43 protein-coding genes and 4 pseudogenes (1 of these 47 running past the window's edge) are annotated in these 57,671 nt (G+C 44.8%); 17 read left to right on the plus strand and 30 right to left on the minus strand.

Annotated features, from left to right (window positions below):
• Positions 1-4: 4 nt before the first annotated feature.
• The 9 genes and pseudogenes from tnpA to ACJJIT_RS10300 form a co-directional block, all read right to left on the minus strand.
• A pseudogene (tnpA, locus tag ACJJIT_RS10260) lies at positions 5-439 on the minus strand (IS200/IS605 family transposase).
• A gap of 673 nt (positions 440-1,112) precedes the next feature.
• Positions 1,113-1,580 carry a type III secretion system chaperone gene (locus ACJJIT_RS10265; protein WP_444897028.1) on the minus strand — a complete coding sequence of 156 codons (468 nt, stop codon included), beginning with the start codon at positions 1,578-1,580 and terminating at the stop codon, positions 1,113-1,115.
• 31 nt (positions 1,581-1,611) lie between these two features.
• Positions 1,612-1,845, minus strand: coding sequence for an EscU/YscU/HrcU family type III secretion system export apparatus switch protein (locus tag ACJJIT_RS10270; RefSeq protein ID WP_444898298.1), 234 nt, complete (start codon positions 1,843-1,845; stop codon positions 1,612-1,614).
• Positions 1,839-2,201 carry a hypothetical protein gene (locus ACJJIT_RS10275; RefSeq protein WP_444898299.1) on the minus strand — a complete coding sequence of 121 codons (363 nt, stop codon included), beginning with the start codon at positions 2,199-2,201 and terminating at the stop codon, positions 1,839-1,841. Before ACJJIT_RS10275 ends, ACJJIT_RS10270 begins: the two co-directional genes overlap by 7 nt.
• Positions 2,201-2,413 (minus strand): hypothetical protein, encoded by a 213-nt coding sequence (locus tag ACJJIT_RS10280; RefSeq protein WP_444898300.1) that lies wholly within the window; start codon positions 2,411-2,413, stop codon positions 2,201-2,203. Before ACJJIT_RS10280 ends, ACJJIT_RS10275 begins: the two co-directional genes overlap by 1 nt.
• Positions 2,414-2,460: 47 nt before the next feature.
• Positions 2,461-2,910, minus strand: coding sequence for a hypothetical protein (locus ACJJIT_RS10285; RefSeq protein ID WP_444898301.1), 450 nt, complete (start codon positions 2,908-2,910; stop codon positions 2,461-2,463).
• Positions 2,911-3,211: 301 nt separating this feature from the next.
• The gene (locus tag ACJJIT_RS10290) at positions 3,212-4,114 is read right to left on the minus strand and encodes a helix-turn-helix transcriptional regulator (RefSeq protein WP_444897025.1); all 903 of its coding nucleotides are present in this window, start codon (positions 4,112-4,114) and stop codon (positions 3,212-3,214) included.
• Positions 4,115-4,169: 55 nt separating this feature from the next.
• Complete coding sequence (locus ACJJIT_RS10295; RefSeq protein WP_444898302.1) at positions 4,170-4,673, minus strand: hypothetical protein; 504 nt, start codon at positions 4,671-4,673, stop codon at positions 4,170-4,172.
• Positions 4,654-5,016 carry a hypothetical protein gene (locus tag ACJJIT_RS10300; protein ID WP_444898303.1) on the minus strand — a complete coding sequence of 121 codons (363 nt, stop codon included), beginning with the start codon at positions 5,014-5,016 and terminating at the stop codon, positions 4,654-4,656. Before ACJJIT_RS10300 ends, ACJJIT_RS10295 begins: the two co-directional genes overlap by 20 nt.
• Positions 5,017-7,158: 2,142 nt before the next feature.
• Between ACJJIT_RS10300 and ACJJIT_RS10305 the strand changes: the two genes are divergently transcribed.
• Both ACJJIT_RS10305 and ACJJIT_RS10310 read left to right on the plus strand, forming a co-directional pair.
• On the plus strand, positions 7,159-7,407 hold the full coding sequence (locus ACJJIT_RS10305) for a hypothetical protein (protein ID WP_444898304.1): 249 nt from the start codon (positions 7,159-7,161) through the stop codon (positions 7,405-7,407).
• Positions 7,408-7,717: 310 nt separating this feature from the next.
• Positions 7,718-8,227 (plus strand): OTU domain-containing protein, encoded by a 510-nt coding sequence (locus ACJJIT_RS10310; protein ID WP_444898305.1) that lies wholly within the window; start codon positions 7,718-7,720, stop codon positions 8,225-8,227.
• A 127-nt stretch (positions 8,228-8,354) separates the two neighbouring features.
• Here ACJJIT_RS10310 and ACJJIT_RS10315 read toward each other — a convergent pair whose 3' ends face one another.
• Positions 8,355-9,668: an alpha/beta fold hydrolase gene (locus tag ACJJIT_RS10315; protein ID WP_444897021.1), complete on the minus strand. Its 1,314-nt coding sequence runs from the start codon at positions 9,666-9,668 to the stop codon at positions 8,355-8,357.
• Between the two features lie 1,375 nt (positions 9,669-11,043).
• Here ACJJIT_RS10315 and ACJJIT_RS10320 point away from each other — a divergent pair.
• Together ACJJIT_RS10320 and ACJJIT_RS10325 are read left to right on the plus strand one after the other, a co-directional pair.
• Positions 11,044-11,175 (plus strand): annotated as a pseudogene (locus ACJJIT_RS10320) (IS481 family transposase); the annotation flags it as partial.
• A 264-nt stretch (positions 11,176-11,439) separates the two neighbouring features.
• Positions 11,440-11,644 (plus strand): annotated as a pseudogene (locus tag ACJJIT_RS10325) (integrase core domain-containing protein); the annotation flags it as partial.
• Positions 11,645-11,969: 325 nt separating this feature from the next.
• Here ACJJIT_RS10325 and ACJJIT_RS10330 read toward each other — a convergent pair.
• The gene (locus ACJJIT_RS10330; RefSeq protein ID WP_444897020.1) at positions 11,970-12,173 is read right to left on the minus strand and encodes a transposase; all 204 of its coding nucleotides are present in this window, start codon (positions 12,171-12,173) and stop codon (positions 11,970-11,972) included.
• A gap of 1,529 nt (positions 12,174-13,702) precedes the next feature.
• On the opposite strand from ACJJIT_RS10330, the gene ACJJIT_RS10335 reads away from it, so the two are divergent.
• On the plus strand, positions 13,703-17,164 hold the full coding sequence (locus ACJJIT_RS10335; protein ID WP_444897019.1) for a hypothetical protein: 3,462 nt from the start codon (positions 13,703-13,705) through the stop codon (positions 17,162-17,164).
• 1,305 nt (positions 17,165-18,469) lie between these two features.
• Here the strand turns inward: ACJJIT_RS10335 and ACJJIT_RS10340 are convergent.
• The 7 genes from ACJJIT_RS10340 to msrA form a co-directional block, all read right to left on the minus strand.
• The gene (locus tag ACJJIT_RS10340) at positions 18,470-18,733 is read right to left on the minus strand and encodes a hypothetical protein (protein WP_444898306.1); all 264 of its coding nucleotides are present in this window, start codon (positions 18,731-18,733) and stop codon (positions 18,470-18,472) included.
• 50 nt (positions 18,734-18,783) lie between these two features.
• Positions 18,784-20,670: a VCBS domain-containing protein gene (locus tag ACJJIT_RS10345; protein ID WP_444898307.1), complete on the minus strand. Its 1,887-nt coding sequence runs from the start codon at positions 20,668-20,670 to the stop codon at positions 18,784-18,786.
• 751 nt (positions 20,671-21,421) lie between these two features.
• Positions 21,422-21,652, minus strand: coding sequence for a hypothetical protein (locus ACJJIT_RS10350; protein ID WP_444897016.1), 231 nt, complete (start codon positions 21,650-21,652; stop codon positions 21,422-21,424).
• Positions 21,653-22,786: 1,134 nt separating this feature from the next.
• Positions 22,787-24,544, minus strand: a complete 1,758-nt coding sequence (locus ACJJIT_RS10355; RefSeq protein ID WP_444898308.1) for a histidine kinase — start codon at positions 24,542-24,544, stop codon at positions 22,787-22,789.
• A gap of 783 nt (positions 24,545-25,327) precedes the next feature.
• Complete coding sequence (locus tag ACJJIT_RS10360; protein ID WP_444898309.1) at positions 25,328-25,984, minus strand: hypothetical protein; 657 nt, start codon at positions 25,982-25,984, stop codon at positions 25,328-25,330.
• A 1,842-nt stretch (positions 25,985-27,826) separates the two neighbouring features.
• Positions 27,827-28,306 (minus strand): YopT-type cysteine protease domain-containing protein, encoded by a 480-nt coding sequence (locus tag ACJJIT_RS10365; protein ID WP_444898310.1) that lies wholly within the window; start codon positions 28,304-28,306, stop codon positions 27,827-27,829.
• A gap of 623 nt (positions 28,307-28,929) precedes the next feature.
• Complete coding sequence (gene msrA, locus ACJJIT_RS10370; RefSeq protein ID WP_444898311.1) at positions 28,930-29,553, minus strand: peptide-methionine (S)-S-oxide reductase MsrA; 624 nt, start codon at positions 29,551-29,553, stop codon at positions 28,930-28,932.
• Between the two features lie 174 nt (positions 29,554-29,727).
• On the opposite strand from msrA, the gene ACJJIT_RS10375 reads away from it, so the two are divergent.
• Positions 29,728-30,255 carry a molecular chaperone DnaJ gene (locus tag ACJJIT_RS10375; protein ID WP_444885110.1) on the plus strand — a complete coding sequence of 176 codons (528 nt, stop codon included), beginning with the start codon at positions 29,728-29,730 and terminating at the stop codon, positions 30,253-30,255.
• Positions 30,256-30,279: 24 nt separating this feature from the next.
• Here ACJJIT_RS10375 and ACJJIT_RS10380 read toward each other — a convergent pair whose 3' ends face one another.
• Genes ACJJIT_RS10380 through ACJJIT_RS10390 form a run of 3 tightly spaced genes read right to left on the minus strand, consistent with a single transcriptional unit; the run spans position 30,280 to position 32,121 of the window.
• Positions 30,280-31,077, minus strand: coding sequence for a methyltransferase (locus ACJJIT_RS10380; RefSeq protein ID WP_444898312.1), 798 nt, complete (start codon positions 31,075-31,077; stop codon positions 30,280-30,282).
• Positions 31,074-31,403 (minus strand): MazG-like family protein, encoded by a 330-nt coding sequence (locus ACJJIT_RS10385; protein ID WP_444898313.1) that lies wholly within the window; start codon positions 31,401-31,403, stop codon positions 31,074-31,076. The genes ACJJIT_RS10380 and ACJJIT_RS10385 overlap by 4 nt, the downstream gene beginning before the upstream one ends.
• Positions 31,393-32,121 carry a DUF599 domain-containing protein gene (locus ACJJIT_RS10390; protein WP_252085735.1) on the minus strand — a complete coding sequence of 243 codons (729 nt, stop codon included), beginning with the start codon at positions 32,119-32,121 and terminating at the stop codon, positions 31,393-31,395. The genes ACJJIT_RS10385 and ACJJIT_RS10390 overlap by 11 nt, the downstream gene beginning before the upstream one ends.
• Positions 32,122-32,296: 175 nt before the next feature.
• On the opposite strand from ACJJIT_RS10390, the gene ACJJIT_RS10395 reads away from it, so the two are divergent.
• The 4 genes from ACJJIT_RS10395 to ACJJIT_RS10410 all read left to right on the plus strand — a co-directional run bounded on the left by ACJJIT_RS10395 (position 32,297) and on the right by ACJJIT_RS10410 (position 38,629).
• Positions 32,297-35,206 carry an insulinase family protein gene (locus tag ACJJIT_RS10395; protein ID WP_444898314.1) on the plus strand — a complete coding sequence of 970 codons (2,910 nt, stop codon included), beginning with the start codon at positions 32,297-32,299 and terminating at the stop codon, positions 35,204-35,206.
• 122 nt (positions 35,207-35,328) lie between these two features.
• Positions 35,329-36,072 (plus strand): carboxy-S-adenosyl-L-methionine synthase CmoA, encoded by a 744-nt coding sequence (gene cmoA / locus ACJJIT_RS10400; RefSeq protein WP_252085733.1) that lies wholly within the window; start codon positions 35,329-35,331, stop codon positions 36,070-36,072.
• A 6-nt stretch (positions 36,073-36,078) separates the two neighbouring features.
• Entirely contained in the window at positions 36,079-37,056 is a 978-nt protein-coding gene (gene cmoB / locus ACJJIT_RS10405; RefSeq protein WP_444898315.1) for a tRNA 5-methoxyuridine(34)/uridine 5-oxyacetic acid(34) synthase CmoB, read from the plus strand.
• 187 nt (positions 37,057-37,243) lie between these two features.
• On the plus strand, positions 37,244-38,629 hold the full coding sequence (locus ACJJIT_RS10410; protein ID WP_444886050.1) for an L-serine ammonia-lyase: 1,386 nt from the start codon (positions 37,244-37,246) through the stop codon (positions 38,627-38,629).
• A 265-nt stretch (positions 38,630-38,894) separates the two neighbouring features.
• Here ACJJIT_RS10410 and ACJJIT_RS10415 read toward each other — a convergent pair whose 3' ends face one another.
• Positions 38,895-39,362: a hypothetical protein gene (locus tag ACJJIT_RS10415; RefSeq protein ID WP_444885117.1), complete on the minus strand. Its 468-nt coding sequence runs from the start codon at positions 39,360-39,362 to the stop codon at positions 38,895-38,897.
• A gap of 128 nt (positions 39,363-39,490) precedes the next feature.
• Between ACJJIT_RS10415 and ACJJIT_RS10420 the strand changes: the two genes are divergently transcribed.
• Positions 39,491-40,675, plus strand: a complete 1,185-nt coding sequence (locus ACJJIT_RS10420) for a serine hydrolase domain-containing protein (RefSeq protein WP_444898316.1) — start codon at positions 39,491-39,493, stop codon at positions 40,673-40,675.
• Between the two features lie 125 nt (positions 40,676-40,800).
• On the opposite strand, the gene ACJJIT_RS10425 is transcribed toward ACJJIT_RS10420, so the two are convergent.
• The 3 genes from ACJJIT_RS10425 to ACJJIT_RS10435 form a co-directional block, all read right to left on the minus strand.
• Positions 40,801-42,771 carry a hypothetical protein gene (locus tag ACJJIT_RS10425; RefSeq protein ID WP_444898317.1) on the minus strand — a complete coding sequence of 657 codons (1,971 nt, stop codon included), beginning with the start codon at positions 42,769-42,771 and terminating at the stop codon, positions 40,801-40,803.
• Between the two features lie 403 nt (positions 42,772-43,174).
• The gene (locus ACJJIT_RS10430; protein WP_444898318.1) at positions 43,175-46,294 is read right to left on the minus strand and encodes an efflux RND transporter permease subunit; all 3,120 of its coding nucleotides are present in this window, start codon (positions 46,292-46,294) and stop codon (positions 43,175-43,177) included.
• A 9-nt stretch (positions 46,295-46,303) separates the two neighbouring features.
• The gene (locus tag ACJJIT_RS10435; RefSeq protein WP_444898319.1) at positions 46,304-47,416 is read right to left on the minus strand and encodes an efflux RND transporter periplasmic adaptor subunit; all 1,113 of its coding nucleotides are present in this window, start codon (positions 47,414-47,416) and stop codon (positions 46,304-46,306) included.
• A gap of 104 nt (positions 47,417-47,520) precedes the next feature.
• Here ACJJIT_RS10435 and ACJJIT_RS10440 point away from each other — a divergent pair, with 104 nt between their 5' ends.
• A complete protein-coding gene (locus ACJJIT_RS10440; protein WP_444898320.1) occupies positions 47,521-48,087 on the plus strand; it encodes a TetR/AcrR family transcriptional regulator in 567 nt (188 codons plus the stop codon).
• Positions 48,088-48,106: 19 nt separating this feature from the next.
• The gene (locus ACJJIT_RS10445; protein ID WP_444898321.1) at positions 48,107-49,006 is read left to right on the plus strand and encodes an ABC transporter six-transmembrane domain-containing protein; all 900 of its coding nucleotides are present in this window, start codon (positions 48,107-48,109) and stop codon (positions 49,004-49,006) included.
• A gap of 750 nt (positions 49,007-49,756) precedes the next feature.
• Here ACJJIT_RS10445 and ACJJIT_RS10450 read toward each other — a convergent pair.
• Positions 49,757-50,242 carry a hypothetical protein gene (locus ACJJIT_RS10450; protein WP_444886043.1) on the minus strand — a complete coding sequence of 162 codons (486 nt, stop codon included), beginning with the start codon at positions 50,240-50,242 and terminating at the stop codon, positions 49,757-49,759.
• Positions 50,243-50,700: 458 nt separating this feature from the next.
• On the opposite strand from ACJJIT_RS10450, the pseudogene ACJJIT_RS10455 reads away from it, so the two are divergent.
• The 3 genes and pseudogenes from ACJJIT_RS10455 to ACJJIT_RS10465 all read left to right on the plus strand — a co-directional run bounded on the left by ACJJIT_RS10455 (position 50,701) and on the right by ACJJIT_RS10465 (position 53,785).
• A pseudogene (locus ACJJIT_RS10455) lies at positions 50,701-52,941 on the plus strand (ribonucleoside triphosphate reductase).
• Between the two features lie 2 nt (positions 52,942-52,943).
• Positions 52,944-53,570: an anaerobic ribonucleoside-triphosphate reductase activating protein gene (locus tag ACJJIT_RS10460; RefSeq protein ID WP_252085718.1), complete on the plus strand. Its 627-nt coding sequence runs from the start codon at positions 52,944-52,946 to the stop codon at positions 53,568-53,570.
• A 59-nt stretch (positions 53,571-53,629) separates the two neighbouring features.
• Positions 53,630-53,785: an LPD1 domain-containing protein gene (locus ACJJIT_RS10465; RefSeq protein ID WP_353505487.1), complete on the plus strand. Its 156-nt coding sequence runs from the start codon at positions 53,630-53,632 to the stop codon at positions 53,783-53,785.
• Here ACJJIT_RS10465 and ACJJIT_RS10470 read toward each other — a convergent pair.
• On the minus strand, positions 53,712-54,485 hold the full coding sequence (locus tag ACJJIT_RS10470) for an FMN-dependent NADH-azoreductase (protein WP_252085717.1): 774 nt from the start codon (positions 54,483-54,485) through the stop codon (positions 53,712-53,714). The two genes, ACJJIT_RS10465 and ACJJIT_RS10470, sit on opposite strands and share 74 nt — an antisense overlap.
• 121 nt (positions 54,486-54,606) lie before the next feature.
• On the opposite strand from ACJJIT_RS10470, the gene ACJJIT_RS10475 reads away from it, so the two are divergent.
• Positions 54,607-55,482 carry a LysR family transcriptional regulator gene (locus tag ACJJIT_RS10475; RefSeq protein ID WP_252085716.1) on the plus strand — a complete coding sequence of 292 codons (876 nt, stop codon included), beginning with the start codon at positions 54,607-54,609 and terminating at the stop codon, positions 55,480-55,482.
• Positions 55,483-55,575: 93 nt separating this feature from the next.
• Here the strand turns inward: ACJJIT_RS10475 and ACJJIT_RS10480 are convergent, their stop codons facing one another.
• From ACJJIT_RS10480 to ACJJIT_RS10490, 3 genes are all read right to left on the minus strand, one after another.
• Positions 55,576-55,785: a cold-shock protein gene (locus tag ACJJIT_RS10480; RefSeq protein ID WP_020412807.1), complete on the minus strand. Its 210-nt coding sequence runs from the start codon at positions 55,783-55,785 to the stop codon at positions 55,576-55,578.
• Positions 55,786-56,100: 315 nt separating this feature from the next.
• Positions 56,101-56,928 carry an SDR family NAD(P)-dependent oxidoreductase gene (locus ACJJIT_RS10485; protein ID WP_252085715.1) on the minus strand — a complete coding sequence of 276 codons (828 nt, stop codon included), beginning with the start codon at positions 56,926-56,928 and terminating at the stop codon, positions 56,101-56,103.
• 1 nt (position 56,929) lies between these two features.
• Positions 56,930-57,671, minus strand: the 3' portion of a protein-coding gene (locus ACJJIT_RS10490) for an SDR family oxidoreductase (RefSeq protein ID WP_252085714.1). The gene runs 227 nt beyond the window's last position; 742 of the gene's 969 nt are visible here — the last part of the coding sequence; the start codon falls outside the window, past its right edge; its stop codon occupies positions 56,930-56,932.

Raw genomic sequence — 57,671 nt, forward strand, 5'->3', positions numbered from 1 at the left:
CTATTTACAACCCCGCCAGTTGCATCTGCACTTGCCGGCGTTCTTCAACCTCTTGATGCTTGATGTACTCTCGAATCATCTGCTCATCAAGACCTACTGTGCTCACTCAGTAACCCTGAGCCCAAAAGTGTCTTCCTGTGAAATTTCTCTGCACATGCCTGTACTTCCGAAATATCTGGATCGCAGATTTCCCTTTCAGAAAACCAACCGTATTGGAAACACTTAACCTTGGAGGAATCATTAACAACATATGAATGTGATTCCTCATTGCGTACCCCTCGACCAACTCAATACCTTTTTGACGACATAAGTCTCGGAATATTGCTCCAATCTCATGTCTCAATGCTCCAAATAACGCATTCTTTCTATACTTGGGCACAAATGCCACATGGTACCTGCAATAATGTTTCACGTGAGCATGGCACTGCCAATCTCGCATATGGCCTCCTTAAAGAACTTGCCGGTTCATGGAGGCCATATTTTACTCTGCACGCCGGAACGGCGGAGCCTTGTCTAGTCTCACCGACTGAGGCGGTGGTTTACCTATTTGTTAATTAATCTTTGGCAAAACACTTTCACACAATGAACAATGATAATTTGTAAATTTATTAAATTCTTCATAGGAGACGCTATTTTTGATAATGGTCTGAGAACCGAAATATTTTACAACGTCAGCTATTATAGATTTTGCAAACCCAGGCCATGCATAGCCCTTTCGCATAGCATTCGTTAGGAGCACCCCTCTATGGATAGTTCCAGATTAACACTAACTAGCAAATATTCATTTCGTAACTCATAAAATAAAACGCTAAATTTTGAATCAAAATTTAAACAGTAAGATTTATCAGGGCCATCTATGATCTCAAATATGAGAAAATCGAGGCATAATTTTGTTAGTTTGTCATTCAGCGGCATAATGATCCGAAGCACCGCCATAGTCATTTATTCGAACTTCAACAGCGAAAACATAAAAATTCTTTTAATTTTAACTTTTTTATGCAAAGGACAATTGTATAGCGATCTGAAGATATTTATTGATCATGCAATATACAGCTTGATTAACATCCAATCAGTAGTATTTTGCGCACCTCATAAACAAGGTGCACAAAAAGTTATACTTTTATACCGAGCTTATTATCAACACTGAGATTACCTGATAATGCTCCTGAACTTATTGAGTTATTTTTTGATGTAATCAATTCATACCAATACATAGCCGCCTGATACAGTTCATTAACCCTTTTTACTAATGAACCCACCTCAATATTTTCAAAATATTCTTTATCACAAAGTACTACCTTTTGTGACTCTGGATTGATTGATAGCGTTGCATACTCTGTTCCTATCCACAGGTAGTTTGCTTGAAGCATCAAGTTACAGAAATGCAACTCCTGACCTTGGGGTATGCCACATATATCTAGAGTTAAAACTACAAACTCTCGGCTGTTCTCTTCATGGTGATAGATATGCATATCAATATCATCCCAAGAAATACGACATGAATCTTCTACCGGCTCCATTAATGGTTGCTGTAAGTTAATTGATAAATCCTGGATCAGTCTTTGAAAATCTAAATTCACAGTGAGTACTCTTTATAAGATCTCTAAATAGTTAAACTTGTTTTTCATGAGCCCTCAGCCAACGAATAACATCAGCTACAGGTTCAACAAATTCATCGATTATACTTTGATCAACGCCTATCTTAGAATATAGCGCCCTTGCTAAGGGTACATTTTCAATAATTGGGACATCATTCTTGCTTGCTAAAATTTTTATCTTCCAGGATAATATAAATTCACCTTTCATAGTTACATACGGAGGCCCCGTGCTTGTATAGATCAGCATACATTCTTATGATCTATGCCGGCTTCGTCAATTAAAGACCTGGCACCATACTCTAAAATACCTCCTTTGAATTCAAATGATGATAATACTGGCTCCTGCTCTCTATCAACTTTCTTCAATATTTTCGAATTACTAATCGAAGCACTTGCTGACTCCGAAAGTTGTGACCTCAATGAAAGAAGGGCTATTCCCTTCTTTGTTATATCTAAAGAAAAGTGTATCGAAAACCTCTTGAACTCTTCTAGAGTTCCAGCTTCAGTAAACTCATCCTTGTTAATTGCGCTCGCCAGCTCAGAAACCCTACTCACCTCCTTCACATTTAAAGAAGCTTTTGTCATTTTTTTATGTTCTAGCATCAATATCCTTTCGGGATAACTTTAGCTCTATTTTGGTTTAGATTCTTATATTTATGCAAAAATGATGAAAATTCTTTAAGGCTATTATCTATTGTCTGAAGCATTGATTCCCCTAAAGGGGGCAGCTCAACTTGACGTTGGATACTATCTATAGCCTTGGGATTTTCAACGATACGAGTGACAACAAGTGGCGGACCGTTATATGAGTTCATTTAGCCCCCTTAAGTATAACAAAATAAATTAATGGCTATGCGTACAATTAATTATCGTGTATTGCTGTCAAGCAACTCCTATTTTCCTGAAGCTTACTAAAATTATTCATTATCGTTTCTCTCTCTTCTGGAGAAAGACTTCGAGGATTCAAGCCCATATAGAAACATCCAGGCTCAAAAAATTCCACCTCGTATAACTCTAAATCATATTTCCGAACCGTATGCTCCATGTAATGCATCGAATCCCAACTCTTGGTTGCAATAACATCTACATCGCCCTCTTTAAGCATGTCTATACACTTACTTATAGATTTACAGTCAACAAATGCAAAAGCATTTGGATGTAAATTTATCAAACTTAGATCAACTCTCAAGGACGAGTCATCAGCAACATGGCTTATAGTTTTTACTTTCGAAAAAATATCCCTGTCAGAAATATTTGCTAGGTTATACCTTTCCTTGAGAGTAAAGCAATTAATAGATGCCTCACCAATCAACCTTCTTTCCCAACTTGTTGCACACCCCCCTGATCTGAGATAATCCATTGACTAATGACAACATCATAATTACCTAACGCTAGCTTTCTTTGAAGATCTCTAGCTGATAGTTTGTCAATTGAAAAAGGGGGAAATCCTTCTAAGCAATTATATTTTTAAAACAAAACATCTGACGCTTTACTTGATATTACGCTTTCAACTTGCACTCCAATACTTAGTGTCGAAATTATCTCTGCATCACTTGTCTTTTGTACAGCACTACCTATTATTATAGAACCAAATAGACATGATAAAAAATATCTCAGGTACATTTTTGTCGAGCCTCAGATGGAGATATTCCATATTTTGACTTATACAGCTGGGTAAAGTACGACTGACTAGAAAAACCGCTCTCTAGGGCAATATCCACCAGTCTTCTATTGGTAGTACGAATTTGGATATCTGCGTGTCGGAGCCGCTTTTCGTTAATCCAGGCTTTTGGTGAATTTTCTTTATAAACTTGTCCAAACATTTTTTTAAAAGATGTCAAGCTCATGCCTATTTGCTTCGCATATGTAGCCACAGACCAGTTCTTCGTAGTGTTAGATTCCATGAATCTTCTAAATTTTTCATGTGTAGGATTAACCCTATTTAGCAGTTCGTCAGCAAGAATTTCCCCATGTTCACTATTTAGTTTCAAGAGAAGCAATTCTTCCAGCTTAAGAGCATTTAACCCATCATTGTCTAATCGGCCTAGCAGCCTAAAGGAGTCCAAAGTTATTCTCGTTAGCTCACAGCTTGGAAAGATGATTGGGGAAGCATACTTCGGTAATGAGGACTCCACCATTTTAGCAGCCTGTTTCTTGAGAATAAGCGCATTGTCATACCTGTCATAGAACCTGGCTAACATTGCTTCACGAATACGAACGCAAATAGCTACAATATCCTGGGACTCACTTTTATTACTCAAATTAAAGTCTGTATCAGAACCAACAAGCCAAACCTGCCCAACTGATAACTCAAATTTGGACTGGTTATATGTAATACTTGCAGAACCGGCTACCATCAAGACTAAATTAATAACCGGTGCAAATATGAAGGCAGCAGATTTTCCTTGAGGAATTGAAATAGTAATCAATTCTATTAAATCACCACTATGGTGACTTTCAATAGTTATTTCCCGTTCTGAACAGCATACCTGCCCTTTACTCAAGGCAATATTCATACTTTCAACAACTCACTAAAATTATTTCTTTAAATATACCGCTCAAACTCAATATCTATACAATAGACTTTGATAGTGCGTTAATTGTTGTACTATTATGAGAGTGTAGATCATCAATCATAGATTGAAATGCACTATTTAGGTTATCGACTAAGTTTATCTGCGCATTATTAGGAAAAGTTTCTGAGGAAAATTTACTTAGCGGGGTTTGGTAGTCCCCTACACCTCTCCAATCAGCAATACTTGCGTTATTTTTGTATGATTTTTTCCAGGGCATGGGATTGTAAGCAGGGTCCAGAGTATTCACTTTCCTTTGCTCAAAATAGAGTCTTTCATGTAGGTCATACATTACGACCATTTCAATTTCGCCTTTTAGTGAAAGCTGCTCTTGAAGCCAACCATCTACTGCATTTATCCTGCTTTTTAAATCTGTAACAGCTTTTTGTTTATCCACTAAATGCTCAACAAGTAGCCCATTCATCTCAGAAACAATTTTCTCTGGTGCAACCTCAATTTCATTATGATAATATTTACCTGCATCATAGACGCGAAAATACATCCGCGTTGATATCCGCCCTCATCTTATTTCGCAAAGCTACTCTTGCCGCACGAACCTCCTCACTTATTTGCTCGGGTGCTTGATCATCCTGAGTATGGAGATTCGCAATTGCATCCACATCTTGTTCGAATGCACCATTCGCATCAAACAGAAGTAACTTGGACCCTTCTGATAGCACAGCAATCATAGCTGTAGGCGAACTTCGAGTTTGACCTAGAATCTCACCTTCTGTTGCTTCACGTACATTCCCATCACTGTCATAGCGAAATTTCGATGCTCCAAAAAGCCAAACATCCCCACCACTATCAGATAGGTTAGTTTCTTCACTTTTGGTCGCTTTCATACTATTCTGGGAGGCCATACTAATAACCCTTAGGCTCGCCCCAATTGATTCCGGTCATACTGTCTCCTTTGAGCCTACACCAGTTTTGTATACATCTTGTGCGAAATCTATATGTTATCGAGTGACCCAGTAAGAATTTTCGGCTTTGCTAAATGCCCCGGGGAAAATTCTTGTTTCAGTACAATATTTAGTAGCCATGTTACGTAGTATCAGAATTCACGCTTTAGATTTTCCTGTTTTTTTTTTTGATTTTAGACTTTTTTCCCTGTTTCGTGGCACAGTGCTTCATCTAGCTTAGCCCCCTCAATCACTCCACTAATATGTGTGTCTGACTTCGCGTATTAAGTGTCCTGCAAGGCTTAAAGTTTATTCTGCTTCACATCTATCGCTCTAAATTTGATTTAACTCATGCTGAAGTAGTACATTTTTTTGAAGCGAGACTTCCCAGTTTATTGTTCTTCGCTGGATATCTCTCAAAGTTATTTATGCTGACCTATTTAAGCCTCATTCAACTTAATCCTATTAAACCCTGTATCCATTTGATCTAGCGTTTGAAGTATCGTTTAATCTATCAGTTGATTGTTCTGTGCCCTTCCATTTCCGTTTTCAGCCCCGACTCAGTCATCGACCTCACAAACATCCACACCCTATCGGTGATCAACAATTGGGATCAGCTCTTTACGAGCTTCTGTCTGCTATACGGCCGATAGCTGAAAATTTTTATCACTCCTTGATTGCCCCGCCTCCCCGCCAAGTTATCAGTCTTGATGATGCGACTGATTTATACTCTACTTACTCAGCGTGACATCAATACTGTTCATGTGTTTCCATTTGGCAGGTTCTACAAAGATAATCTTAGCTTCCTTAATCTGCGGATTTCTTTATGATTTGTATTTAAAACTGTCACTCTCTATCATCAGTATCTCCATATGGATACCACATCAGCTGCCAGCTCTTTGGATTTGCATCACCTAAGGTGATTCTGGATACATCGGTATGGTAAAGCGGGAATATCTGAAAGAGACAATGGTGGGCTGGTACATAGCGTTTAGACCGAACAAGCTAAATCCCTTCCAGGTCAAATGTCACTTCGTAAAGTTGAAAAGAAAGAGATGCAGGTTAGGGTCACCCCTTCCGCTATATCAAGTGTCAGCTTGGCTACAATAATGCTCGATAACGCGGGTTGGTGAAAAATACTTGACACCTGTAATTACAGGTAGGCTTTACGATTTTATGGATAGGGAGAAAATATCTTGCTGCCTTGGGATATTGCGCCTGAAATCCGTACACAGAGGAATTCAGACAAAAACTTGGGAGATTTGTGCAAAAGTTAAAGCTATCTTCGTGAGAAGCCCAATTTTTATCCAGCCCAGGCTGGTCCGATAATAAGACCTCCTTAATCAGAAGTCTCTTCGAGAGTCTCTGAACAACTCCGCAATGTCTCTGCAGGCCTTGAATATTGCAGGGTTAAGCGTAGATCGCCGTGAATGGCTGTACAGCTGTGGCCTTTAAGACCTGCCCTTCGGGGCTTGCGTAGCGATTCACACTCCGCGCTGCGACTTATTGAAAGATCTAGCGATTCCTGCCAAGCCGCGCCTTGATTGTGAACCGCTCTGCATCCAGAGGTATCATGAAGTTGTTCAGAGGCACCTAATTCTTGATGGCGGAAGCCTCCCACGAAAGTTGCCGTAAAATATTTTGCGGAATATTGGTTAATCAACGCTAGAATATTTTTTATTTAATCGATATATTTTTTACAAACTTGAAATTGGCATCTACTGTAACCAGAGGTACTAAAAATGACCAGAACTAATAATTTCGTCGAAGAATTCTAAAGCAGGAAAATCTGCATTTAGTTACCATAACTCAAGTAAATGACTTATAGGATTTTCACTCTATGATAACTAGGTTCCACCTATATATACCTTTTGTATGGATATAGAGGGCCGTAAATTGTTTTTTAATTTGTAAAATACCCGAGATCTTCATAGGATTAGCTTAGCAGGTCTTATAGTTAAGGTTTGAAATTACTACTTTATGTCTAAAATAACTCATGTAAACCAGATAATTAGCACAGGTAAAATAGATTCTAAGTACTCAGCTGACATTGCTGTCGACCAGTATCAGGGGGAGTTCTGCCATGTGCGTAAAGATATGCAAAGATTGATAGATATAAACTTTAATCGCTTACCTCTTTCCTCCCCCAATTTTATTACTGGGGGCGACGCGCCTATTGATGCAAGTACTTCTAAACGAGCACTAATTCGTTTTTTACAACAACTAAGTACAATAACAGGAGCGGCCAGCACTTTAAATATTGCAGAAAAACTCACTGAAGTTGTAAAAATTGTAGAGAATGTTGAAAATGATATTTTGCATAGCAAATCATAAGGGTAATTAGCACAACGGTCAATTTATTCAACCGTATATAGATTTACTACTTTTGATTACCCAAAAATCGCTGAACTGATTAATTTTATACCACCCTTAAAGAATCTAATAATTATGAACAGGATAAATTATGCTGTCCTTTAACTTTAGTCCACCTAAGATTTTCCATACAAGTAAACCATCCAAGAAATCTCTACAGTGCACACTAGAACCTAACACTGCATCAAGCTTTGAGAGACTTCGTAGATATACTTTTAAATCGTATATTATAGTTTTTGCTGATACCAATGGAGTATATAGTGGTCAGCATATGGAAACCCCCTCAGAAATAACATCTTCTGCATCGATCGAAAAGCCACCCTCTCCGATACAAAAAAAATCAGCTTTACATAAGTGTGTAAATGATATTAAGAAGCGCGGAGCTTGGAACACCAAGCTTTTAGATATGCACCCATCTCTTTTGCCTCAATGTATAATAAGGCCTATCAATATAATTTCTCCTGGCTACAACCAGGTCTTGGCGATAGGTGAAGAGTTTTCTAGTTCGTCTGCAGTAAATTTATTCCTAGACAACAATCACTATCAACTAATTAACAATGTAGTCAAGAATCCATCAGATTTGATTGAGTTAGAAAAAGCAAAGCAGCTAGAATTAACTAATGCCCCAGAAGATGGAAATTGCTTATTTGCAGCAACAGCTAAATATTTAAATAACCTTCAGATTAATTATGCATCTCTTCGACAGAAACTTGGTGACTGGGTAGCAGATAATCCTAACCACTCATTAGCTCAAGGTTTTGTCATTAATGAAATTATTTAGTCTGCATTGCTGCGTTGTGTTTCCAATCTGTCCAGGAAGGCTTGCCTCCCTCTTTGATCCGTCAACCTTATACTCGAAAAGAAACTTTCTCATGCATTGAGATTTACAAATCTGCGCCTCCTTTGAGCTAAGTAGAGATGAATTCTTTCACTGCATTTACAAAAACCTTAGAAGCCGGTTCACGCCCAAGCAAAAGGTGGCCATCGCTATTCAAACCCACGAACTTGCAATTTGGGATGCTTGCTGCAATATCAATCCCTTGCTGTATTGGTATTCTTTGATCACCCAGCGAGTGGATAACCAGTGTCGGTACAGTAACCATTTTAAGTTTATCGCGAACATCTATACTACCAAAAACTGAAAGAAATCGGGCTGCATTATTCGCTGATGTTGTAAGTCGCTGAAACTCGTCGAACCAATCTAACTCATCAGCTTTCGCGCTAGGCATAAAGGTGGACGAAAAGATGTGCCTGTATGCAGGGTTGTCTTGCCCCCAACCTGACTCTGTAAGCGTTATTATAGCTTCACGCTCTTTAATGATCTTATCAGTTGCCCCAGTCCGCCAACCTGCTGCATACCCTCCAAAAAGAATCAGCTTATTAACGCGCTCCGGATAGCGTACTGCATATTCAATAGAAACAGCTGCCCCTTGAGAAATCCCGAGTAAGGCGAACTTATCAACACCACTTGCTTCCACAACCGTCTCTAAATCAGTTACAAATGATTCAAATGAAATGGTATCCACATTCCAATCGGATAGACCATTTCCACGCTCATCATAGCGTATAAACTGGTGTTCAGCGGATAAAGCTTGGAACAAAGGGCTCCAAATTGGGGATTCCCAATCATACTCTAAGTGGCTTAACCAGTTCGCAGCTTTTATGATTGGAGTTCCCCTACCGATAGATGCGTAGGCAATTCGAGCACCATCTGATGCTTTACAAAATTTAATTTTCTGGCTCTTAATTAATGTACGTTCTAATGACTGCTTCTTAAATCCTTTTTCATAAGTTATCGCAAAGTTATTCTTTGGTGTCCATGATATGCCAGCCCTTTTAAATCTTTCTAAAAGTTTTGGGCGAATACTATCAGCCTCCTCAATACGCCCTAACATTTCTAGCTTGTTTAGTAATTGAGTTGCTGCGTTAGGATTAAATGGCTCTAGCGTTTCCCAATCGCGCGCCCACTTTAATTGCTCTGGAGGCGGGCTGTTTTTATGGGATGACAAGCGCGATAAGGTTTGCCCTCGCAAGCGTCCCACCTCCTCCCTCTCTGCTACTAACCACTGCTGAAAAAGCTCCTGATCAGGCAAATCTATACCGTCTAGGAAAGTCTCCTTTAGCTCATCATGAATTGACAGAAGCTCACTGTAAGATAACTCAGGAGCTTTAAGCTTTGAAGCTAGCTCCCTCACATCAATATGAATATCTTCCGTATCCATGCGAACCCTTTCTCGATCTGCATTTAAGCGCGCATTGTGCTGGTCATTCACAATAGGCCTGATCTTACTAAGAGACCACCTTAGCGATGCCCTAGGATCATCTGGCAGATCCCAGAAGAGCTCACACAAACGATCACGACGGTGCGGCCTTGAAGCCAATAACAAGAACGCGAGGATTGCTCGGGTTTTTTTGGAGCGAGGTAAACTTATCGCTGAACCATCATGGTAGACAGCCAACTCGCCAAACATTTGAATTGATATATTCACAACAACCTATTTACCAATTCTTGTACAAAGTCCTAAGGAGTCCCAAATTACCCCAGATCATCTTTGGGCTGAAGTGTAAAGCGCAACTCGCCACATCTAGCCTTAGCCCTTAAGAAGCGTCTATACAATCGTAGCAGCCATCAAAAAGACATATTTAATCCAAAGTAATTTTTTGACCCATTGGTTCTACTCGAGTAGCTGACTACCCATAATACCTATGAAAATATCTAGTTAGTGGCTTTCCTATTAGCCTGATATAAATATTTTGTACCACGAACTTGAGGAGCTCGGATGCTCCTGCCTGACCAAGAGCAGTCATCGTATGCTACTAATAGGTGGTACTAAAGTCACGTTAAAAAGGAAGAAACTATACATTGTCTATTTTTCATGCATTATTAGGCTTAAAGTATTATAGAAAGTCGAATATCTTGATTTTTATCTCCCTCTTACTACTCCGCGTATCAGACATGATCGATGATGTCTCAAAGAAAAGTTCTCAGAGTATTACTTTTTTGGCATCACTTACTTGATTGTTGTTAGATACAAAGAAACATTAATCAGGGGGCTCTGGATACGCCTAGACTTCCCGTCGGACCTCAAAGAATACCGGTGATAGGCTAAGCTTTAAAGGAAATAGCTTTTTAGTCATTGCAAGTGTTATTACGCTGGCCCTACGGCATCCTATGATCAATTCATAATCCGCAACAAGGCCTCCAAAAAACCTAATATTTTTAGAAAGCTCTCCTCAGGCTGCACCCACTCTGAGAGGCACTTGCATCACCTGTCCCCTCCCAGAAAAGTGGCCCAAAGGCTAACCTAAAACTATCTATGCCCTACCAAGCCAACTCCAAATGTGACCAGTCGGTCAACAACCTCTCTATGTATCTTCAGCACCCAACATCTATATATGGCACTATCTACCTTGGCACTCGTGCCCAGGCCAATCATTGAAAAGAACCTATGGAGCTAGAGTACGACTGTAGCGACCAACTGTTTCCGGAAAATAAGTTAAGTTTTTCTTCCGCTTTTGCAGTCGTGCCCCCATCATTGCGTTGGTGGGGGCGCTCCCAGTTATAGTAAGTCATTAGATAATGACTGATATCTCGGCGCGGCGGACCTCCAGAATGACTTTATACTACCGTTTTATGCCATACATGATCTTCCAGTGCTGCGCATCCTAACTGATCGTGGTACCGAGTATTGTGGCAAATTGGAACAGCACGATTATCAGTTATATCTAAGGAGCCTCTGAATAACTCCGTAATGCCTCTGCGGGTTTTGAAAGCTGCAGATGTTAGGCGCAGCTCGCCGCGAATGGCCGTAGCCCTTTGCAAGAGCTGCAACGCAGCAGATGCGGCCTTCAAGGCCCGCCCTTCGGGGCTCGCAGAGCGATTCACACTCCGCGTTGCGACTTCTTGAAAGGTCTAGACATTCCTGCGAAGCCGCGCCTTGATTGTGAACCGCTCCGCATGCCAGGGGTATCACGGAGTTATTCAGAGGCTCTCTAAGTGTGAACGAAATAGAACACACTAAGACAAAAGCCAGGCATCCACAAATAAATGGGATCTGTGAACGCTTCCATAAAACCATTTTACAAGCGTTCTACCAACCTTCATACGCCGCAAGATCTATGGATCAATAGAAGAGTTACAAAAGGATCTGGACGAAGGCTCACATATTACAATAATTGGAGAACCCATCAGGGTAAATAGCACCTCCTGAAAAACCGGTAACTGTCAGATCAAACCTGAGCTACTATAGTTGAAGGGTAGGATCACTCGGACCCTTTTAGCTACCCGCAACTTTCTAATAGCGCTAGAAGATACCAGTCTCCCAAGCCACCAATAATAGTCCAATCTTGAGAACCTTAAACACCGACACATCAAGTTAATCGAGAATAGCCCTACATGCTCCTGTATCAGTGCGTACTTTACTCTTAGTGGTTCGCAAAGTACGCAGCTGCCTTTTTAGACACTCGCCCCCCTTACGCGCCTCCTGCAATTCCTTCGTGAGCCTGCGGACTACTGCACTTTCCTACTTGGAGTAGTCGATACCATTTAATCTATTGAGCTGCTTATCTGAGAGACGATTAAATTGACCGCGCCAGCTATAGATCTGCTGTGCACTGACACCCAGCTCGCGTGCCACAGAAGCCGTTGTCACTCCAGGCTTTTCCGCCCTTTTTACTGCCTCGATTCGGAATTCCTCTGTATACGCCTGAGTTCTTTTGTTTCCCATGATACGAGGCCGAAACCTAACTATACAGGGTGTCTACTTAACCTGGGTAAGTCTTATATCGAGCGCCGCTGAACTTGACCTACTAGCTATTAGTTAAAAAGTCCAATTGATTAAAAGCATTTAAAAAATATGGAAGCAACGAATAAAGTGTACCAATGGAAGGACTGTTTCTGAGCCTGGGATTTGAATGGATTCCTTCTCCAGGTTATACATTTATAAAATTAAAATCAGAACCTAATGGCTTACAGCAACTGTGAGCATTCCCACCGGCACAATGGGGATATCTCGCCTAGAGATGGAAAGTAAAATTAACATATTATCCGAAAATAGTTGCAATACACATCATTTAATCCTTAGATATTAATGATCCTTGATTTTAGATAATAAGTGTGGCTGGGAAAGTAGGGTTCAGTTGGTAGAGTCAGCACCTCTCCCGACTAGAAGATGGGCACTGATGGGAGTGTTTTGAAGAATAACTACAGGGGTCGAATATCCTCAAGTAATTTACATCTGTGGACGATCTATTGAGACCGAAGAACACACAACGCCTGGCTACTAGGAAAGACACAGTATAAACAGCCTGCACACTAGATAACAACTAAAATATTTTTCAGAAAAACTTGGAAGGAATTATTTTGGATTAAAGATGTGAGTTTTCGAACCAGAAAGCCCTTATTCATGCAGAGAAATAAATACCGATCTCTGTGATCCAAAAGTCAGAAATAGAGAGAAAGAATGGTAATTGGTACATGCATACCCCCAAAGGGAAGTGACCTAACCATTCATGAAAAATGCAGACATAAATGATAACCACAAAGAAAATTAAAAATAAAATTAAGACCCCTAGAAGCACTATATTCACAAAAAAGGTTAGGGGGGGGGGCAACATTTCATCCATCGTCCGAACTCACACAGACAAAGTTGATGAACTTATACTAATGATCTGATCATTATTATTCACCCCAACACTCTACCTATGCCTTTATTCTTTTTCTAAAGTAGAAAGCATATCCATATCTCTTTGGTAAATACGAAAGTATTACCAGTCACAGACCGAAGACAATACGACCCCATGAAACTTTGAATATTAAGCAAACACTACCGCCACACATAAAGCACCCAAAGAAATAACAACTTGCTTTATAAAAGACCACCTTCGCCCCCTCATTAAACAAATACAATCGATTACATCCCCAAAAAAAAGACCAATATTGATAGAACCAGAAACCCAAAAATATATAGTTAAAACACCAATAAGAAACAACACCTAAAATAAAACATAATTACAATAATTACTGATTTTCATCCCCCACACGGGGACTTTCAGAGCAAGGAAAGGAAGGGGGTGGACATGTTTAATATATTTAAATTAGTCAAGGAGGGACAACCATATGAGATAACACTGATACTGGCCAATAGATTCAAAATTCCTCTAAGCAACTGTATTAAAATTAATGATTATGTTACCAAAAGATTACTTAATTTTGAAAAAAATACCTCAATCGCTAGCTTATTTAAGCTGCATTATAATGACACTAAGCACTCAAAGTTTCGCGAAGGATTCCGATGGAGATGGGCTCGAAGATCATGTTGAACAACTAATAGGGTTAAATCCCAATAATTCCGATTCTGATCAAGATGGCATTCTTGATCCAGATGAATTTTATGAATTTAGAGATTTTATTGAGGCCGATACTGGTCGCACAATTAACCGGGATCATTTTCTAGTTAACCCATCTATCGATAGCGACGAAGACCAAATTACAGATTTCACTGAAGTCTACGGGTATTATAATGATGGAAACTTATTGAGAGGGGCACAAAGAGCTGTTCCCTCAGATATATGGCTAGATATGAGAGATAACTCCTCACATAATGTCATTTTAAACGGCATAACTATTCGAACTACAAGGTGGGCAATTAAAGCACTCGAAGCTGCTGGAAAGGTCACTACACAACAATTATCAAATCTCGATACAGGAGGCGAGCAAGACTTCAGAGTTCTCATCGTTGATGGGATGTACGATATTATCCGCTCCCATGTTATCAGTAAATTAGATGGACTTGGTGTTGCCAACCCGGAAACACATCAGGTAATTACCGGGTCTCCCCGCGAAGATGGAACCATCGCATCCGTAATGGCGGCGATCATGATCAATAGTGATTCTTTTGGCCCCGCTAGAGAAATCTTCTTTACAGACCCTTTTAGATACAGCACAGATTTTGACCCTTATAGTGACCGAGAAGAGGCAATTGGTATTTTTGGAGCCTCCCAACCGGTCCATGGAGCATCACACCCACTAATTGGAGCAATGCCACAACTTGTAACAACACTCGAGGGCATAACCCTTTATGATATGACTACAATTGGTGAATCTAACGGCACCGAAGTCGGCGAGGAAATCGGTGAGTATCAGACAAAGGAAAATAGTCAAACCAAAGAAAAACTATGGTTTGTTACATTAAACTTTGAAGGCAATGCTGGTACCGATGGCCTAAGCATCGGAGTAAATACCGGTGGGGGTTACGGTCAAAGCACCGGATGGTCCTCTAGTGAGGCAATAGAGACGGGCTCAAGCACATTTGAGTCTTTAAGCAGTGAAACTTCTACTGAAGTTTCAAATAGCTGCTTTTCCTCAATGGCACTGACTTTAAAGGTAACAAATACTGGGTCAGACGCGGCCTCTCAAATATTTCCATTCTGGGATATATATTTTGGCGATCAATTATGGGGAACCGTTGACTATGAAGGCAATGGGTTCTCACTAGCTGCTGGTCAGAGTGAGAGACTAGTTGTACTTGGAAGGAGTGAAGAAGGATCATGCTTAAGTGTGGAGGAAACAGATTACTTAGCGAATGGTGGTGCAGTTGGATTAGCCACAAATATTGCAAGTGCAAAAGTGACTCTCTTCAACAATGCTACAGGTCAACTCAATAACAATGCGGACTGGTCAGCCCTTATTAACTCATTCAATTCTGATCTCGCACGTATAAGTGTAAAAGGCGTGTCTGCGAACGGTAGTGACTTCAATCACAATATCTGGGTTCATGCCTATGATGAAGGTAGTTTATTACCAGACATGTCGGTAACCATTAAGGAAGCATTTGATATAGCCTATACCCAGCTAGACTGCAAGAACAGTGGCTATACAGATGCAGCCTTATGTTATCGTACTTCAGAAGGTGATTTTATTATTGGCGGCGACAATGATCGCGCATCCAGTTTTGAGTTCACATTTACAGATAGCAATTTTAACGTAATTAATGACCCAAATTTTGTAGAGCAACTAACCTCAAAAAATAACAGCTCTAATTTTTGGGATATACGATTGCCACCCAAAACAACTGTAACCATTACTCAACAAATCCCACTGTATCCAATAGTGAAAAACTATGATATTTTCCAGCTATATGGTGACAATGGAATTACTAATAATATAGAAGTGCACGCAGTCATTAATGATCATTTGGGAATAAAGAGTGTCGAGATATGCGATGGCAATCAATGTAACCCATTAAAACCCAAACTAGAATCCGGAGAACGAAGTAATAACTACTTCAAGTCTGTAAATAATATTTCCGATCTAGGTAACTTAACCCTGAAAGTAGAAAATACTTTAGGGAACATCTCAGAAACACCGGTTAGCCCCACGGCTGTAAAATATAGCAAAGAAACACAAAGAAGAATCACTTTTGCAGAAAACTATGCAATTAGCCTTAGTCAGCACCTTAAATACTATGAGGAAGAGATTAGCAGTACCGATAAAGATTACTATATAAGAATGGGATTAATATCAGATATTGACACCTTGCGAGAAAAAGTAGACGGCATCAATAATGATGCATTTTATCTTTCATCCGTATGTGATAATAACCTGAATACAATAACCCAGTGTTTCGACTCAATAGATAAATTCGATAAAACTTATCTGTCAGAAGAGCAAGTTCTTTTCAACTTGAACAAAATGCCAATTCGAAACCGATTACTAATGCCACGCGGCCAAACCCCTTCTTTTTCAGGTGATGTAGATTGTGCGATTCCCTCAAACTCCATCATTGTGGGAATGAAGGCCAAATCAGTAATTAGAGCTCCTGGTACGGATGCCAACCTCAAAATAGGTATATTTTCACGAGAAATCCTACCTACATATAAACCACAAGAGCCATTCTTTATTTTCAACTCAACTGTTGAATCATGTGATAAGTATAGCGGTAATGGCAATATGCATTTTTATGATTTTAATTTTGTAGATGGTGACAACACTAAAGCATATGCTTTCACCAATTTTGGCCTTGATGTTGATAATGGTCAAGTAAATAAACTTTGCGTGGGAAGGCACAAGGTAGACCTATCAAAAAAGGGACCTCTCACATCCACTGGAAGTCATTATAGTTCAATCTGTGGTAATAGTGATAGCTGGAGTGGCATCGAACGTAGAACGTCATCTACCCCAACAACTACGAGAGGACTGCCGTACCACTTAACTGCTGAAGCAGTACGTGCCACCGCAAAAAGTGCATCTTTTTATCGGGTTCAAATGTCTGAAATTGTTTTTGCCCAGCCCTACACTAGCGGGTTAACCAATGGTTACAGGTATCGAATTAAAAATGTTGAAACGGGAAATTATTTAGACAAGAGATCAGGAGACAATGATATTGTCGATATATCGCCGCGCAATGATGATGATCTTTCACAAATATGGATACTCGATGCCGTCAACCCACTCGAGTTTCGAATAATTTCTGCTAGCCAGAATACAATCCTTACTCAACCTAACTCATTAACGGAGAAATTTTTTACTAGGGCTATTCCCAACAATGACCAAGAGCTTGAATCAAATTATTCTCAACACTTTAGGCTCGAGTCACTTAGCGGGGGAGCAAATACTATTAAGTCTGTCTATATGAACAACAAATATATGTCAGCTGCTGGGAATCTATCAAATGCTTCAACAAGCACTAAATGGCTTTTTGAACGGGTAACTGATTAAATATTCTTATACCTCATTAAGCGCTTATGAGTTCGTTAACAAGAGGTTTCATAAGCGCATCTTAAAAAGGTGCTAGCAGCAAACTGATCTGACGAATTTGAATTCCCGATATAGTAACTAGCAACAGTTCTCTTGAGGCAGGGGCTAGTGATACAACCAGCCAGCACTATGGTGATACTATTGATTTATTTTTAACTGTGTAACTAATTGCTTTCCAACACTCAACACCTAAGTGTCTCATGAGTAAAATAATGACTGAAAACACCTTTAGTTGACTCACCCAGATGCCTATCAACATAATAGGCGGTTTTGGCTGAGCGCACCCCCCCCCCCTCTGTTCGAGGTTTTGACAACAACCACAGCGGTAATAACTCCACTCACCTTAAAGGGCAACATAGTAGAGTTGAAATAAGTGGTCTCTACTGTCAAACCGGATAATTTAAAAGTCAACTTGTTAATACAGGGCCAACCCATCTAACACAGATCGATAACCGGATTTTGGCTCAGTATGCACCCGCAATATCGTCAATACCCATGAGGAAACTGTGGATCTATATTTCTGCAGATTTTGCGCTATAGGGTACTAAGCTGCTTATGAAGTCGAGATAGGTCGGCACACACATCCTCTGGATTGGAAGTCCGCAGTTATCCATCTCAAAGAAATTGCGCTTCACGCTGCCCCAAAAAGCACTAAGCGTCAATATGGAAGGCCAGAGGGTCCCTCTGATCTTATATCTCAGAGGAACAGTGGATGTTAAATTCTGGTTGTTCGTGTAGTATTCATCGAGTTGAAGGTATTTTCCGTAGCGACTGCAGGAGAATATCTTACATCACGTTGATTCGCATCAAGTATAAACTGGGGTAGGATTCATCGACAGACTTCGAGGCGGTTGCCGCTGGTCTAAAAAATAGCTCCGGGAATAAGCCACTCTCTGCTGAGAATTGAGGCAGCAATTACCCACAGACTAGCAAGTCCAAGAGCAGTACACTAGCCAAACTTTTATATTCTGTTTGGAAATCCGTACGGGATTCATAAATTAACTTATACAACGAATATACTAAAGCGCCACAACAGCATGATCGGATAAACTAAAAACACATAAATTTCAACCACCTAATGAACCTTCAATGCAGGGAATATATCGAAAAGTCGATAATTTTATCCAAAACTGGAAGCCGATCTTATACCGACTTATAATCGAGCGTAGAAAGCAGCTTACCGACTTCCAGCAATATATTAGCATGATTGATTAAATCTAATCATCAATCTCTACTTTATATACATTTCGTACCTAATGATATACTTCATAGCAAACTAATATGTCTAACCTCAACAATCTGAGAACCCTCATATTCAGCATCAATACTTATACGATCTCCGTGCTTCACACTAAGGCCTTTTATTTTCTTCTTATCTAAGAAAAAATAGTTTCCAGAAACCTCATCTTTAATCAAAAAAAGATGCTCAACCTTACTAAAGCTTTTATCTTCTACAGTGACTTCCTCTAGCTTTCCGACTATAAAATCTTCAGCCGTGACACTCACCGACAAAAAAATTGAAATCGCCATCAGTAGTATTCTAAACATAATTTACACCAAAAAAGATCTGTATTTAAAAATTAATTACTATATTTTACAGTAAATTTTGCAAACTTTCTCATAGCGTCCACCGATTCAAATTTAATAGACAGGCCATTCCTGGAGTCTGTGAAAGACTCACCGACCTTTACAATCGCCACATCATTATATGCCCCACCATCAGCATAGCTGATAAATAACTCATCCTCAATTTGGTAGGGATTCATTATGGGGTGGGAAGCATGATAGTTAACATAATAATATTCTTTTCCATGACTATGACCTTCACCTCCTATTTTTACTTGCTGAGGAAGATTTTTTGAAAGCTCTCCGGGACCAAGATAAATTGACTGAATTTCTATTTCTTGTAATCCACCCAGATATGGTGTGACTACCTTTGTATACTCAGGGAATTGCTCATACCACCCTAAAAATTCACGCTGGCCACTCCCAAATAGGTTAGACCACCCTAAGCCCATTATTCCTCTTCCCCCATAATAACTTTCAAGATTTCCATCGTTATTCTCATCAAAATTTGCATGGCCTAGTCCAAAGTTATGACCCACCTCATGCTTAATAGTGGCTAAGGCTGCAACTGGCCCGCCCTCTAACCCTACAAACGACCAGTTCCCCCAAGTTGCGGCCACTCCAGCCGCACCAAATATAGATATCGGATAAAGATATACTCGATGGTCCCATTTTGTTAAATCCAGAGGTTCATTATTTTCATCTAATAAATTTTCTCTGGCCCATTCGTCAGCTTCATCTCGAAAGGTCATACCTTTATCTGTATATCGACCACCAAGGTGTTGTCTATCGAGTAACTCCTGGTAGCTGAGCATGTCGCCATTTATTTCATCGGGCACATTGTAGATTACACAATCAATTGATGAGTTTTCCTGGCCAGAGGTTCCATAGCAATAATTATCTAGAGAGCTATCATTAACACGATGCCGTACAAAATTATGCTGACCTAAAGAGTTATAATAATACACTCTATTCATTGAATTTGGGTTATTAAAAACACTATTAGCCAAATCAGATATACCGAGACTATCTAAGGATGAATTGCCATCGAACTCCATGTAAACAAATACAATACTACTTTCCTTTACCTTTATCGTATTAATAGAAAGCAATACTACCTGAGAAGTATTATCGCTTAATGACAGACTTATCGTTTCAGTAGCTGACTCTCCTGAGGCAATATTTTCAACTCCATCATTAAGGCGGTACTCCCAGTCACCATTCTTATCTACACTAAATTCACCATATTCACCATCAATGGTATCTTCAGTAAATGTTGGGGCATTTCCGTCGACATCAGTAATAGTTACTGTTCCAGATAAGTACTCTGTATCGCCAACGACTAATGTACCAATTGGAGACTCTACGTTAAATTCGTATGGATCATCAAAACCTACAATAGTAATCGTAATAGGTGTTGTTTCACTACTTGAGTCAATACCTATAACAAAATTATCTCTGACAACTTCCTCTCCCTTAATTGGATCTGATAGAGCCTCATCAAGTACATACACCCAACTCCCATCTATACTTACTTCAATCTCCCCATATGCTCCCTGAAAACTGCCTTGAGCGAATTGAAGGCCGCTATTTGTATCACTGATGAGCTTTCCAGATATTTTCTCTTCGATATTTTCTGAAATTCTACCGGTTCCACCTGTTATTTGATACGAACCTCCGCCTCCAGAGTTACTACCACCTCCTGAGTTATTGCCACCTCCTGAGTTATTGCCACTTCCTGAGTTATTGCCACCTCCTGAGTTATTGCCACCTCCTGAGTTATTGCCACTTCCAGCAGAACTTTCATCGGTAGCTTGGCCTGAGCTTCCCCCACCACCTCCACATGAGGCTATAAGAACAGACAACAAAATGCTAACGGCAATCTCTCGTATATTTTTCACATATTCTCCAAAGTACTATCTCTAGGATTGTTTGGCTTTGTCCTACATTATTTTCTATAAACATAAACCTATCAGTAAGTAAATACTGCGGGTGTCATAGAAATAAAAACTTCAGATAGAACAATTAACCATCTATATACAACCCTTATATTGCGTATACAACCACTCATTCGACGTATATTGATTAAATGCTTATACCTGATGTCAAATGGTGAAGGCGTCATTATTTTACATAACCCATTATTTTCATTATTTTTTGGTCTGATAATTTTAGGAATTGGTCTTTATTAACGGGTATTTGGTATTTTTTCTTACTTTTGTGAACTTTATTCAGTTATCGACACCCTCGCCGGAATCCAACACCCCCCTCATATATTCGAACTTATTCGATTATATATTCCACAACCGCCACACAATAAGTTTATCGACTCATGTTATTTAACCAGGGAATACTCCAGCTTATTTACATTGGTCTACTTTTCCACATTTTTATTTACATAACCACCATCTAGACAATATGGAAAAATCTTTACACGATGATTAATTTTTATTCCAAGGAATAACTACGATTCTTTATTCCACAAGTGGATCACCATGTGGCCTGGCAAATAATTCATTTGACGGCCATCCTCTTTTACTCGCTCCTGATCTACTGTTCAAAAGATCCATTACAAATTGATCCTGCTCGGCCATCACCTTATTAAAACCGGCATCCTTTGGGAAATATTTTCGCTCCAAGCCGTTTGTATTCTCACTGATTCTTCTCTACCAAGATAAATATGGGTGAACAAAGTAAAATATCTACTTCTAAGCAATCTACAATTGTTTCTTGTTCAGCGAATTCGAGACTACTATCAAAGGTAATCGTTTTGATTTTATCTTCGAAACTTACCTTGCGACTAATCGCTGCTTCAGCCAGCAAGTCTGATTGTTTACATATCAATGTAACAATAACAGTAAATAGTGTCTTGCGTTCAGGCATAGTCAGTAATTAACCGCGTCGATCACACCTATCGTAGCACTTGCCATGGGACTTTGATGCAATCCTAAGGTGCTTGTATTAGCTTCATAATTTTCCGATCTAAATAAATTTGTTGGTAGATCATCTCACCGTGTAACGACAACCCCGTACACCTCTTCATATAGCTTACGACTTGCTGTGGTCTGAGTTAGGGCCTCTATTTGTTTCCACATGCCATCAGTCACCCTCTGTGCTTTATACACTTGCTAGCGTCTTAGCGCTGCAAGCTTATGTTCTTGTCCCGGGCGATATCCTAAGTATTACACTGCAGCTTTTAGTCGATCATTGCGAGATACCTCTCTAACGGTTTTGCTATTGTTTTCTAAGAATGCATGGATGTTCTAAAACTGTAAATCTGGCATCGTTCGATCTCGCTCCGTTGGTAGCAGCTCATCATTTTCTTTCACTTGATTGAGATAGATTCCGGCTCTACCAACTGAGCCCACTCTTACCAATTACTCTTATTATCCGAAACCAACAATTTGTGTCATTGCAGGTATCAATTTAATTAAAGCAAAACAGTTTAATGGTTTCAAAACTTAGGGCGGGATCCTGTGGCGTACTGGGTATGCTTGATACGGCAGGTTCCTCTTTGTGATTACTAGAGTCAACACCAGAATGGATTGCGGGGGTATAGTGCTGGAGTCTCTTGGCTTTTAAATGTAGCTTATGAAGTGACCCACTAACCCCGGATACCATAATGACTTTATGCTTTCGGGCATTTTCATAGGTTGTAGAGTCCAAATGCGATAGGCCCGGATTTTGGTTGGCATTTCAGCGTATCGGGTGAACGCCTGGCGAGAACTCTTTATAGAAATATTAAAGGGGAGCTAGCGAAGGCAGACTCAAGGCCAGTCCACCACTTCAGCGACGCGGCTGTTGAGCGAAAAAATGAGGATGTGATTTTTTAGAGGTACCCTCGAGTATAAACAGCACGGCGGAGGGGATGTGCATATGGGATTGCTCCTATACCTTTCTGAAAACTGTAAGTATTAAGAATACCAGTAACCTGTTAATAATCATACAACTGTCTGTCGCATGCTAATCCCCCCCCGCTTTAATGTGAGGGGGTATTAGAGTCGCGAGCAAAAATAATTAGTAAGTATAGATCTCTATCGCTGAGGATCCATCCGGGTCTACTGGGTATTCATATGCGCTAACAGCCAGCGTTTGCCCATCGCCACTGAGGCTGATAGTCGTTCCGAAAGAGTCACCCTGCTCAGTATTGCTACTCTTGAGATAAGCCTGCTGCTGCCAGGTATTGGCCTGCCGTGCAAACATGTAAGCTGCACCAGAGCTTATAGCACCATTATTGTGTTGATCACCATTGATACCTTGGGCACTGCTGCCCTCAAAAATAGCGCCAACAGCCAGAGTTTGGCCATCGGCACTGAGACTGATAGGGAACCCGAAATGATCACCCTGTTCAGTATTGCTGCCCTTGAGATAGGCTTGCTGCTGCCAGATATTGGCCTCTCGAACAAACACGTAAGCTGCGCCAGAGCTTATAGCATCATTGCTGTGTTGATTACCATTGATACCTTGGGCGCTGCTGTCCTCAAGATCAGCACCGACAGCCAGAGTTTGGCCATCGGCACTGAGGCTGATAGCCATTCCGAAAAAGTCATCCTGTTCAGTATTGCTGCCCTTGATATAGGCTTGCTGCTGCCAGATATTGGCCTCTCGTACAAATACGTAAGCTGCCCCAGCAAATGGGGCATCATTGTTGTGTTGATCGCCATTGATACCCTGGGCGCTGCTGTTCTCAGAAACAGCACCAACAGCCAGGGTTTGGCCATCGGCACTGAGGCTGATAGAGCTCCCGAATTCATCACGCTCTTCAGTATTGCTGCCCTTAAGATAGGCTTGCTGCTGCCAGATATTGGCCTCTCGTACAAATACGTAAGCTGCCCCAGCAATTGGGGCATCATTGTTATGTTGATCGCCATTGATACCTTGGGCGCTGCTGCTCTCAGAAACAGCACCAATAGCCAGAGTTTGGCCATCGGCACTGAGACTGATAGAGCTCCCGAAAGCGTCACCCTCTTCAGTATTACTACCCTTGAGATAGGCTTGCTGTTGCCAGGTATTGGCTTCTCGTACAAACACGTAAGCCGCCCCAGCAATTGGGGCATCATTGTTGTGTTGATCGCCATTGATACCTTGGGCGCTGCTACCCTCAAAATGAGCACCAACAGCCAGAGTTTGACCATCGGCACTGAGACTGATAGAGCTCCCGAATTCGTCACCCTCTTCAGTATTATTGCCTTTGAGATTGGCATCCTGCACCCACACCCCCCCCTCTCTGATAAACAGGAAGACTGCATTTTCACTGTGATTAGCTACGGCCAGGGTGTGGCCATCACCACTGAGGCTGACAGAGAAGAGCTCTTCGGTATCATCGATCTTGAGGTAGCCAATGGCAGCAACCAATGCGTCGCTCACTGAGATAAGGTCTGAGTCACTGCACTGCTCCAATTCACCCTCCCCGTTACAAGCTTGTAGTAGGTACTGAGCATTTGCCCGCGCGTAGAGCGGCACTTCTAGCGTTATGGTTTCACTCCCCTGGGGAATATGCTCTGCGACAGGAGTAAACCCAGATAGCCCATCTGAGTTTTCCAGTAAATGGTAATGGCTGGCGTTACCGGTATCGGTCCAACTAAAGCGGAACAACTTAACGGGCTCAAAGCTTAGGGTGAAATCCTGTGGTGGATTAGGAATATCGGGTGTCTCTTCTACGGCAGGTGTCTCTTCGTTGTTACTCTCGTTGCTACCGGACCCTCCACTGCTGCAAGCAGTAAGGAGGGAGAGGATAGTTATTATAAAGATGGCTTTAATGGACTGCGGGGGCATGGTGATAGGATCTCTACGCTTTTTAATACAACAGCTCAATTATTCATATCGCCCGTGCTGTTTCTTTAGGATTTGGGCATTTTTTATAGGTCACAGAGTCACAAAACTAATAAGAGGGCACTGAGCAGAGGGGTCTTAGGTTCAATGTACCTGTCAAGATGATGATCCGAGGAGTTGGGTGCACACAGGCGCAATTCCCAGTCCGGGTATTGCTTACGGAAAACCAGCAGAACAGGTACAGGGCAGCAATTGTGGCAATGAGAGTGGAGTAGTGAACCCAGGCTGATTCTGCCCCACCGGGTAGAAAGTGTTTTTCTTCAACGCTGCGACGGCGATATAAAATTAGCGCATGAAAAATGACTGTCGCAATCACAAAGATGAGGGACCAACGGGTTTATTGTTAGTCAGATCCCACCTGGGCCACAAGACAGCACACCGCTGAATCAGCATAATCACAGTAAACAGACAGTGCTACTGATGCGGCATTTTGTCAAACGGCTGACTGACTGTTGGAGATATGGTAGTAAGCATCAATTGGATTAGTTCAGACCAAATCTGAACTACTACAGTTTAGTCGTCAATAGGATCGATAGTTATCTTCTTACAGAGTTTTTTCCATATTCCCTGCATGTTAATTACGCTAAAGAAGTTATGAAACAGCTTCTAGGGGAAAGGAGCATCTGCGATATTTCATCTACAGATGCCTACCCCCTTAATTATTAGAGTCAATATTAGCTAAAATGAAAATTTCAAAGCTTAGGTATCAGCTATTACTTTCTGAATTTATGCACCTAAAAAATTTAGCAGCATATCCCCTCTTGTCCGATAATAATCTTCGTTCGCACCCTTTCCTGTATGCAGCACCCTAATATCATCCAATATTTTTTCTTGTGCTTCACCACCGAGCCTACTATAGAAGTCTTTCACCTCATGTGCGCAGTTTTCACCAAGCTTCCCTTTGTCCAGTAAAACTGCATTGAAGTGTATCAGAGATTCCTTTTCTTTATAGCTCATTTCTCCGTACAACATATCTGCTAATGCACCCAAGTTATTACTTCGAAGGTTTACCAACAGCTTCAAATGCCGATCAGGAAATAATTGTTTGAAAATATTATGTTGCTGTTCAGGTTTCAGCTGGGTAGATAAAATTGCAGCGAGCGCAAGGTTTTGCTTATGGATCATCACAGACATCAGTGCTACTGAGCCATCAAAACGATATGGTACGAGCCCAAAAAATAGATTGTTATCGGATTTAATCCTATGAATAAAGCATGTATATTTCCGTCTCAGGTACTTTCCATCGGTTGCGTTTAGATATCCATCAAAAATTTGACTGTTGTTCAAATTTTGACAAAGCTTGTCCGCGAGCTTATCCATTCCTGAGTCCCGACAGCCTCCAAGTAACTTCATTTGCTGGCCTGGATCTAGCTGTTCAATCATGCCATTCTGTTGATCGGAACTCACATGTGTAAGTAATAAGGCTGCACGGTGAGGACTTTTGTAAATTAATGTGGACATAACCGTAGGTTTTATGTCCCCTAGTGGTCCATGCGGAAAGTAATGTAACTTGAGAAAATATATTTTATTTCTTTATGCGTATTACTGATGTCTAATTTTTACAACTATAAAGCTATTAGTTACACAATTAACCGCATGGGCCACTAGGCTTAGTGACTTAGTCTTTATTTGATTCGGACGGACGGCTTTGGGGCGTGATCAGTTTGTTTTCTGCCACAGAATCTAGTAAAAATTCGGCCGCAGAGATCGGCCCTGCGCGCTTCGATTAATCTTTTTCGACATGTATTACGCTCAGCGGATCGCTTACCTTGTGTGTTATTTTTATGCTGAGGCGCTCCACTTGTTGCTCTTGTGCTACCAACTGAATTTACACCCATTATTTTCACTTCTTCTTATGATGCTAATAATTTCTATATTTTATCTTGAGGCACCTCTAAATGCTTTATTTTATGGGCTTTAGTTTTTAATTCCTTGGTTTCGGATAATAATCCACCATATCCTTACCCCCCAATAAGCATGATCGTTATTGTAAAATACGGGGCATTCGTCCAGATACATCTGAAGACCCCCAACAAATCCATAGATAATCACCAAATAATGAGAACAGGCAGAATTCCTATAAACTAGTTATACCAAAACGCACATAGTTATCATTTTGTTTCAGATGTCCGCTTTTAAGTGTCCCCCATCTCGTTAATGTTCAATATTGCTCATATTCATATCCCCCTAATTTACTTCGATGCCTTGCTTCCTGGACAGTTAGGATGTGCATCAATAGAATATTAGTTATTGGATGCAATAGTAATACACGGTCCTTCAGAAGTTCCTCCACAGTAATGTGGTATTTTGATTGAATACATCCGATCATGAGGCAACTGCGCATAACTATTAATTAGGTTTCCTTAGCAATCCGGCATAATGAAGTATCCTATGGGCCTAGATAGCCTGGGTGCTGGGTACCGATGTCATCACAAGCTTCGTCATGCTGCTTTCGCGCTAAAGCCTGGATTTGCAATTAAGGTAAGATGAGCCTCTCCTTTACCACCTTTGCCTCAAGCTAATCGCAATTTGAAGCTCCCCAGGTCAAGCAGCCACAACCAGGTGCACTGTTATGCCCTAGACCCCATAATCGACTCAATGATCTGAGCGCTAGTTTCTAAATCTTGGACACAAGTTGAAGACAGCCCAATAACGGGAAATAAACTTAGAGAATGCAGAAAAAAAGAAAATCGATGAGGGGGAGCTCTGCTCAGCACAAAACAGGCAGCATTCAACGCGCCGCCGGCTTCTGCAATCTAACAATTTTTAGTCGTACATTGGGTTGCGAAGAATAGGGCAAACCGCATCGTCACTCTTAGCCATATAATGGCTCTTTGATGGTATTGCCATTTACAAAGTCAGTCCCATTGAGTATTGGATAAATATTTTTAGGTTTTAGGCGCTTTTAGACATAGGGTAATTAAAGTTAAGTTAAGGGGACCGGCCTCCAAGAGCCCCTGATAACCGAGGGAACCTTTAAATAATCTCACAATATCTCTACGGATTGTGATTACATTTAGCGGACTTACAGCAGTGGCGACCCATTACACCTAAATTAATTTCTATCGGTAACGGCGGGCAAGTTGCCGGCCTCCTATCCCGACAGCTGGATCGACTATTGTGCACACCAGTGAACTCACCCTCAACAAGTCGCGATTAAATCAGATTTATTCTTGCCATTTCATTACCTGAAACTCAACACTACTAACTCAAAACTAAAAATTATTACCAAGCGCTTACCTTGTAAGCATTAATATTCCATTGACCCGAGTAAGCTTGCCAACGTGACAAATAAGCATGGCGATAAAAAGCATCAAAAAAATCTAGAAAATCATTTTTTGATGGGAAGCGGTATTCACCATAGTTTGGGTCAAAGAACAGAGCACCAACCTCAGTGGGGATACGCTCATCCGCGATCCAAACAGCTATTGCATGTCCGGCACGCCGTGAACTAATAGAAACATATCCATAGGTTTCTTGAAAGCGTCCAAATGCATTTACAAGACATCTATTAACCGGTGGAATGGGGTTCGCAGGTGGCTGCGGATTGCCCGGTACTATTGGTGCAAGGTCTTGTAGGGCTAAATCTGCCCAACTAGTGCAATACTCATTCGCCTTAGTAAGACCATTGTGAATTAACCAATTATCGATATTATCCCTCTGCCTACCTCCCCCGTTAGTCCAAAAATGAAAATCCTTTGCCACCTTGACTAATTCACCTGTATTAAGCGATCTATAAGTGGGATATCTTATTCGACCTAGAGTTATAGAGCATGGAGTTAATCCAAGCTTGTCTGGTAGGCTTTTATCATCTACCGCATGAGTCTTGATCCAGTGCGCACTGAGCGCGGCACATATTCCACGCGGACCATACTTGGCATAGTGCACCCAGCTCCGAGGTGAACTTTGCGAAAATCCCCAGGTTTTAACCCCTCTATGTGCTCTCGCAATTCTATTTACCCACATTATCTCTCCTTAAACCTACTATCGTATTTCATTACTATGTCTCTGTGCCTAAGTACGCGGCTAAAGCGAAACTTGTAACCTGTTCCTATTTTTAAGCCACCGCTACATCAAGTAATGCAGCGTTCCAAGGCACTCTCTACGCTAACCTAGAGATAAGACTTTACGCGCCGAGAGCACAGATAACTTTAGATTGCAGGCTTAATTTTTTAGACTTTGGCCAAAACTTGTATACATCCAAATGCAGGAAAACTAACTTGGTGAAGGTAGGTGGGGAAAGAAAAGTGACGGGAAAGTAACTGTGCCAAGCATCACAAAAGCAGGCAGTACTCACCGCGCCACCTGCTTCTGTAATCTATCAATTCTCAGTCGTGCATTGGGTTGCGAAGAATTGGGCAAACAGCGTCTTCATTCTTAGCCATATACTGCTGGTGGTATTCCTCGGCATAGTAGAACGGTTGGGCCATGCTGATCTCAGTGGTGATCGAACCTCGATCTTTAGCATCCAGCGCTTCCTGCACAGCCGCCCTGCTCGCTTCCGCCTCCTGTTTCTGGCCTTCGTTCAGGCAGAAAACACAGGAACGGTACTGGGAGCCGATATCGTTACCCTGGCGCATACCCTGGGTTGGGTCATGGTGATCCCAAAAGATTCGTAGGAGTTCTGCGTAGCTCACCTTTTTGGGATCAAAGATTACTTTCACCACCTCCGCGTGCCCGGTACGGCCGGTGCAGACTTCATCGTAGTTCGGGTTTTCAGTGGCGCCATCCGAGTAACCCACCGCAGTGGCATAGACACCGTCAATGTCCCAAAACTGTTTCTCTGCACCCCAGAAACACCCCATGCCAAAAATTGCGACTTCCATGCCTTCGGGGAATGGCTCCTGGATTGAATTGCCGTTGACATGATGGATACCGGTGATTTCCATCGGCTGTGGTCGGCCGGGCAAAATCTGATCCGCATCCGGGATCTGGAATTTGTCGTATTGCATACTGTTATCTCAAGTGCTGAAATTTTCTTCAAACAGGATAGCCACAAGCCCTCATTCCGCCCAGAGATTGGAAAGGCTTGAGGCGAGCCATGTTAACCTGACAATCCATGGGATCGAAAAGATATTTAAGCCCTGGGCACAAACTTGGCAAGTGCAGAACCTAAGGAGCCGCCATTGGCACGTTTAATTCTTCTAATACTGATCTTACTCGGCATCTGGTATGCCTGGCAGAAAATCAAGTCCAGCTCTAAAGGCGATAGGCGCAAGCAGATTTTCTTTATCACCCTACTGGGTGCAGCAGTCATCGTAGTGTTACTAGCCGTCAGCGGAAGGCTGCACTGGGTCGGTGCCATGGTTCTGCTGATCCTACCGGTGCTGGGCCGCCTGCTCAATCAACTCACTCGTTTAATGCCCTGGCTGGCCCCCTTGTTCGAGCGTTATGCGCGCAATCGACAAAATCAAAGCCAACAACAAGAACAGGAACCCCATCAGGAACAAAAAGCCGCCCAGGCTGACCAAGGGCCGCCTCTGAGTGAACACGAAGCGCGACGAATTCTAGGCGTTGGCGCCAATGCCGGACGCGATGAAATTATCGGCGCTCACCGCAAGCTTATTCAAAAACTACACCCGGATCGCGGCGGCAACGACTATCTAGCCTCACGAGTAAATGCGGCCAAAGAACTGCTGCTGAATACGCTCTGATCGCAACTCTTTATCAGGGCAAGGTTATTCTGCTACTCGACACAAGAGGTGAACATAGCGCGCCAACTGGCGATAAGGATCGGTCTGAGAATACTCCAATTCTTTTTGTACGATTGCCGCAGCGGGTAACTTGTCACGAATAGCAGGCGTCATAAAATCGTGAAAGCAACGAATACCGCTGTGGCAGGTCACCTCAAAATCGGCCTCCTGCAGCCAATCGCTCACCCACTCCAATAGCAGTGGGTTTTGTGGTGTCAGGCTCCCGGGGTGCCCACCCCAATAGTCTTCATCGATATTGCGCTCCAGCTGGCGAAAACTGCCACGCTGCAACAAGCGAAATTCCAGCGCGCGCCGATTGTAAAAAGTGAGGGACAAATGGCCACCCGGCTTGAGCAAACGGTGTAGCTGCTGTAAGGCCAAGCGTGGCTCCTCCAGCCATTCAAGCACTGCATGGCAAATCACAAGGTCCGCGCCCTGCAACGCTTTCATCTGCGCCAACGCCTGTAGGGGCTTATGCAAAAGGGTTACCCGCTTTTGTAAATGTCTCACCTCAACTTCAGCGGCAGCGTGCTCCAGCATTTGCGCCGAAATATCTGCCAAGTACACCTGATGCCCCGCAGCAGCCAGGTCCATGGCAAAGTGCCCCTGGCCACCACCTGCATCCACGATTTTTAAGGTGCGCGACTCCCGGCTGACGATCGCAGCTAAATCCCGATTCAGCACCGCCAGACGGATATCCCCCTTGAGGCCGCCATAAATACGATCGCGAAATCGATGCGCCAGGTCGTCAAAGTTCCTGTCGCTGAATCCTGCCTCACTCATGGAGCCCCACCATTTAAAACTTCTATCGCGCGGCGCTCGTTTTCCGCAACCTTATCGCGCAGCGCTAAATCCATATTCACCCCCAGCACCTCTGCCAACTTACACAGGTACATTTGGATATCCGCCAGCTCTGCAGCAACTTCTTTAGCATTCTCACTCTGCATCAGCGAATGAATATCCGCGTCTTCGCACCATTGAAAATGCCGATTCAACTCGGCCACCTCTACCGAAAGTGCCACCCCCAGGTTCTTTGCAGTATGTAGTTGCTCCCAGCCCCGCAGCTTGGCTATCTTGTCAAAAGCCGCCACAATTTCACTATTTTCCACTGAACTTCTTCCTCTGCTGTCGCTCCAGGCCGCCCTCCCGCGCCGCCAAAATCGAGTTGAGTGCGCGGGACATAAATTCCCGCCGATACAAAACACAAACCACAAAAAGGTAACCGGCAATAAACAGCAGCGGATGGATAAACCAGCCCAGCACCGACATGGAAAAGTAATAGGAGCGCAGGCCGTAGTTATAACTGTGCCCGGCGTGGTCGATCACTTTAGCGGTACTGATAGCAAAACGAAGGCGCTCATCCTCCGACAGTTCACCCGCTTCCGGCGGAGGTGCGGCTCCAATCAACACATTGGCAAACGAGTATTGGCGCAGGGACCAGGTGAAATTGAAAAAGGCGAAAATAAAAATCAGGATAAGCAGCATCACTTTTAGTTCGAACTGCTCAACCGTGGTGGGCTCGGCAAAAGGCAAGCTGGTGAGTACTTCGATGGCAGCTTTATTCGCCGTCAAGGCCGTCACCAGGCCCGCCAAAATTAGAATACTAGTGGAGGCAAAAAAACCAATCACCCGCTCCAGGTTACTGAGGATTGCGGTATCTGCCATACGCATATCCCGATCGAGCATGCGCAGCATCCACTCCACCCGGTACCACTGCAATGATGATGTGAGACACCAAGTCTCTTTGGCTTTCTTGCGTGCAAAGACGGTGTAACCGACCCATGTGATTAAAAAGCCAGTGACGCTGGCGATATCCAACCAGGACAACCTCTATCTCCCTGTTCGTCTACATTTATGCCGGGGCTTCGGTAGGTGAAGTCTTCGCCTTGCTGACATCCTTGTCAACACTGTCTTTCCGGTGTGTGCAAGCGGTAGAATAGCGCCCTTTCGCCGGCAGCAGAGGTCGGCCAGAAAATTTTCTATAACTCCAGGGAGCTGTCTTTTGAACAACTCACATCCTGCATTTGAACTGGTTACCAGCGCAGATATCGATTCCCTCGGCGTACGTGTCGAGGAATACCGCCACACCACCACCGGTGCCCAACACCTGCACATTGCCGCAGACAATGCGGAAAATGTTTTCCTGGTGGCACTGCGCACTGTGCCCCACGATTCCACCGGTGTGGCCCATATTCTCGAGCACACCGCACTGTGCGGCAGTGACAAATACCCGGTGCGCGACCCTTTCTTTATGATGATTCGGCGTTCACTCAACACCTTTATGAATGCCTTCACCAGCTCAGACTGGACCGCCTACCCCTTTGCCAGCCAGAATCGCAAGGATTTCAATAACCTTCTCGATGTCTACCTGGATGCGGTATTTTTCGCCACACTGGACCCACTGGATTTTGCCCAGGAAGGGCACCGCCTGGAATTCGCCGAAACTGAAAACACCAGCAGCGAGCTGGTATACAAAGGCGTGGTGTTCAATGAAATGAAGGGCGCCATGAGTTCGGTCAGCTCGCAGCTTTGGCACACCCTGAGTAAATATCTGTTCCCCACCACAACTTACCACTTCAACTCCGGTGGCGAGCCTACAGATATCCCCAAACTCAGTTATGAAGAATTGGTAGATTTCTACCGCAGTCACTACCACCCCAGCAACGCCATTTTTATGACTTTCGGCGATATTTCCGCCGCCGAACACCAGGCAGCTTTCGAAGAAAAAGCGCTGCACAAATTTGAGAAGCTGGACAAGACGATCGAAGTGGGCCGCGAAGACCGCTATCACGCCCCGCTCAAGGTGGAAGAACACTACCCGCTTAGTGGTGAAGCACTGGAAGAAAAAACCCATATCGTTCTGAGCTGGCTACTCGGCGACGTTACCGATCTGGAAGAGGCACTCACTGCACACCTGCTCGCCGGCGTGCTGCTGGATAACAGCGCCTCCCCACTGATGAAACTGCTCGAGACCACTGACCTCGGCACCTCCCCCTCCCCCCTTATCGGGCTGGACGATTCCCAGCGGGAGCTGGTATTTGTCTGTGGCATTGAAGGCAGCGAGCACGAGCGCGCCGACGAGCTGGAAAAACAAGTGCTCGCCGTATTGGAAGAAGTTGCCGAGAAAGGCATCCCCTACGAGCAAGTAGCTGCCAGTCTGCATCAGTTGGAACTGCAGCAGCGCGAAATTGGAGGCGATGGCTACCCCTATGGCCTGCAGCTAATCCTTACCGCACTCACCGGCGCCACTCACCGCGGTGATGCGGTTGGCCTGCTGAATATCGACGCTACCCTGGAAAAATTGCGCGATCAGATCAAAGACCCGATGTTTATCGCCAATAAAGCGCGCGAACTCCTACTGGAAAACCAGCACCGCGTGCGCCTGGTAATGAGCCCGGACGATAAACTGGCCGGGCGTAAAGAGCAGGCGGAAAAGGCGCAGTTGGCACAGATCAAAGCGCGCCTTAGCGAGCAGGAAAAAGCGCAAATAGTCGAAACTGCCAAGGCCCTCACGGACCGCCAGAATCGCGAAGACGATGCCTCCATCCTGCCCAAAGTGGGGGTAGAAGATATTCCCGCAGAAATGCCCGATGTCGAGGGTGAAATCACTGAGATCGGCGAACAAAAACTCACCCGCTACAGCGCTGGCACCAATGGTCTGGTTTACCAACAAATGGTGTGCGCCCTGCCCGAATTTAGCGAAGAGGAAAAGGCGCTACTGCCCTACTACTGCCAGGTATTGAGTGAGGTTGGCCTCGCCGATAAAGACTACCTGGAAGTCCAGCAGTGGCAGACCCGTGTCGCCGGTGCCCTGCACGGTTTCACCAGCAGCCGCACCGCCATCGACAACCTCGATCACTTGTCCGGCCACTTTATTCTCTCCGGCAAGGCACTCTCTCGAAACCAGGGTGAACTCACCGAGTTGATGCAGGCCACTATGGCACAGGTGCGCTTCGATGAGCACGCCCGTATCAAAGAGTTATTGCAACAGACCCTGGCGCGCCGCGAACAGGGTGTTGTCGGCAACGGCCATGCTCTCGCCATGGCGGCGGCAAGTGCCGGTTATAATCGCGCAGCCTGGGAGAGCCATGCCAGCGGCGGACTGCTTGGCCTGCGCAACCTGAGAGCCATGGTCAAAGGACTCGATGAGAAAGATGGCCTGCAGCAACTTTCTGCGCACTTCCAGGCAATCCACAACAAGATCCTCGCCGCCCCGCGCCAGTTCTTGCTTATAGGCGAAGAGGAAAAACTCAGTGACTTCAGCCAGGCACTGGCACCACTTATCTCTTCATCCAGCACGGCTGCGGCCAATCCGGACGCGCCTTTCGAGCGCAGACGGGTACAGGAGCTCTGGGTGGCCAACAGCCAGGTGAATTTCTGCTCCAAAGCCTACGCCACCGTACCCATGTCGCACCCGGATGCCGCGCCGCTGTCCGTATTGAGCGGTTTCCTGCGCAATGGCTTCCTGCACCGCACGATTCGCGAACAGGGCGGCGCCTACGGTGGTGGTGCCGGGCACGACAGCAATATCGGGGTGTTCCGCTTTTACTCTTATCGCGATCCGCGTATGGGAGAAACCCTAGAGGACTTCGATGCCTCCCTGCAGTGGCTGGCCGAAGGCAAGCACAAAGAAGAGCAAGTCGAGGAGTCCATCCTTGGTGTAATCGGTGGCCTGGATAAACCCGGCTCACCCGCCGGTGAAGCCAAAAAGAATTTCCACTCAGGCCTCTATGGACGCAGCCACGAAGTACGCCAACAGTTCCGCAAGCGGGTAACCGAAGTTACTTTGCAAGACCTGCAGCGCGTTGGTGCCACTTACCTGGAACCGTCCAAAGCCAGCACCGCGATTGTCACCGGCCCCCAGGGCAGTGAAGCGGCTGCGAAGCTCAACCTGCAAGAAGAAAAACTGTAAGCGAGGCAGGCCCCCGGCAGTATTAGCTGCCGGGGCGCCGGTTTTACCCGTTTGCAGACAAATAGTACTCGGCAGTAATCATTTCTCCTGGATCCATGCCGTGATCCCTAAGCGAAGTCCCGATGAGCAAACAAGATAATATCTACGCAAACCCACTGGGCCAGGTGGCCGGCTTTGAATTTGATCGGCAGGTGGTGCAAGTCTTCCCGGACATGATCAAGCGCTCCGTGCCCGGCTACACCACCATTGTGGCCATGATCGGCACCCTCGCGGAACGCTATGCCCAGGCGGGCAGCCGTTGTTATGACCTGGGCAGCTCACTGTGTGCCGCCACCCTGGCCATGCGCCACCGTATTCCCGCAGCAGACTGCGAAATCATTGCCGTAGATAATTCCGAAGCGATGGTATCCCAGGCGCGCACTGTACTCGAAGCGGATAGCGGTGAAGTACCCGTGCAACTCATTTGCGACAACCTGCAAAACGTAGCGATTGAAAACGCCTCCGTTGTGGTACTGAATTTCACCCTGCAATTTATTCCGGTTGAGGAGCGCGAGGAAATCCTGCGCAAAATCCAGCAGGGACTGCGCCCCGGCGGCATCCTGATTATTTCCGAGAAAGTGGACTTCGCCGATAAAGACCACAATGAACTGATGATTGAGTTACACCACTCTTTCAAGGCCGCCAATGGCTACAGCGCACTGGAAATTGCACAGAAACGTTCCGCTTTAGAAAATGTGCTGATTCCAGAGACCTTAGACACCCACCGCTCTCGCCTTAAGAGCGTCGGCTTCACTAGCGTCGATGTCTGGTTCCAATGTTTTAACTTTGCCTCCCTGATCGCCATCAAAGGCAGCCCCGATAAGTAAGTACCCGTGATTGACTACACCCAACTCTACCAAGGCTTGCAACATATCCCAGAGCTGCGCAGCTGGCTGGCTCAGCTTCCTCAACAGGTAGCCGAAAACCTTAGCCCTCATCGCTGGGGCGACCTGCCCGACTGGCGCGCAGCTGTCGAAGCCCTACCGGATATCGCTCCCTCCAGCATCGAGCTCAGCAATAGCGTGCGTATCGGCAAGGCCAGCGACGCCTCGCCTCAGCAATTGCAGCGACTGGAACAGGAACTGAGAAAACTACACCCCTGGCGCAAAGGCCCCTGGGAAATATTCGGCCTGCCTATCGATACCGAGTGGCGCTCCGATTGGAAGTGGGACCGGGTGCTGCCGCACCTCGCGCCTATGAAAAACAGACTGGTACTGGATGTTGGCTGCGGCAACGGCTACCACTGTTGGCGCGCCTATGGCGCTGGGGCCCGGCGGGTGATCGGCATAGATCCCTCGGCAAAATTCGTCGCGCAGTTTTACGCCCTGAAAAAATATCTCGGCGACGAACAGCCGGTAGACCTGCTGCCACTCGGCATCGAAGCCCTGCCCGCAAATCTGCGCGCTTTCGATACCACCTTTTCAATGGGTGTGCTCTACCACCGCCGCTCGCCGATGGACCACCTGCGCGAGTTGCGCGAGACCCTGCGCCCTGGTGGACAACTGGTGCTGGAGACCTTAGTGATTGATGGCGGGCTCGGGGATTGCCTGGTACCAGAGGGCCGCTACGCTAAAATGCGCAATGTATGGTTCTTTCCCAGCTGCGCCACCCTGGAAAGTTGGCTGCGAAAGTGCGGTTTTCGTAATCCTAGGACAGTAGACTTGAATATCACCAGCCTGGAGGAACAGCGGCGCACCGACTGGATGCACTTTGAATCACTGGCCGACTTTCTCGATCCGCAATCACCGGACAAAACAGTAGAAGGTCACCCCGCGCCCAAACGGGCTGTTTTGGTCGCGGAAGCGCCATAGCTTGTTTCACAGCCACAATCTGGAAACTCATAAATTCCGCAAAAGCCGTAACAAATAGAATTTTGTACGGAATAGCGACTGCCATCTTGATTGTTGCGCCTTGTAGGGCAAAGTGCGCCCCCAAATGGTGCAACTATATCCTTAAGGGAAGGCCGCGACTGTCTGCGGCCCAGCGCAGAGAATTTATATGAGTATTAGCGTATTTGAACTGTTTAAAATTGGCGTAGGCCCCTCTAGCTCCCATACGGTGGGCCCAATGGTCGCCGCCCGCCAATTTGTTCAGGACCTGCGCGACCGCGACCAACTCGCAAGAACCGACCGTATTCAAGTACACCTTTACGGTTCCCTGGCCCTGACCGGAATCGGCCACGGCACCGATATGGCGGTACTGATGGGACTGCTTGGCCAAACCCCCGATACCATCAATGTCGATAGTATCGATGAAAAGATGGCCGCCATTCACAGCGAACAAGCGCTGACACTTAATGGTGACCACAAAATAGAATTTGTTCGCGATCGCGACCTGCTCTTTCATATGGAAGAGTTCCTACCGCAACACTCCAACGGCATGACCTGCCAAGCCTATTGCGGCGAAGAACTGCTATTCGAGCGCAGTTATTTTTCCATCGGCGGCGGCTTTGTTCTCTCAGAAGAAGACTTCGCTCACAAAGAAGAAATTGCCACGCTGCTGCCTTACGATTTCAGTAGTGCCGAACAGCTGATGAAGATCTGCGATCAGCACGACTGGACCATTGCCGAGTTGGCCATGGAAAACGAAAAAGCATTTCGCAGCGAGCAGGAAGTCAAAGACCGCCTGTGGAATATCTGGAAAGTGATGAAAGCCTCCATAGAGCGAGGCTGCCAACAAAAAGGAATTCTGCCCGGCGGCCTGAAAGTACGCCGCCGAGCCGCCGAGCTCTATCAGGAGTTGAGCAAGCAAACAGCAGAAGAGCGCAATCGCGGCCTCGCCATCCTCGACTGGGTGAGTTTGTTCGCGCTTGCAGTGAATGAAGAAAATGCTGCTCGCGGACGTATCGTTACCGCTCCCACCAACGGGGCCGCCGGTGTTATTCCCGCAGTGATCGCCTATTACGTGGAATTTGTGCACGATCCGAAAGTACACGGAGAACTCAAAGAGCAGGTGGTGAAATTTATGCTCACTGCCGGCGCCATCGGCATGCTATTTAAGAAAAATGCCTCTATCTCCGCCGCCGAAGTGGGCTGCCAGGGTGAGATCGGCGTAGCCTGTTCCATGGCCTCCGCAGGCCTGGCCGCCGTGGAAGGCGGCAGTAATCAGCAAATCGAAAACGCTGCCGAGATTGGCATGGAGCACAACCTGGGCCTCACCTGCGATCCCATCGGCGGCCTGGTGCAAGTGCCCTGTATCGAACGCAACACCATGGGCGCGGTAAAAGCCATCAACGGCGCACGCCTGGCCCTACGCGGTGACGGCTCCCATATCGTACCGCTAGATAGCGTGATCGAAACCATGCGCCAGACCGGTATCGATATGCAGAGTAAATACAAAGAGACTTCTCTGGGCGGGCTGGCGGTTAACGCCGTTAACTGCTGATGGGCTTCTTTATGCCGGGGCTGGGTTTGGCCTCGGCAAGCTTGCCCTTTCAAAAATGCACACCCTAAACATGCTCATCTCTTGTCATTAAGGCAGGATCACTATCGAGAACTATTCAATTGGAACCTTAGAACCACGGTATTGTTGGAATGTCTCATGTCCCCTATCAGTTGTTTACTCCGCACTCTCTTAGTAGCTTCATAAACCATGAACATTATTGAGCAAAGGTGTTATTACTCCATAATTCACCTTCCTCAAAGGCAAATTATTGTTTAATAGAATGCTCGCCATCTGAATGAAGTGGAACTTCAGTAAGTGCCCGTTTTATTTCCTCGAGCTTTTCGGGAAGGCTGAACCCCAGATGTTTATTGAGCCTATCCAGTGAACGCTCTAACTCCTGAAATGTTTCAAGTATTTTCTCTACCTGCAGCTTTCCTTTATCTGTCAGAAAGAAAAGCCTCCTTCGCTTATCACTTGAGTCATCTTCATGCTTAATGAGTGAGAGCTTAAGTAACTTCGGAAGTTTCTGCTTAATAAGCTGAGGGGAGGAGTCTGTCTCACGAGCAATTTCATTCAATGACAATCCATCCAATCGATGCAAAGTCACGATGATTGAGCAAGATTTAACCGGAACTTGCACACCATTTCTCGTGAGAATTATCTCGCACTGCTTGGTGATAAGAGTAGAGATAGTCTCCGCAGTCTTGCCAATAAAGTAATTCTCAGGGCTCATAAAAGACAACTCTCATCCATCTTTCAAATTAATTTGGGGCTCATTAGCAGAGTATTGATGCTTGATTCTACCATAACCTTCAAATATATTTATAAACATGTTTATAAATATATTTATGGAGGATAGTAATGCGGACAAAATGGATCATCTTCACTCTTTTCTTACAGTCTTGGGGAGCGCTAGCTCAAACAAACTGCTCTGTTCAGTTACAAGACCTTTCAAAGGATATTGAAGCTCTTAGAGTTGAGGCCGATATACCGGGGATAGCGATAGGAGCAGCGTTAGACGGAGAATTGGTGTATGAAGAAGGTTTTGGCTTTGCTGACAAGTTACACAAAACACCGGTTACTCCCTCCACTATTTTCCAGATTGCCTCAGTAACCAAGCCAATCACAGCTTTGGCGGTAATGGAGATTGCTGATAAGCACTTGCTCGAACTAGAAAGTTCTGTGGCCCTTGGACCAGGCTCTCTCCTAGCGAACCCCCATCACCCCTCAAAGGAAATCACCCTACTCCAATTGCTTACACATACATCCAGCATAAAGGATGGTATGTATTATGAGGTGGATTTCAGAACACCCGGGCAAGATTCAGCAATGAAGCTTTCCGAGCTGCTGGAAGATGTCCTTCTAGAGAGCGGCAAATATTATTCAGCAGATAAGTCTTTCCTGAAATCCCCGCCCGGGGAGCAATGGAGCTACAGCAATATGGGCTACAACTTGTTGGGCAACTGGGCCGAGCAACAATCTGGATTGAATTTAAAAGATTGGACTCAGAAAAACTTCTTTGAGCCACTGGGAATGGATCATACTTTCTGGACTATAGCAGATACGTCTGGGTTAGAAGTCGCAACGCCTTATCAAACCCTTTCTGATGGCCAGCTAGTCGCAATTGCACAAAGTAGTACTCCCGGATATCCGGCAGGAATGTTGCGCTCAACAGTATCAGATTTGACAAAATTCTTTGGTGCGGTTGCTAATTCAGGTGTATTTATGAGGGAGACTATTTCCTCCCAAAAGGTGCTTCAAGAGATGTTTGCTGAGCGCTCCATGAGTGGCATTCCAGACCATCTGGAAAGTCAACTTGTTGCATGGAATAGCTATAACTACAAAAAGCGCTCCTATTTAAGCCATTGGGGTGGCAATATTGGGGTGTACACGGCTGCTTATGTTGCTCCTGAAACAGGGCTTGCACTTGTCATTCTCACCAACAGGAATGCAGAAAGACCTCAGATTAATATGCTTAAAGAGCTATCTAAAAAAATCTATGATGTAGTTGAAAGATGTAATACTAAGACTGCAGTGGAACGTTAAAATCACATTGAATAGATAAGACTTGAGCCTTTAATTATTTTAAACTCACTAAAGCGGTGCAATTATAAGCATCAGAAATTGCGAGGGTAGGCAAGCCTACCCCCGTATAAAGATGAATAGCTGGATTAGTTCACACTTTTAGAGTGGTAAACAATCGCTTGCCACACGTTTTGCTGACCGCCGATATAATTCTCAAAGGTAGGATTCTTGATATAGTTCCAGGCCACTTTGCCGTTACCTAGATACATCGGCTCATCCAATCCACCCCATCCATAATCGGTGAGTTTTACTGGCCCTTCAAGTACATTGAGGTCTGCGTCAATCTCCATCACATAGTAGGCTTTAGGTACCAACATACGCATAGCCTCGCCTTTCTTGTTGTAACTGCGATTGTAGGGAAGGTTATCGGAAATACACTGGAACTGTGCATAACCAAACAAGTAGCGGCCATTCTTCAAGTCGACGAGCTGGGGGTCACTAATTTGGCAGTCGGAATCTTCCGCCAACCAATTGATGCCAACTCCCTCAATATTACCTTCCCAATCAACCTTAGCAATACCTACACGAGTTAAGGATGATTCATCCAGGGCGCCGCCAGAATAGAGCCCTTGCCTTGGCATCAGTGAATAGTTACCCTCATCATATTCGATCTCTTCGAGATACGAGAAGAAGCAATTCTTATTGGCCTTAGCAGCACATTGATCATCAAAGGGGCCATCTCCACTGGTATCAATACCGAGTGTATCCTGTAAGAACCTATCCATATCCTCATCTTCGATGTACTTCGGCGAAACAACCACTGAGAGATTGGTATTAGCATCTACCGGAACGACTGTGTGCCCTCCCCCATTCGAAATCATTGCACTTGTTGTAGGAACGACGTGATTATAGGTGCCTTCCAAGATGGATGAGCCATCATCTTCCATTTTGATCGCAATTGCATTCAAGCCAGGTGAAGGGTGGTATTTATTTCCATCACTGGTGCAAAGCGCCCCAAACATTTCATTTCCAGGGTTATAGAAAGCCCGGATATTAAGTACGTGCCCATGCCCACATAACCAATCCCAGCCTCTACGATCATCTCCCGTCATTGTTAAGGACCAATCATCCCGATCAATCACGGTTAATCCCGCTGAATAATGAGAACCACTTGAGAGTACACGTGCAGTGACTGAAAAAGCATAATTTGTACGCCCTTTGCTGTCATTCTCAACATATATAAGCTCTTGGGTGCCTAAGTGGGTGCCGCCATGCATTTTGTTAACGACGTAAGCATCCGGTTTTTCAGATAAGGGTTTGTCATCCCACTCCATTAACCAAATCTGATCATTGTACTTTTTCTCATTATCAGTACCGGCAACACTAGCGAGGTTATCCTCGTTAATCTTCATTTTGCTAGTGCCATGCTCTTCCACTATGTCTTTCTTAATATCATAGCGCTCACTGGCTTTATATTCGGTGTTGCATAAAACAGCGACTCTAGAGCAATCTGCACTTGCAGTAATACCATGGGTTTCATAGCACTGTTTAAGGATTGTGGTATTACCCGTTTGATCGAAGCTTGAGGTTTCAGGGTTATACTGCAGCTCGTAAACAGAACCGTATGTTGGATCAGAAGCTTTTAACCCTTCTGATAATGTAGTGGATACGAACATCCGCGGCTTATCAGTATCCGTAGCGCAAGTTGCCGTATAGCTACGAATAGGGATGTCGATATTTTCTTCATCTTGCTCACTATCTGTTCGGCCAATATAGTGTGCAAGCTGGTAAACTTCTTGGGCGTTTACCATTGCATCAGGCAGGGTGATATCTGTAGCAGTTATAGTGGCAAACCCCAGATCGGAAGTAGAAACGTCTCCAACCGTTACCGTTGAGGGATCATTATCGGGAAGGGGCGTATCGCTCCCAGTATCGCCGGAACCACTATCACCTCCTTGGTTATCGCCACCCTGATCACCACCATTATTACTGCCACCATCACCCACAGCTGGTGTCTCAGGTTCAGAGTCTGAAGAACCGCCCCCTCCGCCGCTACACGCAGCCAAAGCTGCAGTTAATGCCAGCACCAATAGTTTCTTGCTAAATAACTTGTCCATAATCGCCTGAAATCTTATTTTTTGATTTGTGTGTTAGGTAAGGATTAAGAATTAAGTTCCAATGAGTCACGAAATGAAAATACGAAAAGAATTTTATTTTTTCGTGAATAATTTTCTGTGTCGCATTTAAAAAAATGAAGAAACTAAAGCCTGCCTATATCGGTGCCTTTCTGACGATATTTGTCACCTATATACAAATTGCGTTAGAAGCGTGCTCTACATTCATAAAGCTCTATTAAAAATGGGTGATATTATTCAGTATGAGCACTCCCGAATTGCTTATTGATGACAGCCGATCACCTGCTTCCGCAAAAAAACTGGAGGCTTTAGCAGCAAATAAATGAACGTCTAGCCGGCGCTCGCTCCTAAACGTTCACTCATCAGCTTAACCTTACAGCTTAAGTCACCTAAGCGAGACTTGCCCAGGATAAGAAGCACTATCGCTTTTCAAAGCAATTTTTCTCTTCTTAAAAGAAAGCAACAAAGGGATCAGGATTAGAGTAATCGGTGTAGCAAATAGCTCCCCGAACACTAGGGATATAGCCGCTGGCTTTAAATATTGGGCTTGCTCGCTGGTTTCGGCTAATAAGGGTAGCAACCCACAGATAGTAGTCACCGTAGTTAAGAAAATTGCCCTTACGCGACTTTTCCCAGCTTGAAGTAGCGCTGTTTTTACTGGCACACCCTGCGTGTAGAGTTGATTAAATCGGCTCATTAATACTAGGGAATCGTTAATCACTACCCCAGTCATTGCCATCATTCCAAATAAGGATAATAAGCTTACTGGGAAGCCCAGTAGGCCATGTCCAATAATTGCCCCCGCAAAGCCCATTGGAATCACCGACATAATAATCACTGGCTGCCAATAGGATTTTAATGGTATCGCCAACAAAACGTAGATAAGTAAAAGCGTCAGCAACATGGACTTTTTAAATCCAGCCTGTACTTCTACTATTTCGGAAAATTCACCAACGGCTTTAATTTGGACACCCGGATAAAGGCGCTCCAGTTCTGGCACCAGCTCTTCTTTTAACCGCTCCCAGTTTTTTTCCGGTGAACTGACAGAGCGATTCTGACGCCAGTAGATGCTGACCACTTCATCGCGATCTCGCCGATAAATGACCTCCGGTTCCCGCTCATACTTCAGCTGCGCTATTTCACCTAAGCTTACGTAGCTGTTGTTGCCCAGGTTAATAGGAGTGGCTTTTAACTGCTCGATTGTTTTAGTCTGCATTTGAGGTAAGCGAGCCAATACCAATGTCTCTTCCCCGTTATCCAACAGCCTGTGTATCTCAATCTGGCCGAATGCACCTCCAATCACAGAAGCCAGATGACTTTGATCAATGCCCAGACTGGCTCCCCGCTCATTGACCATAATTTTCAGCTGTCTTTTGGCTAGTTGGCTATCATCGTAGACATCGTTCACGCCGGGTAACTCTACCAGTGAAGCCTTGAGGCGGTCGGCCACTTGTTTCGCCTGATCCCGATTGCTGGCAGAAACCGCAATGGCAGTATCGCCCGCCGGCTCTTCGGTAAGGCTAAACTTCACTGCATAGCTCCCCTCCAAAATACCTGTTTGCAGCCGTAGCTCCTGCAAAAAGCGGTTGCCCTCTACTCTAGCCAAGGCGTCATGTGTTAATTCCGCTGTCAACTCTATGGTCTTAGCATCTTCCTTTGACACGATATACTTGCTAACAGGAGGCTCCGGAAGTCCATACTCCTGCTGCAATCTATTTGCGGTTCGCTTGATGGCCTGTTCAAGTTGATCGGTATTACGTTCCGCTAAAGTATTTGCAACTCCATGCTGCATAGTGACTTTAACCGTAGCATAGCGTCCTGGAATTTCGGGAAAGAATACTGAAGCGATATGTCCCTTGAACATAGCGCCATAGGCCAGCAGCAAAAAGATGGCAAATAGACTGATACTTGTTTTCCGGTTTGCCAGGCTCAATGACAAAAGCGGAATATATATCTTATCTGAAAATTGATTTAATGAACGGTTACATTTCTCTCTGGCGATCTCAATCCATCGCTTCATTGCATATTTGGTGTGAGTACGTGTATTTGGGTAGCTTAAATGCGCGGGCAATATAAATTTGCTTTCAATTAGCGAAAATATCAATGCAAATATCACTACAGCAGAGAATCCTGATAAAACTTTTGCCAACTCATTTTCAATCCATAGCATCGGTGAGAAGGCCGCGATTGTAGTCAATACGCCAAAAACTGTGGGCACGGCTACGGCTTCAACCCCTTTCCAGGCAGCCTCTTTCGTGTCAGTTGTATTTTGTCTCGCCTGATGAATACTTTCACCGACCACAACGGCATCATCTACCAATATCCCCAGTACCAAAATCATACCGAATATAGTGATATCGTTGATGCTGTAATCCAGGGAAGGAAAACCCATCAATGTAATCGCACCAGCCAGGGATAAGGGAATACCTAAGGCAACCCAAAAGGCCAGCCGCGTATCTAAAAAAAGCACCAATAGCAATAATACGATGAATAACCCCTGCAAGGCGTTGGTACTTAGCAAGTCTAATTGCTCGGAAATATAGGGGAACATATCCGCCATTACATCCAACTGCAGGTTCTTGGGTAGTGTCGTCTCTAAGGATTCTAATACTGATTTTGTGGCTTCATGGATATGAAACAGGTTATCCTTTTGGCTGGTGGATACCATTAGTGCGATTGCTGGTTGCCCCTGATATCGAACAATACTGTCGGTTTGCTCATAATCTCGCTTAACAGTAGCGATATCACTGAGTCTCACTCGTGCCGTCGATTTAGTGATAATGGGAATATTCCTAAGTTCCGCCAAGTTGTCAGCCAGGGAACTGCCCTGCAGCACAATATTGCCATTGGCAGTTCTTAATTCACCACTGCGATACTCCACTGACCACTGGCGAATACGTTCCGTTAGGTTTTCAAGAGATAAACCATAGCGTTGAAGCTTCCTGGGGTCTGGCTCTATAGCCAGTAGTTGCTTTCTTTTCCCCAGGTTTGTCACTTTGGAAATGGCAGGATGCTTCTTAAGCGCTCGCTCTACTCGTAAGGATACCTGCTGAAGCGAATCATTATTGTCACCACCGTAGACCATGACAAACGCCGCAAGATTCGTATATTCACTGCGATAAATACGCGGCCGCTCCGCCAATACGGGAAAGCCTTCGATACTTTCAACTTGATTGCGAATATCTTCAATCAAACGGTCCAGCTTCACATTAGTATTTTTTTTCACTACTAATAAAGCGTAACCTTTGCTTGATTGGCTGGTTATGCGCTTTATTCCCGCAACACCACTAATAGCTTCCTCAATACGCTGTGTAATACTCTCATCGACCTGGCGGGCAGTACCGCCGGGGTAGACAACGGAGATTTCGACTTCCGTAGGAGGAATTTGTGGAAAGCTTTCCACCCGCAGATTTTGAAAGGTCAGCAAGCCTGCAACCAGAATGAACGCCATGAGAAGGTTAGCGGCAACCGGGTTATCCAGGAACCAGCGTGAGAGTTTTTTCATATCCAGGCCTTAGTGGATAGTCATTGCAACCGCTTGACCTTCTAAGAAGTTGGTCAAAGGGAAGCGAACAAGCTGACGATTCTGATGGGGTCGATTCTTGTAACGAAATAGAACCGAATCCGGCCGCATATCCAGTAGCTCTATCTCTTCCAAAAGTAGGGATTGTTCAGAAACGCTCCATACTTTCCCATCTTCTGTAAGAACCGATGCTGGTGCACTGACAACATAGCCCTGTGTGTTGCCTGCAAACACTACATCAACCTGCTGATCAGCAAGCAAGGGGGTCTCGCGCTGAAAGGGGTTAGCCACTTGCAACATAAGGCTGCGCTGACGGGTGTCCGCATCCATAATTGGGCTTAGGTAACGGACCGAGGCCTGCCACTGTTGTCCATCAGGCGCCTCTATTGTGATTTTGTAGGGGCCTTGCTGAAGTCCGTTTAAGCGCTGCCAAGTCTGCTCGGAAAGCTCAACTTTGACATCCAGGTAGTCACTGGCTGCTACTCGAAAGAGTACATCCCCCTCATTTATCCATTGGCCAGGATGGATTAAATCAGCAATAACCACCGAGTCAAAAGGTGCTTTAATTTGTGTATCAGCCAGCCTCTGCAGGGAGGATGCGAGAGCTCCCCTCGCCGCTTCTCGATTTGCCTCTGCGGCTTTGACATGCGGCTCTAGTCGGCCAAATGATGACTTCGCTTTATCCCCGCGTTTTGCCACGTATTGACGCATGAGTATTTCGGCCAAGTTGAGCTCAGCCTCTGACACTCTGGCTTGAGCAGCACGGATTTCAGCCTGGTAAAAAGTATCCTGTAGCGACGCCAGTATTTCTCCCTTCCTAATGAGACTGCCCGGCATTGCCTGGTTAGCAATATGGGTGACACGCCCGCTCACTGATGCGATAACCTCAGTCGCCCAGCGGGGTTGTGTTATGCCTGTTGTTTTGACTTCAAGCTGAGCATCCGCCGGTACTGCCTCCACGACAGTAACAGTAAGGCCAGACTCTTTGGGCTTTTCCACCATGGCTGCAGGCTGCTGCTCAGCCATAAGCCACAGCCCTACCAAGACCAGCAAGCTGGTGGCAACAATACCTGCAGCCCGCCGCTTTAACCAGATTCCCGCCATTTTCATCATGCCTAGGCAACTTACATTTTATGGAACATACTTGAACCATAACTAATAGCAGATTATGATACAAGCATGTTCCATAAAGTTCAGGTAATAACTCCATGGCAGATCACCTAGATGCGCGTATTCAGAAGTCACAAACTGCGATCATGAAGGCGGGTATGGAACTCCTGAACAAAAATAGGGAGGCATCCTTTAGCGATATTGCCCGGGCGGCCGGAGTTGGGCGCACTACCCTTTACCGTCTTTATGACACGAGAGAAAAGCTGATTAAGGCGGTTGCGATTCACTGCCTGGAGGCATTTGATAAAGCCACCGAACACTTGGAAAGCGAGGCTGAATCGGCTCTGCAAGCCTTCCACCTGATGTTCAAGGCGATTTTTCCGCTGTCGGCCGAAATGGAGTTTTTAATGAAGTTGGGAGACTTTGATGAAGATGACCCAGAGCTCACCGCTATCTATGAGAAACAAGAGAGTGAAATCGCAACATTGGTGGAATACGCAAAATCTGAAGGCAGCCTGTCCAAGAAACTTCCTACTTCCTGGGTGGTAAACCTGGTAGAGGGGCTGCTTTATACATCTTGGCTAACAAAAAATGTAGAATCCATAGATCACGATACGCTGGCCGATTTAGCGTTTCACACATTTTGCAATGGCGTTGCTCGTTAACCATTGAGAGTGTTGTTAAATGACTCAGCCAGTTACCACTGTTTCAAAATCAACAGATGATGATTATACGAAAGGCAAGCACAAACATTCTTTACTTTCGATTTTTACCCGGTTTAAGTGGCGAGTATCCTTGACCCTATCGCTGGTCGTTATTGAAACACTCCTCGAACTACTTTTTCCACTTGCCATCGGCTGGGCTATCAATAGTCTATTAGAACAGTCCTACAATGGCATCTATCTTTTGGCAACCTTAGGTAGCATTTCTATTCTTATAGGAAGCGCCCGAAGATTTTACGATACCAGAGTCTACGCACATATTTATCAAGTAGTTACTTCGGAAATGGTAGCCCGTGAAAAAGCAAAGAAACAGTCTGTATCGACTATTACTGCGCGCTCCGGTTTGTTAACTGAAATTGTCGAATTTTTTGAAAACAGCCTGCCAGAGGTCATTAGCGTTTCTATTGGCACAGTGGGTTTACTCATTATTATTAGCGCCATCAACCTCAACGTCTTTCTGGCTTGCCTGGCAATTCTCGCTTTGATTATCCTGATCTATTGCGTAATCGGAAATACCAATTACCAGCTGAATGAATCTTATAATAATGAGCTGGAATATCAGGTTGATGCCCTTAAACAACCTAATGTTGAGCATGCAAAAGCACACTTCCGGCGCCTTATGCGGTGGAATATTGAATTGAGCGACCTGGAAACAGGCACCTACTTTATATTGTGGGCTGGCATAGTCGCTTTGTTTGTTTACGCTCCCATAGCGGCAATCGATGGGGGCCTAGTGAACTATGGATTGATCGTTGCCCTGTTAATGTACGTCTTCGACTTTATTGGGAAGGTATCTGCGTTACCACTCTATGTTCAGCAGGTTATTCGTTTGAAGGAAATTTCAAATCGGATTGGCTCATAAGGAAAAGGGGATAGTTTGGAGTATGATTCAACTATCATTGGAATAAGTATCACTCTTTATTAATAGCCCCCTCTTTCTCCTCATGATCGGCTCCACGAAAGTGCATGCAAAAACAAAATATGGCTTGGACTTCAGCTCTCCAATCTATAGATATCCAGGTTTAAATTTCATCGAATAGAATTTCCCTTTGGGCACAAGCTCTTTTTCAGATATATCGGTGAAACTTGCCTTAGGCAACCGCCGGGATTAACAGAGGCTGTGGGCTTGGCCTGTATAAAGGTGCGAAAGCACTGGGGTGCGGCTTTTGAGATTGTCGAGGCTTTCTTTCTGCCATTTTCTGCTAAGCCTGGATCAATCTACAGCAGTTATTTTTGAGCGATTTTTTATTTCTCACGCAGCAACCCAGGCTTCAGCAACACCTGCTCTCTCGCCGTTCCGCTTCCTATCTGTAACAAACAAGAGATGGCCAATAGAACCAGGAGAACGATCTTTTTCTCACTGAGGTCAATTAGTGGAGGTTTATTTTTATTTTTGAGTTGCTTTCTTTAGCCGCTGCAAAGATAAAGGTTTTTCAGCTGCTGGATGGGGCTAGCAAGCTGTGGGCGGCAACTGGGAATTCTGCTCATCCACTTAATGGAAAAATATAATTTGGTGTAAATATTTTACTCTGACCCTAATTATTTTAGCTCCAATTCTCCATTCCTTAACAACCAAGGCAGCTAGTGAACATATCTGATCGCTACTACTTCTCTAAAACATACCGGCAAGAATAGAACAAAAAAAGACATACCACATACATAATAACATTGTAAACAGTCTATCCATAGTTGTTACCAATCCAGGAGAAAACATCCAACTGAATGCAGCTAATGAAGCCAACCAATAGATCAATTTTTCTCCCAAACCCAAGTCATCATATGAAATTCTAAGTTTCCTATCTGCCTTCCGAACAAAGCTATCAAGCACCCTAACAATTACCATAAATACAACTAGCAGAAGAAGCCAGAGCCATCTCTCCACAGGATTAGATATATCCTGGGACATAAAATAAAGCACGGGCTGGAGAAGTAACCAAATTAATGGGGAAAGTACAATTGAGGCTGAAAGCAAAAGCGCTCCCCAAAACAATGAGGTAAATGTGAAATCGATACGATCTCCATACCAAACACTTTCGGGTAACTGTTTTTCTCGAATGAAGGCTAAAGCCACACGTCTAACCGCATCACCAAATTTCACTGACACTCCCCAAATCACAACCAGGCATATCTACTACCCCCTCCAAGAAAACTCGCATAATTATCATATTTGGTTTTTGAAAAAATGAAGCCAAATAAAATATTGACATAAAAATAACATCCTTAAAGCCCCTCAGAAAGAGCAAAGGCTCTGCATTCTAATCATTTTCTAATAGTGCCAATCACTTGATATGAAAATATCAATGACATATCGATATCTAGCGCCAAGTACCAAATAGATTGTTTCTTATACGAACTACCTGAAAATCCTATACCCTTACCCCATTACCCCAGTGCCGACATCTTGAAGACACAATATTTTTCAGCTAGGCACCCCAGCCAATGGATACAATATAATGTGCTAAAAGCTATCAGTAGACACCATATATAGTGATCCAGATCAAGCGCTCCTCTCTTGCACTTCTATAACCTTCCCGCACAATCTGTGAAGGAAGGCCCATGACCAGTACCTCTACCCCAGAAATTGACAGTGACGCATCTCCCACTCAAAACCTAAGCAGTTTTCTGGTGCGAAAGCGAGATGGTCGCGCTGTGGCTTTTGATCCTCAACGTATTACTTCGGCACTTGTGCGGGCCGGGCAGGCTACTGGTGAATTTGGTGAAGATGAAGTTGATTGGCTAACCCAGGGCATCCTGAAGGTGATTAATCATCGCTTTAATGCTGTGACACCAGTCGATATTGAGGAAATCCAAAATATTGCCGAGCAAATATTAATCAATTGCGATTATATAGATACTGCTCGGGCCTACATCGCCTATCGGGAGCGACATGCGCGCATACGCAATGATCGACAAACTCTGGTAGATGTTGGGGCTTCCATTGAAGAATATCTGGAGCAGGCGGACTGGCGTGTCGCTGCTAATGCCAACCAGGGCTACTCTCTCGGCGGCCTGATTTTAAATAGTGCCGGTAAAATGATTGCCAATTACTGGCTAAATCATGTCTATTCCCCGGAGATTGGTGCAGCCCACCGGGATGGTGATTTACACATCCATGACTTGGATATGTTGGCCGGCTATTGCGCCGGTTGGTCACTGCGTACCTTACTGCACGAAGGGCTGAATGGAGTTCCCGGCAAAGTGGAGTCGGCACCGCCCGCCCACTTGACCAGTGCAGTTGGGCAGATCGTTAACTTTCTTGGCACATTGCAAAACGAATGGGCTGGAGCCCAGGCATTTAGCTCCTTCGATACTTATCTCGCACCCTTTGTACGCAAGGATCAGCTGGATTACGCCAGCGTACGCAAGTGCATGCAGGAGCTGATTTTTAACCTGAATGTGCCATCCCGCTGGGGCACCCAGACTCCCTTTACCAACCTCACTTTCGATTGGGTTTGCCCTCAAGACCTGCAAGACCAGCTGCCGGTGATTGCCGGCAAAGAAATGCCATTCACTTATGGTGACTTGCAGGTGGAAATGGACCTGATTAACCGCGCCTATATTGAGGTGATGAGTAAAGGGGACGCGCGCGGCAGGGTCTTCACTTTCCCAATTCCAACTTACAATATCAGTGAGGACTTTCCCTGGGAGAGCGAGAATGCGGAGCGGCTATTTACTATGACTGCCCGCTATGGACTGCCCTACTTCCAAAACTTTATTAACTCAGACCTCAGTCCAAACATGGTGCGCTCCATGTGCTGCCGCCTACAACTGGACCTTCGAGAGCTGCTTAAACGTGGCAATGGATTATTTGGCTCCGCGGAACAGACCGGCTCTCTCGGTGTAGTAACGATCAACTGTGCACGTCTGGGCTATTTGTATAAGGGGGACTGGGACCTCCTGCTCGCCCAGTTAGATAAATTACTGCTACTTGCACGGGATTCCCTGGAAGTGAAACGCAAAGTGATTCAGCGGCATATGGACGCCGGCCTGTTTCCCTACACGCGTCGATATCTTGGCACTCTGCGTAACCACTTCTCTACCATTGGCGTTAACGGCATTAATGAAATGCTGCGAAACTTTAGTGAAGACCGTGAAAGTATCGTCACAGATACCGGTAAAAAACTTGCCGAGCAGTTGCTCGATCATATTCGTTTGCGAATGACAGAGTTCCAGGAACAAACTGGCCACCTGTATAATCTCGAAGCCACACCGGCTGAGGGAACTACTTACCGTTTTGCCCGCGAAGACCAAAAGCGCTATGAAGATATTATTCAGGCTGGCAGCACGGAAGCACCTTACTATACCAACTCATCCCAGCTACCAGTCGGCTTTACCGATGACCCTTTCGAAGCGTTGGCCCGGCAGGAATCCTTACAATCCCGTTATACGGGCGGCACTGTGCTGCACCTATACCTGGGTGAACAACTGCCAGATGCCGATAGCTGCCGCCGCTTATTACAGCGCGCCCTGAAAAATTATCGGCTGCCCTATATCACAGTAACTCCCAGCTTTTCTATATGCCCAGTACACGGCTACCTGAGCGGCGAACACGAATTCTGTCCCCGCTGCGATGAGGCTCTGCTCGCTCGTGAGCAATCTTGCTGCAGCGATTAAAACCAACCACCAAAGAGAGACATCATGAATAAACCAACCTCACCACTCAAAAATGAAGACCGCACCCGCTGTGAAGTCTGGAGCCGGGTGATGGGCTATCACCGCCCAGTTTCCTTCTGGAATCCAGGCAAACAATCGGAACACAGGGAGCGCCGCTTTTTTGTTGCTGGTAGTGACAAATAACCATGGCTGAAAAGCTGCGCATTGGCGGTTTTACACCATTTACCGCTATCGACTTCCCTGGTGAATTGGCCGCAGTGGTCTTTTGCCAGGGATGCCCATGGCGTTGCCGCTATTGCCATAATGGTGATCTGTTGCCGGCCCGCGCGCCCAGTGCTTACGACTGGGACCAGATATTGGAGTTTCTCGCCAGCCGGCAAGGACTGCTGGATGCGGTGGTATTTTCTGGCGGAGAGCCAACTGCCCAGGGGGCACTGGAAGCCGCCATTGCCCAAGCCCGAAGCCTGGGGTTTAGGATAGGTTTACATACTGCCGGGATCTACCCTCGGAAACTGAGTCGCTTGATCCCCAGTTTGGACTGGGTTGGGCTGGATATAAAAGCGTTACCGGAAAATTACCCTGCCATTACCGGGGTAGATGGTAGCGGTACAGCACCCTGGCAATGTGTAGAACTACTCGTCGAGGCTGGAACATCTCTGCAAGTACGCCTTACCAGACATCCTCTCCTCACCAGTGATGAGGAGCTAGCTCAAATTCAGGAAAAGCTTCGCAAATGCGGTGTTCATCATTTAGAGGTGCAGCGTTGTAATACCGAGCAAGCGATCGACCAAACTCTGAGGTTTATTTCATAGAGCTAAAAAATTTGGGGGACGAAATAGAATCGGTGGTCGGCCATGGACATCTTCTTTTTATGACTCTTCTGGTGGCGGGCTCAAAGGCCAGTAAAGAGGCCAAGCTTGGCCTCTACCCGATAGGACACCAGCGCCAGCAGTTCAATCTTGCATTTGAGCAATACCTTGCTTTCTTAGGGCGAGCGCTTTGGGCTGTGTTGAATGAGAGTGAGTAAGTTGGCTTTTGAGTTTAGTCGCAAGCTCTTCGGCCAATGACTGACTTTGCAATAAAGCCTGGTTTACCGAATTTCGATGCCGTTGATCCGCAAACTCCTGGAATTCCGCATTGATTTCATATACTTGATCGACCCCCAGGTAATGGCTCAGTGTCCTGATATGAGGACCCAAGTGATTCATGTTCTCGCGTATTCCTCCCTCTGCAAAGCCAAATTCTCCAGCAGAAGTAATTAGCACCAGCATCTTTCCCGACATAATGGGCTCAAGCGGATAGTCTCCACGGGCCAAGTCAAAGGTGAAGGTCTTATTAATACGTATCACCTGATCGAACCAAGCTTTTAAAGCCGCCGGCATACCGTAGTTGTACATTGGGGAAGACATTACTATGACATCCGCCTGGTCAAGCTCATTAATCAAAGTATCCGATAATGCAACTAGGGATTTTTGCTCTTCACTACGCTGATCTTCTGGAGTGAATACAGAGGCAATCCAATCCTGGGTAATGAATCCTGGCGGGGTCTGGCCAACATCCCTATAGATGAGTTTATCTCTTGGTCTTAGCCCAAGCCAACGCTTCACAAAACTTGCGGCAACGGCCTTGGAGATAGAGGAGTGTTTTGGTATGTCCCTATACTCCTCCGGCACCTGAATAGCCCCAAAAATCTGGGCGCTGGCTTCAATATGAAGAAGGGTTTTCATCTACTAGACCTCGAAAAATTCATCATTTGGTCCAGCGATAGTGCAGCCTACAAGCATTCTTGACAAATGAGATATTTTTCCTTATAGATGAATTAATTTCATCTATAAGGAAGAGTAGTCCATGTATCCAAACCTACCCTCCCTCAATTCCTTAAAGGTTTTTGATGCGGCTGCGAGGCTCGGTAGCTTTAAGAAAGCTGCAGAGGAACTCTTTATTACCCCTACAGCAGTATCCCATCAGATAAAAAGCCTGGAAGAAACGCTAGACAGTCAGCTGTTTGAGCGTAAAACCCGCGCAATACAATTAACAGAAGAAGGAAGGCTACTCGCAGAAACAACTTCACGAGCCTTTCAGCAACTTGCCGCAGCAATAGGTGAAATCGCTAACTCAAATCGTGTGATTGCTGTCAGTACAACTTCATCTTTTGCGGCTCTGTGGCTGGTTCCCCACCTGGAGCGCTTTTATCAGAAGCATCCTGGTATCGAGATATCCATTTCGACCGGTGAACAGATAGATGATATTGAGCGCGACCGACACATTGATGTAGCTATTCGCTACGGTGAATTTGATCCAAAAGCCAAAAATAGTACAAGGCTTATTACTGAATCAGTGGGTATGTATGCTACGCGGAACTACTTAGCAAACATAACCGACCTCGAGCAGGCGCAGCTATTAGAAACCAAATGGATCAACCAATCTTTAACCCCATTCAGTTGGAAATCCTTACTTGGCGACTTCAATAAAAACCTTACCATTCGTCAATATGATCAGGAGTATCATGTCATACAAGCCGCATTGGCTAGCCAGGGGATTGCTTTAGTCAGTTCCCTACTAATTCAGAATGCCTTACAGAACAGATGGTTGTTGCCGTATAAAAGCACAGCTATAAAGCAAAAGGCTGAAGGGCTTTCATATTACGCAGTAATCCCAGGCCGTAATATAAATAACAAGCAGGTTAGTGTGTTTCTTGATTGGCTACTCGAAGAAATAGAATAAACTATATATACAATTTATACGATATCGCCCTTACGAGCAAAACTCGAAAGGGCGATAAACAAGCCATCACTAAAAAGCAATAAGACTTAAAAATTAAAGGCAAATAATATTTTCTGCCTGAGGGCCCTTGGCACCCTGGGTCACTGTAAATTCTACAGCTTGCCCTTCCTGCAATGTTTTAAAGCCACTGCTGGCAATATTGCTGAAGTGTGCAAAAACATCGGGGCCGGATTTTTGTGCAATAAAACCAAAACCCTTGGCTTCATCAAACCACTTAACAGTACCAGTCGTTGTGTTAGACATAATAAATATCCTGAGAAAATAAATTGATCATAGTTGACCTGTTGGTCGAGCGGGCAAAAACTGAGAATTTAAAAGAGACAGAACGAAGGATTATGACTAAAACTACGAGTTGAACTAAAATAAAAACTGGGCGTTTATACCAGCTATCAGGATAGTAGCACCTAAAGCTAACTCTTGTCTATAAAAATAGAAATTAAGGGAAGGAATGAAGCAGATAACTCAATAGCTGTATTATAAATGGCCTACTTTAAAGATTTTCCTCCTAAGCTATAGTTCACTCAGCGTCCTAGAGTGCTCCCACTAGGGAGTTGTACCTTAGGGAGTGGTACCTAGCTCCATACGAAAGCGCCTTCTTAACTGTTTGAGAAAGGTCGTCGGGGCCAGCCTGTACAAGTAGGCTCCAATCAGGCTTATATCTTTTGGAAACCAACGCTCCCTGCCCTTTTCCAGTGACGTCAAAATCTGATTGGCCATCCACTCAGGGCTACGCACCGCTCCCACGGTGCTCCTTTGGTGCCTGGCCTGCCCACCATCTCCAGCTAGAGCGTTTTGCTCAATCGCTGTAGCCAGGAAACTTGGGTAAACCATTAATACACTAACTCCATCGTTCCGCACTTCCTCACGGAACACCTCAAAATACTGGTGCAATGCACTCTTGGCTGCACAATAGCCCGCGCGCCCCAATACCGGCATCCATCCAGCCATTGAACTGATATTTACCACACAGCCAGAGGCCGCTTTTAGCCCCGCAAACAAGCCTTGAGTAAGCTCTACCGGTGCATGGTAATTCACCACCATCACCTTGCGAATAACCGTGCTGGACGTTTGTGAAGAGAGACTTCGATGCGTAATGCCGGCATTGTTTACCAACAGATCAACTCTCGAGTACTCATTCCGTAAGGATTCAACCAGCTCCTCTACGGCCAAATAATTTGATAGATCAACGGTATATATTCTGACCCGAACATCGAGAGCCCTAAGCTGGGCCTCTCTTTGGCGAAGTTTTTCGGTTGAAATATCGACCAGAACAAATTCAGCTCTATATTTTTTTGCAAGGCACAGGGTAATTGCCCAACCCAAGCCTTCGGCAGCCCCTGTAATCACAAAAGTCTTCTGTAAATTTTCCGGCTGATTTTTGTCCATTTCAACTGTCCTCCACAAGCAAGGGCGATTTACTGGAGAGCGCTACAATGCCGAGAGATTTTTCTGCAAACAGGCGGAAGACTTCTCTGGAAGTCTTCTCCGGAATAAAGCCCAACTCTTCTTTCAAGCGGCGGTTATTCAATACCGGTCTGTATTGCAAAAAGGCTACATGGTCTGGGTGGGTATCTGTTAAGTAGAGGCTGTAACCCAGCCAGAGAACCGCTTTTATCAGCCAGACTGGTGGCCTTACCAGTGGCTTAGACAGAGTCTGAGCTATTTCCCTGGGGCTAAGACTGCCATCACCGGTTAGATTGAATATGCCACTAGCCCCAGTACTCACACCAAACGTAAGTGCGCGGATCACATCCTGGTCCCAGATAAAAACAAAGGGGGAATTGTGCCCACCGGGATCCAGAAGTACTTTTCGGCTAAAAAGTGCGCTGATTTTGTTATTGGTCTTTGCACCCAACACAGAAGACACGCGAAAAACCAGCTGTTTGAGATACGGATACCGCTCACGGTATTCAGCCAGCAACTCCTCTACTTTACGCTTGTTATTGGAGTAGCCAAATTCAGGGTTCCCCCTCAAAGGGTGATGCTCTTCGAGTTTGGGCGGATTATCCGGATAATAACCATAGGCGGCGCCGCTACTTGTCACAGTGATATGTTCAACCCCAGCGTAGAGACAGGCCTCTAATACATTCCTTGTGCCTTCCACATCTATACGGTATTCAGCAGCATGA

The sequence above is a fragment of the Microbulbifer mixtoriginis (SeqCode) genome (assembly GCF_052467515.1).

Bases quoted from the DNA above. Each gene is read 5' to 3' on its own strand.
- ACJJIT_RS10290 (WP_444897025.1), bottom strand. From the start codon at position 4,114: ATGAATATTGCCTTGAGTAAAGGGCAGGTATGCTGTTCAGAACGGGAA.
- ACJJIT_RS10360 (WP_444898309.1), bottom strand. From the start codon at position 25,984: ATGATTGAACAGCTAGATCCAGGCCAGCAAATGAAGTTACTTGGAGGC.
- ACJJIT_RS10415 (WP_444885117.1), bottom strand. From the start codon at position 39,362: ATGAGCCCTGAGAATTACTTTATTGGCAAGACTGCGGAGACTATCTCT.
- ACJJIT_RS10445 (WP_444898321.1), top strand. From the start codon at position 48,107: ATGACTCAGCCAGTTACCACTGTTTCAAAATCAACAGATGATGATTAT.
- ACJJIT_RS10410 (WP_444886050.1), top strand. From the start codon at position 37,244: ATGAGTATTAGCGTATTTGAACTGTTTAAAATTGGCGTAGGCCCCTCT.
- ACJJIT_RS10420 (WP_444898316.1), top strand. From the start codon at position 39,491: ATGCGGACAAAATGGATCATCTTCACTCTTTTCTTACAGTCTTGGGGA.
- ACJJIT_RS10310 (WP_444898305.1), top strand. From the start codon at position 7,718: ATGGAAACCCCCTCAGAAATAACATCTTCTGCATCGATCGAAAAGCCA.
- ACJJIT_RS10485 (WP_252085715.1), bottom strand. From the start codon at position 56,928: ATGGACAAAAATCAGCCGGAAAATTTACAGAAGACTTTTGTGATTACA.
- ACJJIT_RS10335 (WP_444897019.1), top strand. From the start codon at position 13,703: ATGACACTAAGCACTCAAAGTTTCGCGAAGGATTCCGATGGAGATGGG.
- ACJJIT_RS10435 (WP_444898319.1), bottom strand. From the start codon at position 47,416: ATGGCGGGAATCTGGTTAAAGCGGCGGGCTGCAGGTATTGTTGCCACC.
- ACJJIT_RS10465 (WP_353505487.1), top strand. From the start codon at position 53,630: ATGACTCTTCTGGTGGCGGGCTCAAAGGCCAGTAAAGAGGCCAAGCTT.
- ACJJIT_RS10380 (WP_444898312.1), bottom strand. From the start codon at position 31,077: ATGAGTGAGGCAGGATTCAGCGACAGGAACTTTGACGACCTGGCGCAT.
- ACJJIT_RS10460 (WP_252085718.1), top strand. From the start codon at position 52,944: ATGGCTGAAAAGCTGCGCATTGGCGGTTTTACACCATTTACCGCTATC.
- ACJJIT_RS10330 (WP_444897020.1), bottom strand. From the start codon at position 12,173: ATGGGAAACAAAAGAACTCAGGCGTATACAGAGGAATTCCGAATCGAG.
- ACJJIT_RS10275 (WP_444898299.1), bottom strand. From the start codon at position 2,201: ATGCTAGAACATAAAAAAATGACAAAAGCTTCTTTAAATGTGAAGGAG.
- ACJJIT_RS10295 (WP_444898302.1), bottom strand. From the start codon at position 4,673: ATGTATTTTCGCGTCTATGATGCAGGTAAATATTATCATAATGAAATT.
- cmoA (WP_252085733.1), top strand. From the start codon at position 35,329: ATGAGCAAACAAGATAATATCTACGCAAACCCACTGGGCCAGGTGGCC.
- ACJJIT_RS10480 (WP_020412807.1), bottom strand. From the start codon at position 55,785: ATGTCTAACACAACGACTGGTACTGTTAAGTGGTTTGATGAAGCCAAG.
- ACJJIT_RS10470 (WP_252085717.1), bottom strand. From the start codon at position 54,485: ATGAAAACCCTTCTTCATATTGAAGCCAGCGCCCAGATTTTTGGGGCT.
- ACJJIT_RS10270 (WP_444898298.1), bottom strand. From the start codon at position 1,845: ATGCTGATCTATACAAGCACGGGGCCTCCGTATGTAACTATGAAAGGT.
- ACJJIT_RS10425 (WP_444898317.1), bottom strand. From the start codon at position 42,771: ATGGACAAGTTATTTAGCAAGAAACTATTGGTGCTGGCATTAACTGCA.
- ACJJIT_RS10340 (WP_444898306.1), bottom strand. From the start codon at position 18,733: ATGGCGATTTCAATTTTTTTGTCGGTGAGTGTCACGGCTGAAGATTTT.
- ACJJIT_RS10475 (WP_252085716.1), top strand. From the start codon at position 54,607: ATGTATCCAAACCTACCCTCCCTCAATTCCTTAAAGGTTTTTGATGCG.
- ACJJIT_RS10280 (WP_444898300.1), bottom strand. From the start codon at position 2,413: ATGAACTCATATAACGGTCCGCCACTTGTTGTCACTCGTATCGTTGAA.
- msrA (WP_444898311.1), bottom strand. From the start codon at position 29,553: ATGCAATACGACAAATTCCAGATCCCGGATGCGGATCAGATTTTGCCC.
- ACJJIT_RS10300 (WP_444898303.1), bottom strand. From the start codon at position 5,016: ATGAAAGCGACCAAAAGTGAAGAAACTAACCTATCTGATAGTGGTGGG.
- ACJJIT_RS10355 (WP_444898308.1), bottom strand. From the start codon at position 24,544: ATGCCCCCGCAGTCCATTAAAGCCATCTTTATAATAACTATCCTCTCC.
- ACJJIT_RS10315 (WP_444897021.1), bottom strand. From the start codon at position 9,668: ATGGATACGGAAGATATTCATATTGATGTGAGGGAGCTAGCTTCAAAG.
- ACJJIT_RS10350 (WP_444897016.1), bottom strand. From the start codon at position 21,652: ATGCCTGAACGCAAGACACTATTTACTGTTATTGTTACATTGATATGT.
- ACJJIT_RS10440 (WP_444898320.1), top strand. From the start codon at position 47,521: ATGGCAGATCACCTAGATGCGCGTATTCAGAAGTCACAAACTGCGATC.
- ACJJIT_RS10430 (WP_444898318.1), bottom strand. From the start codon at position 46,294: ATGAAAAAACTCTCACGCTGGTTCCTGGATAACCCGGTTGCCGCTAAC.